Source organism: Methylibium rhizosphaerae (assembly GCF_006386545.1).
In the GTDB taxonomy this organism is placed as follows: Bacteria; Pseudomonadota; Gammaproteobacteria; order Burkholderiales; family Burkholderiaceae_C; genus Pseudorivibacter; species Pseudorivibacter rhizosphaerae.
The window spans coordinates 57,672-108,915 of sequence record NZ_SWAR01000020.1; the positions used below are offsets into that span (position 1 = coordinate 57,672).

Consider the following 51,244-nt stretch of genomic DNA (forward strand, 5'->3'; position numbering starts at 1 on the left):
GGCGGCCAGTGCCGCACGGGCTTCGCGGGCGCTGCCGGCACCGGCCACCGTGACGTCGTCGCCCAGGCCCTTGATCACCGTCTGCAGGGCAGAGAGGATGAGCGGGTGGTCGTCGATCAGCAGCACTTTCATTGCGTTTCGCTCTTTCCTCGGCTGCCTGCTCGTGGCGGCAGCGCGGTCTCGTTGTGACTCTCGCCTGTGCGCGCGATCCTAATTCAGCGGCCCCGTTCCACCACACCCCCCTCACGGGGGTGTGATGAGCTCCGGCGGCCGGCCCGCCTGCTCAGACGAAGCGACGGGTCAGCGACTCGGCCACGCACACCGGCTTGGCCGAACCTTCCTGCTCGATCGAGGCTTCGATGGTGAGCTGTGCCCCGCCTTCGATCTCCTCGTAGCCGAGCAGCCTGAAGTGCGCCCGCAGCCTGCTGCCCACCGGCACCGGCGCGGTGAAGCGCACCCGGTTGAGGCCGTAGTTCACGCCCATGTGCGAGTCGGCCACCGCGAACGCCGTCTCGAAGAACACCGGCAGCAGGCTGAGGGTGAGGAAGCCGTGGGCGATGGTGGTGCCGAACGGGCCTTTCGCGGCGCGTTCTGCGTCCACGTGGATCCACTGGTGGTCGCCGGTGGCACGGGCGAACTCGTCGATGCGCGACTGCTCCATGGTGAGCCAGTCGCTGACCCCGATCTCCTGGCCGACCAGGGCTTCGAGGTCCTTCAGATGCGCAAACGTCTTCATGCAGCAAAGGCGCGCAGCGCCCGCGGGTAGTGGCGACCGGCCCGATGGTGCCGGCGCGCGGCGGCGGCGTCAGTCACCTGCGCGCCACGGGCGGGCGCTACTGGGCAGCCCACGCGGTGACCGGCGCCCATTGCTCCAGGTCCTTCTCGACCCGTCCGGGCGCCACGTCCCACAGCGTGAGGCCGCGGGCTGCGAGGTGCACGTAGTTCTGGGTGTCGCGCAGGTGGGTGAGCACCGGCGCCCCTAGCGTCTCGAGGAAGCTCTTGAGCTGGTCGGCGGCGATGGTGTGGTCCTTCACCCGGTTGCCGACCACCGCCACCTTCACCTTGTCGTGCTTGCGGCGTACCTGCAGCTCGGCCACGAAGGCCCGCGTGGCGTAGATGTCGAAGATGCTGGGCTGCAGCGGCACGAGCACGTAGTCGGCCAGCTTCATCACCTCGTCGAGCCGCTTGCCGTGCAGGCCCGCCGGGGTGTCGATCACCACGTGGGTGGTGCCCTTGGGCGGCTTGACGATGTCTTCGTGGTCGGTGTCCCAGGTGGCGATGGTTGGGAGCTCGGGCGGGCGCAGCGACAGCCAGGTGCGGGCCGACTGCTGGCGGTCCACGTCGCCCAGCATCACCGCATGCCCCTGGCGGGCCAGCCAGCCGGCCAGGTTGGTCGACAGCGTGGACTTGCCCACGCCTCCCTTCGGATTGGCCACCACGATGACCGGCATTGCGCGCTCCTACCGTTGTGTCGATCGGGTATGTTAGCGGCGACTTTCAAGACGAACTCCCAGGATCAACCCATATGGCCCGTGCCCTCGTGCTGCTCGCCCACCCCGACCTGCGCCATTCGCGCGTCACCCGCGCCCTCATGGCAGCGATGCAGCCCTTGCAAGGGCCGGGCCTGGCAGTGCGCGACCTCTACGCGCTCTACCCCGACTACGTGATCGACGTGCCCGCCGAGCAGGCCGAACTGGCCAAGGCCGATCTCGTCGTCTGGCTGCACCCCTTCCACTGGTACAGCATGCCCTCACTGATGAAGCTCTGGCTGGACGAGGTGCTGGCCTACGGCTGGGCCTACGGCCACGACGGCCGGGCACTCGAGGGCAAGGACCTGTGGCTGGTCACCTCCACCGGCGGCGGCGAGTCTGCCTACCATCCGGCCGGCTACAACCGCTATTTCTTCGACGCCTTCATGCCCCCCTACGAACAGACCGCTGCGCTGTGCGGCATGCGTTTCCTGCCGCCGATGGTGTTGCACGCCGCCCACAAGGTCGACACCGCCAGCCTGCACAAGCATGCCGCGCTGTTCGCCGAGCGCCTGGCCAGCTACCCCGCCTGGCCCGAGCTCGCCGAGCTCGAAGAGCGCGAGATCTGCGACGTGCCCGAAGCCGACCGGCCGCAGGACGCGGTGGCCGTCTGATCCGACCCGAAGCCTCCCATCGAGAGACTCCTGCATGGAACACAGCTCCTGGCTCACGTCGAGCCTCGTCTTCCTGGCCGCCGCGGTGCTGGCGGTGCCCCTGGCCAAGGCGCTCGGCCTGGGTTCGATCATCGGGTACCTGGCCGCCGGCATCGTCATCGGGCCGTTCGGCCTGAAGCTGGTGGACGACCCCAACACCCTGCTGCATTTCGCCGAATTCGGCGTGGTGCTGATGCTCTTCCTGGTGGGCCTGGAGCTCGAGCCGCGCCGGCTGTGGGCGCTGCGCCGGCCGATCTTCGGCTGGGGCATGGCCCAGGTGCTGGCCTGCGCCGCGGTGATGGCGGGTGCCGCCATGCTGGCTGGCGTGCCGTGGCGCATGGCGGTGGTGGCCGCGCTCGGCCTGGCGCTGTCGTCCACAGCGGTGGCCCTGCAGGTCATGGCCGACCGCAACCTGATGCCCACGTCGTCGGGGCAGGCTGGCTTCTCGATCCTGCTGTTCCAGGACGTGGCCGCCATTCCGATCCTGGCGCTGATCCCGCTCCTGGGCACCGCCGCGGCCGACGACGGCAACGTGTGGGTCGAGGCCGCGCGGGCGGCCGGCGTCATCGCGGCCATCGTGCTGGTGGGCCGCCTGCTGCTGCGCCATGCCTTCCGCTGGATCGCCCGCAGCCGCACGCCGGAGATCTTCACCGCCGCCTCGCTCGGGCTGGTGGTGGGCATCGCCGCGCTGATGCAGGCGGTGGGGCTGTCGATGGCGCTGGGCGCCTTCCTGGGCGGCGTGCTGCTGGCCGAGAGCGAATACAAGCGCGAGCTCGAAACCGACGTCGAGCCGTTCAAGGGCCTGCTGCTCGGCCTGTTCTTCATGGCCGTGGGCATGAGCATCGACTTCGGCGCCCTGCTCGCCCGCCCTGGCGTGGTGGCGCTGATCCTGGTCGGCTTCCTGGTCCTGAAGGCGGTGGTGCTGTGGATCATCGCGCGGGCCATGGCCCTGCCCTACCAAGAGCGGCCGGTGTTCACGCTGCTGCTGGCCCAGGGCGGGGAGTTCGCCTTCGTGGTGTTCCAGCAGGCCGCGGGCGCGCGGGTCTTCAGCGCCGAGGCGGGTTCGGTGCTGATCGGCGCGGTGGCGCTGAGCATGGTGCTCACGCCGCTGCTGCTGGTGGTGATCGACCGCTTCGTGATCCCGCGCTATGCCGACTGCGACGTGCCGGCGCTGGCGGAGCTGGCCGAACCGCAGGACGCGCCGGTCATCATTGCCGGCTTCGGCCGCTACGGGCAGATCATCGGCCGCCTGCTGTATGCCAACGGCCTCAAGGCCACCGTGCTGGACCACGACGCAGAACAGGTGGAAACGGTGCGGCGCTTCGGCTTCACCGTGTACTACGGCGACGCGACCCGGCTCGACCTGCTGCGCACCGCCGGCGCAGCCTCGGCGCGGGTGCTGGTGCTGGCCATCGACGACATGGAGCAGAGCCTCAAGGTGGCCGACCTCGCGCGCGCGCACTTCCCGCAGCTCACCGTGGTGGCGCGGGCCCGCAACGTGCAGCACTACTACGCGCTGCGCGACCGCGGCGTCGCGTTCGTCGAGCGCGAGACGCTGGACTCGGCGCTGGCCAGCGGGCGCAGCGTGCTCGAGCAGATGGGCTGGCTGCCGCACCATGCGCGGCAGCTGGCGATGCGCTTTCGCCGCCACAACGTCGAGCAGGTCGAACGCATGTGGCCGCACCACAAGGACCAGGCGCAGCTCATGGCCATGTCCAAGGCCGGGCGCCAGCAGCTCGAGGAGCTGTTCGCCCAGGAACGCGCGCAAACCAAGGAGCGCAAGGTCGAAGGCTGGGGCGGCTGAGCACGCATGCCGCCGACGCAGCTGCAGGCCTACCGGGTCGCCCGCCGCCTCACCGCCTCGATGTAGGCCTCGCCGTCCGGCGGCAGGCCGCTGCGCTGCGAAGCCCAGATCATTTCGCCCAGGCATTCCATCGCCTCGTGCTGCGCCTCGTGCATGGAGCCGCGCCGGTGCGCCAGCAGTTCGACCGCCTGCTTGATGCCGCGCGGCTGGTCGATGCTCACCTGCTCGGAGATCGACAGGTGCATCGACAGGTGCAGGAACGGGTTGGTCCGCCCCTCCTCCACCGTGTAGCTGGCGGCCACGGCCGCATCGGCATCCGACAGGTCGTCGAAGTACTCCGGATGCTGCGAGATCCAATCCGCCGCCAGCGCCTCCAGCGGCGTCAACGGCTCCTTCGCCCGGTCCTTGCGAAAGGTCTCGCAGAAGAAAAGGCGCACTTCGTGCTGGCTGGGTTCGAACATTCCACAATTGTCGCCTCCGACCACAAAGCCCTGCCAACATGAACGTGACCACCGAACAGCTCTTCACCGAGGCGCGCACCCACAACGTCTGGCTCGACGAGCCTGTGTCCGACGAGCAGTTGCGCCAGCTCTACGACCTGCTGAAGTGGGGCCCGACGTCGGCCAACTGCAGCCCGATGCGGGTGATCTTCTGCAAGTCGCCCGAGGCCAAGGCGAAGCTGGTGCCGCTCATGGACCCGGGCAACCGCGAAAAGACCGGCAAGGCGCCGGTGACGGCCATCATCGGCATGGACATGGCCTTCTACGACCAGCTGCCCAAGCTCTTTCCGCACACCGACGCGCGTCCGTGGTTCGCCGGCAAGGAGGCCAAGATCGCCGAGACGGCCTTTCGCAACAGCAGCCTGCAGGGCGCCTACCTCATGCTTGCGGCGCGCGTCATCGGGCTCGACTGCGGGCCGATGAGCGGCTTCGACGCAGCCGGCGTGGATGCGGCCTTCTGGGCCGGTACCACGGTGAAGACCAACTTCGTCTGCAGCCTGGGCCATGGCGACAGCACCCGGCTGTTCCCCCGCAGTCCGCGGCTCACCTTCGAAGAAGCCTGCAGCATCGCCTGATGCTGCCGCCGGTCATCACCGACCCTGCGTTCTATGCGGTGGCCGTGCCGGCCGTGCTGCTGATGGGCGTTTCCAAGAGCGGCTTCGGCGCAGGCTTCGGTGCACTGGCCGTGCCGCTGATGGCGCTGGCCGTTCCGGTGCCGCAGGCGGCTGCCATCCTGCTGCCGCTGCTGCTCGTGATGGACGTGCTGGGCCTGGCCGCGCTGGTGAAGGAAGCCGACCGCGGCCTGCTGCGGCTGCTGCTGCCTGCCGGCCTGCTGGGCACGGTGATCGGCACCGTGCTGTTCGGCCTGCTGCCGGCGCATGTGGTGGCCGGCGTGGTGGGCGCGCTCACGCTGCTGTTCCTCGCGCAGCGGCTGTTCTTTCCGGCACAGGCCGATGCACCGCCGCCTCCGCGCTGGCTGGGCTTCGCGCTCGGCACGGCCTCCGGCTTCACCAGCTTCGTGGCCCATGCGGGCGGGCCGCCGGTGAGCGTGTACCTGCTGCCACTGCGCCTGCAGCCGGTGGTGTTCACCGCCACGATGGCGGTGTTCTTCGCGGCGGTGAATGCGTCGAAGTGGGTGCCCTACGCCTGGCTCGGGCTCATCGACCTCACCAACATGGCCACCTCGGTGGCGCTCATGCCGCTGGCGCCGCTGGGGGTGTGGCTGGGCGTGCGTTTCGTGCGGCGGGTGGACCAGCGGCTGTTCTACCGGCTCATCTACCTGGGCATGTTCCTCACCGGCACCAAGCTGCTGTGGGACGGCCTGCGCTGAGCCTGCGGCCGTCAGCTTCCCGTCAGACGCGGCAACGAAGGCGAGCCGTGCTGCGTCCGCAAGCGCGCAGCGCCTCGTATGTGCTTGCCGTGACACCACCAACCCTCAAGGAGCTGCCCGATGTCGACCCGCAAGATCCTCGCACTTTGCCTGCCTGCCCTGCTCGCCGCCTGCGCGGCCGGCCCCACGCCGAAGCCGCCTGCTGGCGTTCCGGTGCCGGAGGCCTTGAAGGCCGCGCCCGATGAATCGCTGCTGGCGGTGGTGGGGGCCACCGGCGTGCAGATCTACGAATGCCGTGCGAAGAAGGACCAGCCCTCGGCGGTGGAATGGGCCTTCGTGGCGCCCGAGGCCGAGCTGCAGGACGACCAGGGAAAGCGCATCGGCCGGCACTACGCCGGGCCGCACTGGGAATCGCAGGACGGCAGCCGGATCGCCGGCACGGTGAAGGCCCGAGCCGATGCACCCGACGAAGGCGCCATTCCCTGGCTGCTGCTCAGCACGCGATCGGCCGGGCCGGCCGGCGCCTTTGCGAAGGTGACCAGCATCCAGCGCATCAACACCCAGGGCGGCATGGCGCCCAGCAGCGGCTGCACCGCCGCCACGCTGGGCCGGCAGGAGCGCGTGGGCTACACCGCGGACTACCTGCTGTTCACGAAGCGTTGACAGGCCGATCCCTGGCCCGCAGCTCGCTCGGCGACATGCCGTAGGCCGCGCGGAAGGCCTTGCTGAAGTGGCCGGGGTCGGTGAAGCCCCAGTGCCGGGCGATCTCGGCGATGTGCCTGGACATCAGTGCGCGGCTGCCCAGGTCGCGCCGGCACATCGCCAGGCGCTGGTCGCGGATGTAAGCCGACAGGGTGCTGCCGCTGCCCTCGAACAGCTTGTGCAGGTTGCGTTCGGACATGCGGAAGGCCCGCGCCAGCGAGGCAATGCCGAGCGCCGGATCCGCCAGATGCCGGTCGATGTGGCGCTGCACCTGCTCGAGCAAGGCCTGCCTCAGACGGGGCGACGGCAACGATGGCTGCTCGCCGAGGCACACACCCAGCAGGTCGAGGGTGGCGTCGAGCACCGGCTCGCGACTGGCCGGAGGCAGCTCGCCGAAACGCCGCATCAGCGCACGGAAGTGGTCGGCGAACAGCGCGCCCGCCCCATGGCGTCCGCCCATCGGCCGGCCCACCAGGTCGCGGACCCGGGGCATGCGCCGCAGCAGCTCGCGCTCGGGCACCAGCAGCGACATCTGGCGCAGCTGCTGCCCGGTGGCGAAGGCCATCGGCCGCGTGCTGTCCCACAAGGTGAACATGCCCTCGGTGAGGTGCACCTCCTGGTCGTCACCGAAGCGCAGTGTCTCGCTGCCCTCGGCGATCATCACCACGGTGAGGTAGGCCTCGTCGTCGCGGACGATCTGCGCGCGGCTGCGCGTACCGCTCACCCGCACCGGTGCCGTGCAGTCCGTGAGGCGCATGCCCTCGAAGCGGTGCTGGCGCATGGAAGCGGGGAACTGCTCGCAGGCGACCTGGGGGATGTCCCAGCTCAGGTGCGCATCGACGATCACCTCGCGCCAGGCGTCGAACTGGCGGCCCGGCGGCAGCGCCGAGGTGGTCCATACATCGGTCGGGGCGCGTTCGATGACAGGGCTTGCAACGTTCATGGCCTGTTCGCTCAATGAAGGGAAGGGTCGCTTCGAGACGACCCGCCAGCGTAGGGGATGCACGATCCGAAGGCATTACGCAACGGTGACCATACCCTGACGGGCCGGTGAATCTCGCGCCCGGCGCCTAGCGACCGAAACTCAGCGTGCCGATCAGGTAGATCTCCCGGCTGCGATCGATGAAGATCTTCTTCTTCGACGTCACGGTATAGGTCTCGCCCGAGGGCCTGGTGATGGCTTCCTCGTTGACGTTTTCGGCGTGCGACCGGAACACCACGTCGTCCATCCGCCAGAACACGTCGGCCTGGCGCTCCGGAAAGAAGTCGTAGTCCGACTTGCCCAGCAGGCCCTCTCTCTGCTGCCCGACCAGCCTGCAGAACTCGCGGTTGAGAAACACCCAGCGGTGGTCCTGGTCCTTCACGAAGACCGGGTCCGGCATCGAGTCGATCATGTTGAACAGCGAGGCATTGGCGCTGCGCAATTCGTCCACGACGCTCATCTTCTCCCGCTCGTCTTCCAGCAGACCGTCCAGCTGCGCCGCCACGCCCCGCGTACCGACGAGCCGGTGGGCATGCGCGAGGTGGATCCGGGCCGTCTGGTGGTCGCCCCGGCTTTCGTGGATGCGGCCGAGCGCATGGTGGACCGCCGCCTGGGTCGCCGCAGCCCGGCCTGCCTTGCGGCTCAGCAGCCTGGCCGCCAGCACCATGGCGGCATCGTGGTCTGCCAGCATCAAGGCGTGCAAGAGCCCCATCACCTCGCGCCGGTTTTCCGAGGGCTGCGCGAGCGGGTTGTCGAAATGGTGGTTGACGGACCGCCCCTGCACCAGAGCCATCAGATCGGCGTCTGCGGCCTCCTGCACTTCCGCCACGAAGCAGTAGCCACGGCGGCGGCTCGTCACGATGACGCAGGGCCGGCTGCCGTGGTCACCAATGGCCCTGCGTGCCTTCTGGATGGCGGTGGCGATCACGCCATCGGAGACATGCCGGCTCTTCCAGACCCGCTCGACGAGCTGATCTTTCGAAACCACATGGCCGCGATGGCGGATCAGGAAGACGAGCAGGTCGAAAGGCAGCGGCTCGATGGGCTGGTCTGCCCCATTCAATGCGACTTGCCGGCGATGCACATGCACCTCGCAGCGCTCGAACCGGAATATCTCTGCCTTCATGCCACGCGCAACAACTCAACAACGACGCGCCGACCAGGCCCCGTAGGCAGGCAGCTGCGATCGATCGGATGCTACGTGCTTGCCCGAGGCCGCAGGTGGCGAAGTGCGTGAATATGTCTCGACCTCGCGACAGCGGCCGACGCCGCCAGGCGACATCACGGTGCCTGTGCGCGCCATTCGCTCGGCGACACGCCATAGGCGGCACGGAAGAGCTTGCTGAAGTGCCCCGGATCGGTGAAGCCCCAGTGCAGGGCGATCTCGGCGACCTGACGCGCCATCAGGCTGCGGCTGACGAGGTCGCGCCGGCACATCGCGAGGCGCCGCTCGCGTATGTAGGCACTGACCGTCGTGCCGGTCCCTGCGAAAAGCTTGTGGAGGTTGCGCTGCGACATCCGGAAGCTGCGTGCCAGCGAGGTGACGCCGAGTTCCGGATCCGTGAGGTGCCTTTCGATGTGGCGCTGCACCTGCTGGAGGCTGAACCGCCCCAGCCGGGGTGATGGCAGTTCCGGTTGCTCGTGCAGGCATGCACGCAGCAGCTCGAGTGTCGTGTCGAGCACCAGCTCGCGGCTGGCTGCAGGCAACGCGGCGAAGTGAAGCATCAGGGAACGGCAATGGTCCAGGAACAGGCCGCCTGCTCCGTGCGACCTCATCGGGCGACCGATGAGATCTTGCATCCGCGGCATGCGGCGCAACATCTCGGCCCCGGAAATCGGCACCGACATCTGGTGCAGCCGCGTACCGGCTGCCAGGCTCATCGAGCGCGTGTCGTCGCACAACATGAACATGCCCTCGGCCAGATGCACTTGTCCGTCAGGCCGCAGGTGCAGCGTTTCGCTGCCGTCGCGTGCCATCACCACGGTGAGGTGGCTGTCGCCGTCGTGTGGGGCCGGCGAGTTGCGGGCGTGCAGGATTCCCTCGTCGTGGAACGTGTTCATGGCTTGTCGGCGCAGAGGGCGGGCTGCCCTGGTCATGCGACGGCAGGGTAGTGGACGGCGGCACCCCAAACATCAAGGAACCATCGACGTTCGGTGACGAACCGTCGACGGATCGCACCGGCCTGCCATCGGCGAGCTGCGCCGTCGCACGTGCCGTCCCGCGGCCGGCGGATACGCAGCGTGTACAGGGCGCAACAACGGCTGGTTCAGGACTGAACGGTCGCGGGTATGAAAGCGAACCGGCACCACCCGCGCCATCCTTTGGCAAGCGAAGCTCGCTAGCCTGCGGCTCAGATCCGGCCGGCCTACCCGCCAGTCCGGACGCCGACGACCTCGTGCTGCAGCAGCGGCACGAGGTCGTGAAGACCTTACCAACGCTGAACGCACCTCTTCCATGAAGTTCCAGACCCAGACCCTGATGCTCACCGCGACACTGTGTGCCGCCCTGGCTGCCTGCGGCGGCGGCGACGACGAGCCGGCGCCCAGCAGCCCTGCCGCACCGGCCGCCGCCACCTTCGGCGACTGCTTTGCGCTTTCGGAGGGCGTGGCCTACACGATGAGCGATCCCGACCAGGGCGGGGCCGACGACGCCAACACCGTCGTCAAGGAATCCTTCGAGGGAGCGACCCGCACCGCCGTGGTCGAAATGGTGAACGCCACGACGACCCGCAGTGCCGCGACCTATTGGACGACGGAGTCCAACGGCATTCGCTTCTGGGGCGACCTCGTCTACGAGGGCGGTGTGGCCGAGCAGAAGGCGGTGCACTCCGCCGGCTTCCTGCTGCCGCTCAACGTCGCGGCCGGACAGTCCGCCAACCTGAGCTTCACCGACACCGTCACTCAGTTGACCGGCCCCACCGCAGGGCAGGCCGAGACCATTGCGCGCCAGGCCACCTGGACCTTCGAAGGTTTCGAGTCGCTGACCCTGAATGGCCATGCATTCACCAACACCTGCAGGGTCAAGGTGGCCGAGGCCGGCAACACGGAAGACGGGCCGTCGACCTTCTGGTTCGCCAGGGGCTTCGGCATCGTCAAGTACCAGCACACCAACGCCGCCGGCCAGGTGGTCGAGTCCTCGGCGGTGGTCACGGTGACCAAGTCACCGCTCGAGTGGTGATGCGGTGATGCGAGCGGGAGCTGCGGGCCTTCGGTGGCTGACGGCATGGCTGGCGGCGCTTGCGCTGGCCGCCTGCGGTTCGGGTGGCGGTGACGACACCCCGGCGCCGAACACCCCGCCGCCCTCCCCGCCTCCGGTGACCGGCTGGCCCACCGGCGACGGTGGGTTCGGCGTGCCGGCCTCGACCTTCACGCTGCCGGCCACCCTGGCCGGCAAGATCACCGCCGACTCCATCTACCTGGCCGACATCCAGGCGACCTTTCCCCAGGTGGACTGGGCCGCGCTGGACCGGCTCTACATTCCGGCCGGTCACTACAAGTTCATCCATATCGGCAACCTGCCGGTGCGCAGCGCCAGCCGCAAGCTGGTGATCACCAACACCGGCGGGCAGGTGCGCGTGGGCGCGCTCGGACACCACTACCTGTTCAACCTCGCGGGCGGCGCCAACTGGGTGATCACCGGCCGCCATGACCCGGTCTCGAAGACCGGCGATGCCGGCTACCCCGGCCACCGCGGCGGCAACTTCGCCCGCACGCAGGGGCGCTACGGGATCATGATCGACGACGCCTTCACCAGCAGCGGCGTCTCGGGCCTCGCGGTGCGCGGCGGCGCCACCGACTTCGAGATCGAATACCTGGAGATCGCCCGGGTCGAGTTCGCCGGCATCATGGCCAAGACCGACAGCACGGCCTCGGCCACGATGAGCAACGTCGTGCTGCACGACAACTACATCCACGACACCGGCAGCGAAGGCCTCTACATCGGCAGCACCCAGGCCCAGCCGCAGCACCAGATCCGCAACTGGCGCATCCACAACAACCGCATCCTGCGCACCGGCACCGAAGCCATCCAGCTCGGCCAGCTGGGCGGCACCAACGAAGTCCATCACAACGTGTTCGGCCCCGCCGCCATCGACTGGCGCGCCGCCTTCCAGGACTACCAGGACAACAACTTCCAGATCGGCATCCGCGAAGGCGAGCTACGGGTGCACGACAACATCTTCATCGGCTCGGCCGGCAGCACCGTGTCGTTCTTCGCACAGGCGGTCAGCGGCGACGCGACGGCGGGCAACACGGGTGTCACCTTCAGCCGCAACTACTTCTCGGACATGCGCAACCTCGGCATGTACGTCAACAACGTCGCCCTGCCGGGCATGAACTACCGGTTCGAGGACAACGTCTGGCGCGCCTGGCGTTTCGAGCGCGACCTGGTCTACACAGGCGAGTCCTCACCCGGCCAGCTGCTTCGCATCGCCAACACCGTCACCCCGGTGGTCTTCGACGGCAACACATGGAGCGGCCCGGCCGGCTTCATCAACCTGCTGCCGGGCGGCAGCGGCACCAGCGGCAACGTGAGCGGCAGCGGCAACACCCGCGCCGACGTGGAGGCGGTGCGCTTCATCGACGCCGGACTGCCCGACGGCTTCGACTACCTGAAGCTCGAGATGTGGACCGACGTGGCCACCCGCGGCGGCAACGTGCCGGTGAGCTACGAGCAAGGCTTCATCGTCCTGCACGGCGGTGCGCCGTACCGTTGCAGGCTCTCGCCATGCCCGGCCGGCGTGGTGCCCGACGGCAACCCCGGCACATGGGAGGCGCTTGCGCCATTCGCCGACGACGTGCGGGTCGTGCCGGGCAGCCGCTTCGAAGGCCGGGGCCTCGTGCCGCAGTAGCAGCCTGCGCGAGGGGTCAGCGCCCCGTGCGCGGCGCCAGCGGACCGGCCTCCAGCAGCTGCTTCAGCAGGTGCTCGTCCACCTCGCCGCGATGCACCTTGGCGTCGGCGTGGCCGAGCGCTCGCTGCAGCTCCTCCCACCGGCGACCCAGGCCGCGCTGGGCCTGCGTCTTGACGTGAACCGCGGTGAACGCCTCGAAGGGCACCGTCGTGCATTCGTCGGCGGACACCAGCGCAGCCGTGTGCACGTGCAGGAACAACGGCGGTGCTTCTGCACCGCCGGCCAGCGGCCGGGGCCGGATCTCCATCTCGAACAGAGTGCCGCGCTCACCTTCGTCACCGGGTGAATCCAGCCGCATCGGTTCGCTGACGCCGGCGATCTCCCCCATCTTGAGCAGCCGCTGCAGGTGTGCGGCGATGGGCGCTTCATGGCTCTTGAGCGCGTCAGCCTCGTCATTGTGGATGCGCGCGCTCACCAGGCTCATGGCCTGGAGCCGGTCTTCGACCTGCGAGATCGCCTCCTGCAGCTTGCCGTCGCCGGGGTGCGCCTGCAGCTGCACTTGCAGCTGCGCATGGAGCAAGTTCAGCGGTTCCTTGCGGCCGAACCAGCGCCTGGCGGACTTCCGGGCCGCATTGGCGGCCTCGATGGGATTGCCCGCCGGCGGTTCATCTGCTGCGTCCGCCGTCACCGGCTTGCCCGCGGCAAGCGCAATGGCTCGCGGGTCGCCGTTGAACTGATCGGCCAGTTCGAGCGTCAGCTTGCGCTGCTGCAGCATCTCGTGGGCCTTGTTGAGTGCCGTGCTGCGTGCGTCCACGGCAGGCGAGCCGCCCGCTGCGGCCTTGCCTTTCTTCCTTTTGCTGTTCGACGGTCCCGCGGCCTCGGCCGAGGCCGCCGGCAACGACGCGTTGGAGGCGGTCTTCCCCTGCGGCGCGTGCCGTGGACGCGGACCTGCCATTTCGCGCAGCCCTGCCAGGGCGTCCTTCAGCGAATGCGCGAAGTCGATCATTTCCTGCCATTGGTCGGCCGGGCAGTCCCATTGCTGCACGACATGCACCGCAAAGCGATCGGCCCGGTCGTCGACGTTTCCGATGGCCTTCAGGGCCGCGGCGTGTTGGTCGCCCGCATTGCCCGCGCCGGCCTCGCGAGCGGCCGTGCTCAAGTTCGCGGCCTCGGATGCGGCTATCACCAGTTCGCTGAAGGAAGCCCGCAGCTCCGCCGACAGCGTCGTGAAGCTGAGGACCCGCCGACAGTGCGCCTCCATCAGTTGCCCGTCGATGCGGCGCCGGACCGCCGCGATGTGTTCTTCTTCGCGCGACCTTGCCGGCAAGGAGAGCGTGCCGGCGGCGGGTTCTCCGGCAGGCGTCTTCTGCGATTCGAGCGCGTGGCGAGACTTCCTGATCAGGTCAGCGCAGGCTGCGCATTCCAGTTTCACCGCGGCCAAGTCCATGGGACTGGACGCCTGCAGCCCCTGGTCGATCTGCAACATGCGCCTCATGGCGAGCGTGTAGCAGTACTGCGGGAGACGGCGGCCGTGCTCCCGCAGGGCGGTCTTGACGTCGGCGCTGGCCCCGTCTCCCCACCTCGAAAGCGCGGTGTAGATGTCCAAGGCCTGCATCACCGACGGGAGCTCGGCCTGGAGCGTCTGCTCGGCCTTGGCACGGTCAGCATGCCGGGTCACCACGTCGTGGATGATCTTCACTCGCGACCCGAGCCGCTTGAGATCGGACACGGCGGCAACTTCGCGGCTCGAACTGCCGGACGTTGCGTCCGCGGGGCGCAGGCTCCGAAGATCCACCCGCCGGGCCGACTGCCCGGACGCTGATTCCGAGGTGGACGAGGCAGGCGAAGGCCGCCGGGCCGGCAGTCCGGGAGGCGCCACGACGGGCTCGCCGATGCGCGCGAGGTCGGACGCATCGTTGGCGCCCGGCGTGCCCACTGGTGCCCTCACGGGCGACACGCTGCCCCGGCCGATCCCCGAGGTCCCACTGCCTGACATCAAGCACTCCCATCAACACTGCTGACGAAGCCCGGGGAGGATGGCAGGGCACTGCATGCACGGCAGGCTCAGGACGAAGTTCCCGATCGCAATGCGAACTCCTTTCGCCCGGGTTCGCGCCGCTTGTAATTATGAATTCTTGATGCTAAGTTTCGGCCGTCTGCATCCACACCGACGGCCGCCCCAGCGTCATGACGGACCTCAGCGAGCTCAACTCCACCATCCGCGCGGTGTCGCTGCATGAAGAAGTGGCGTCGCGGCTGCGCACCCTCATCTTCGAGCGCCACCTCGCCCCGGGCCAGTGGGTCGACGAGCAGGCGCTGGCGCGCGAGTGGGGCATCAGCCGCACGCCCATGCGCGAGGCGCTCAAGGTGCTGGCGGCCGAAGGCCTGGTGACGCTGCAGCCGCGGCGCGGCTGCGTGGTCACCGAGGTGACGGAAGACGACGCCGAGCGGCTGTTCCCGGTGATGGCCCTGCTCGAGGGGCGCTGCGCCTACGAAGCCGCGCTGCATGCCAGCGATGCCCAGCTGGCCGAACTGCAGCGCCTGCACGAGGACCTCGAGCTCACCGCGGCAGCGCACGACGCCGAGGGCTACTACCGGGCCAACCATGTGTTCCACACGCGGGTGCAGGCGGCGGCCGGCAACCCGTGGCTGTCACGCGCGACCGACCAGCTGCGTGTGTTCATGCGGCTGCTGCGCGGTCGCCAGCTCGCCCGGCCGGGTCGCATCGACGACTCCATCGGCGAGCACCGCGCCCTCATCGACGCGCTGGCCGCCCGCGACGCCCCGCGGGCCGCGCAGCTGATGCACGACCACCTGATGGCGCAGCTCGTCGCGCTGAAAGCGCTGCGCGCCAGTGAAGCCGCTGCGGCTGCCAGGCCGGCGCGGCGCACCAAGGCCTGATCCGTCCCGCCCACGACACCCGCACACACCAGGAGCACCAAGATGTTCGGCCTGCCATCCTTCAGCTCCACCGACAAGGCGGCTCCCCGCGGCCCCGCGCGCCCCGCCAGCCCGGCCGCCGACGCGCGCCGGCTCAACCGGGTGGCCGCCACCTGCCGGCGCCTGCTGTCCGAGCGCGGCGAAGCCAACAGCGTGGCCATCGCCGCCGAGCTGCGCGAGGACCTCATGGCCCTGGCGCCGGAACAGCGGGTGGCCTTCTTCGAGCTGCTCGAAAGCCAGTTCGGCCCGGAGCCGATGGCGGTGCTCACCGCTGCCCAGCGCTATGCGCAGGAGCCGAGCGCGGCCAACCTCATCGGCCTCACCGCCGCTGCCGAGCCGCCGCGCCAGGAGCTGCTGCGCCGGCTCAACCGCGCGCCGGGCGGCACCGCGGCCATCGTGAAGCTGCGCCGTGCGCTGCTGGAGGTGCTGAAGACACGCCCCGAGCTGCTGGCGGTGGAGGCCGACTTCCAGCACCTGCTGTCATCCTGGTTCAACGCCGGCTTCCTGCGCATGGAGCAGGTCGACTGGCGCTCGAGCGCGGCGCTGCTCGAACGCATCATCGAACACGAGGCGGTGCACGCCATCGACGGCTGGAACGACCTGCGCCGGCGCCTGCAGCCCGACCGGCGCTGCTTCGCGTTCTTCCACCCGCAGCTGCCCGAGGAACCGCTGATCTTCGTGGAGGTGGCGCTGGTGCCGGAGATGCCCGACGCGATCGGCCCGCTCATCGATCCGGCCTCCGCGCCGCTGGCGCCGCGCAGCTTCAAGGTGGCGACCTTCTACTCCATCAGCAACTGCCAGCCGGGCCTGAAGGGCGTGTCGCTGGGCAACTTCCTGATCAAGCGGGTGGCCGAGCACCTGAAGGCCGAGTTTCCGCAGCTGCGCACGTTCTGCACGCTGTCGCCCATCCCGGGCTTCGCCGAATGGCTGCGCGGCAGCGGCGGCTGGGCCGAGCGCGCCGACGTGCGGCCGCGCCTGCGCGAGAAGCTGGCCGAAGCCGATGCGCTGCTGCGCGAGCGCTTCTCGGCAGACCTGTCGGGCCTCGGCAGCTTCGACGTCGAGGCGGCCGAGCCGGCCCAGCGCGAAGCGATCGAGCTGCTGGCCACCCACTACCTGGCGCACGAATCGGTCACGCCGCGCGGCAATGCGGTGGCGAAGTTCCACCTGGGCAACGGCGCACGACTGGAACGGCTCAACTGGGCCGCCGACCGCAGCCGCAAGGGCCTGAAGCAATCACTCGGACTCATGGTCAACTACCTGTACGACCTGGGCGAAGTGGAAGAGCGCCACGAGCGCTTCATGCACGGCGAGGTGGTCTCGGCCCGGCGCATCACGCAGAAGCTGTGAGTCACAGGTCACTACCCAAAAGAGGAGACAGACAATGAATGCACGTCGTTTTGCCATCAAGGCCCTGGCGGCCGCAGCGGTCGCGCTGGCTGCGCCGTGGGCCGCTGCGCAGGCCTGGCCGACCAAGCCGGTCACCATCGTCGTGCCGTTCCCGGCCGGCGGCGGCACCGATGCCTTCGCGCGGCCGCTAACGGCCCAGCTCACCAGGCAGCTGGGCATGCAGGTCATCATCGACAACAAGGGCGGCGCCGGCGGCACGGTGGGCGCGTCGCTCGCGTCGCGGGCGGCACCCGACGGCTACACCTTCTTCATGGGCGCGGTGCACCATGCCATCGCGCCGGCCATGTACCCCAAGCTGGACTACAACATCCTCACCGACTTCGTGCCGGTGGCGCTCATCTCGAAGGTGCCGCAGGTCATCGTGGTGAACCCGCAGCGTGTGCCGGCCAAGGACCTGAAGGAGCTGCTCGCCTATGCGAAGGCCAACCCCGGCAAGCTCAACTACGGCTCGGCCGGCAACGGCACCTCGCACCATCTGGCCGGCGAGCTCTTCAAGCTGCAGACGAAGACCTTCATCACCCACATTCCGTATCGCGGCGCGGGGCCTGCCCTGCAGGACCTGATGGCCGGGCAGGTGGACCTCATGTTCGACGGGCTGGGCTCGTCGGCCGCGCACATCAAGGGCGGCCGCATCAAGGCGCTGGCGGTGGCGGCCGACAAGCGCGCCCCCGGCTTCCCCGACATCCCCACCAGCGTCGAAGGCGGCGTGCCCAGCTACCAGGTCGCCACCTGGTACGGCCTGTGGGCGCCCAAGGGCACGCCCAGGGAGGTGGTGGACCGCATGAACGCCGAACTGGCCAAGGCCTTTGCCACGCCGGAACTCAAGGCCGCCTGGACCGGCCTCGGCTCCGAGACGCCCACGATGGCCGGCAAGGCCTTCGGCGATTTCGTGGCGGCCGAAGTCAAGCGCTGGGGCGAGGTGGCCAAGGCTTCGGGCGCCACGCTGGACTGACCCGATGGCCGGCACGATCCGTTTCGAGCGGCACCCGGGCTATCCCGAGGTCGGACTGCTCACGCTCGCGCATCCGGGCAAGCTCAACGCGATCAGCGTGGCGATGTGGCAGCGGCTGCGCGAGCTGGCGGGTTCGTTCGACGAAGCAGCGCAGCCGGTGCTCGCGGCCGTGATCGTGCGCGGCGAAGGCGGCAATTTCGCGGCCGGCGCCGACATCGAGGAGTTTCCCGACTTCCGCTTCGAGGCCGAAAGCCTGCGCCGCTACCACGAGGACGTGATCGCACCGGCGCTGGCCGCGCTGCTGTCCACCGACGTGCCGCTCATCGCGCAGATAGAAGGCGCCTGCGTGGGCGGCGGCCTGGAGATCGCCTGCTGCTGCGACATCCGCATCGCCCACCCTTCCGCGCGGTTCGGCGCGCCGATCGCGAAGCTCGGCTTTCCGATGGCGCCCGACGAACTGGCCGTGGTGCTGCAGGCGGCCGGCCGCGACACGGCGGCCGAGCTGCTGCTGGAGGCGGGCTTCGTCGATGCCCGCACCGCCGTGCAGCGGGGCCTGCTGCAGCGCCTGGCCGACGATTGCGAAGCCGAGGCGCTGGCCACGGCCGAACGCATCGCCTCGCTGCCGCTGGAGGTGGCACGGGCCAACAAGCGCACCCTGCGCCAGCTCCAGAATGGCGGCCCGAGCGCCATCGAGCGCGCACACCACTTCGCCTATGCGCAGGCGGCGCACCACCGCGAAGGCGTGGCGCGCTTCCTCGGCGGGCGAGGTCGCAAAACACCGTGAGTGAGCCAACGATGAACAACGACAACCTGTTTGCCGCGCTGAGGGCGGCCTTCCTGTCGCGGCCCGAGGGCACCGCGATCGAGACCGACAACGGTCTTTGCTACACCTGGCGCGACATCGAGCGCGCCACCGCAATGCTGGCCAACCTGCTGGCTTCGCTGAAGCTGCCCGAAGGCGCAAGGGTGGCGGCGCACACCGACAAGTCGGTCGAGGCGTTGCTGCTCTACCTCGCCACGCTGCGCGCCGGCCTCGTGTACCTGCCGCTCAACACCGCCTACCAGCAGGCCGAACTCGAATACTTCATCGGCAATGCCGAGCCCGGCGTCGTGGTGTGCAGCGGCCGCAACTTCCCGTGGGTCAGCAAGCTCGCGTTCAAGGCCGGCGTGAAGCACGTGTTCACCCTCGACGACGACCGCACCGGCTCCCTGCTTGAACGCGCCGCCCACATGAGCGACGAACACGACGTGGCCGTCAGGCGCGCCGAAGACCTGGCCGCCATCCTGTACACCTCGGGCACCACCGGGCGCAGCAAGGGCGCGATGCTCTCTCACGGCAACCTGCTGTCGAACGCGCTCACGCTGAAGGAGTACTGGGACTGGCAGCCCGGCGACGTGCTGATCCATGCGCTGCCGATCTTCCATGTGCACGGCCTGTTCGTCGCGTCGCACGGTGCGCTGCTCAACGGCAGCACGATGCTGTGGCTGTCGAAGTTCGATCCGGCCGCGGTGATCGAGCGGCTGCCGCGGGCCACGGTGTTCATGGGCGTGCCCACGCTCTACGTGCGCCTGCTGTCCGAGCCCGGCCTCACCCGGGCGGCCTGCTCGCACATGCGCCTGTTCGTCTCCGGCTCGGCGCCGCTGCTCATCGAGACCTTCCGCGACTGGCAGGAGCGCACCGGCCACACCATCCTCGAGCGCTACGGCATGAGCGAGACGGTGATGCTGTCGTCCAACCCCTGCCGCGCCGGCGACGGCGAGCGCCAGGGCGGCACGGTGGGCAAGCCGCTGCCGGGCGTGCAGATTCGCGTGGTGGGCGAGCGCGGCCAGCCGCTGCCGGCCGACGAGATCGGCAACGTCGAAGTGAAGGGGCCGAACGTGTTTGCCGGCTACTGGCGCATGCCCGAGAAGACGGCCGAGGAGTTCACCGCCGACGGCTGGTTCAAGACCGGTGACGTGGGCCGCTTCGACGCCAGGGGCTACCTCACCATCGTGGGCCGCAGCAAGGACCTCATCATCACCGGCGGCTACAACGTCTATCCGGCCGAGATCGAGAGCTACCTGAACGACACCGAAGGCGTGGCCGAGTCGGCGGTGGTCGGCGTGCCGCACCCCGACTTCGGCGAAGGCGTCATCGCGGTGGTGGTGCCCAAGCCCGGCGCCGGGCTCGACGAGGCGGCCCTGCTCGGCCAGCTCAAGCGGCAGATCGCCAACTACAAGGTGCCCAAGCGCCTGTTCCTGGTGGGCGAGCTGCCGCGCAACGCGATGGGCAAGGTGCAGAAGAACCTGCTGCGCAAGGAGCACGAGGGGCTCTTCGCCCCCGCCTCAGCGTCTCACTGAAAGCCTTCGAAGTAGGCGTCCAGTTCCGCCAGGTAGCGTTCCCGGGCCGGTGTGTCCAGGAACGCCGCCTCGAAACTGTTGCGCGCCAGCTGCCATGCCTGCCCGGCACCCAGTCCGAGTGCGCCGAAGGTGTCGGTGAAGTTCTGGTTCAGGTAGCCGCCGAAATAGGCCGGGTCGTCCGAATTCACCATGGCCTTCAGGCCGGCCTCGAGCAGCTTGCCGAGGTTGTGGTCGCGCAGGTCCGGGAACACGCACAGCTTCTGGTTCGACAGCGGGCACACCGTGAGCGGCACCTCGTCGCGCACCAGCCGGGCCACCAGCTCGGGGTCTTCCAGGCAGCGCACGCCGTGGTCGATACGCTCCACCTTGAGCACGTCCAGCGCGTTCCAGATGTATTCGGGCGGCCCTTCCTCGCCGGCATGCGCCACCAGGTGCAGGCCGAGTTCACGGGCCCGCGAGAACGCCCGCTCGAACTTCTCGGGCGGGTGGCCGCGTTCGCTGGAGTCCAGCCCCACGCCGATGAAATGCTCGCGATACGGCAGCGCCTGCTCCAGCGTCTCGAGCGCCTCGTCTTCGCTCAGGTGCCGAAGGAAGCACAGGATCAGCTCCGCGCTCATGCCCAGCTCGCGGCGCGCCTTCGAGGTGGCGCTGGTGAGGCCCTTGATCACCGTCTCCATCGGCACGCCGCGCGCGGTGTGCGTCTGCGGGTCGAAGAAGATCTCGGCATGCCGCACGTTCTCGGCCGCCGCCTTCGTGAGGTAGGCCCAGGCCATGTCGTGGAAGTCGGCTTCCTTGAGCAGCACCGAGGCGCCGGCGTAGTAGATGTCGAGGAAGCTCTGCAGGTCGGTGAAGGCATAGGCCGCGCGCAGTGCCTCCACGCTCGGGTAGCCGAGGCTCACGCCGTTGCGCTGCGCGAGCTTGAAGATCAGCTCGGGTTCGAGCGAGCCCTCGATGTGGATGTGCAGCTCGGCCTTTGGCATGCCCTGCAGCAGCGCCGGCAGGCGTTCTCGCGGGATGTGCGCAAAGCGGTTCGTGGTGGTCATGGGCGGATCCAGAAAGAGGGTGATCGGAGCAGCCCTTGTGCGCACGGCGATCGCGTGGATGTCACCACCACGGGCCGCCGCGCCGGGCCGCTCCCAAGCAAGGCCCGCCTCCCCTCGGGGGAGTGGCCGGCGTATCCGCCGGCCGAGGGGCCGTCACTTCCCCGTCGGCACTTTGCCTTCCACGCCCTTGACGTAGAAGCTGATGCCGCCGAGGAACTTGTCGTCGGCGACTTCGTCCTTCTTCAGCACTTCCTTGCCGTCGGAGCCGACGATGGGGCCCTTCCAGATGGACAGCGTGCCGTCCTTCAGGCCCGCCTTGGCAGCCTCGGCCTTGGCCTTCAGGTCGGCGGGCACCTTGTCGGAGATCGACACGATGTCGATGGCGCCTTCCTTGACGCCCCACCAGGTGTTGCCTTCGCTCTTCCAGGTGCCGTCGAGCGCGTCCTTCACCGCCTTCTTGTAGTACGGGCCCCAGTTGATGATGGCCGACGCCAGGTGGGCCTTCGGGCCGTAGGCGGTCATGTCGCTGTCCCAGCCGAAGGCGAGCTTGCCCTTCTCTTCGGCCTTCTTCAGCACCGCAGGCGAGTCGGTGTTCTGCATCAGCACGTCGGCACCCTGGTTGATCAGGCTTTCGGCGGCTTCACCTTCCTTGGGCGGGTCGAACCACTTGTTGACCCAGACCACCTTGGTCTTGATCTTCGGGTTCACGCTCTGCGCACCCAGCGTGAACGAGTTGATGTTGCGGATCACCTCGGGAATCGGCACCGAGCCGACCACGCCCAGCACGTTGGTCTTGGTCATGCCGCCGGCGATCACGCCGGCCATGTAGGCGCCTTCATAGGTGCGGCTGTCGTAGGTGCGCAGGTTCTCGGCCTGCTTGTAGCCGGTGGCGTGCTCGAACTTCACCTCCTTCATGTCGCCGGCCACCTTGAGCATCGACTCCATGTAGCCGAAGGTGGTGCCGAAGATCAGCTTGTTGCCCTGGCCGGCCATGTCGCGGATCACCCGCTCCGCATCGGCCGCCTCGGGCACGTTCTCGACGTAGCTCGTGACCACCTTGTCGCCGAACTCGGCCTCGACGGCCTTGCGGCCCAGGTCGTGGGCGTAGGTCCAGCCGCCATCGCCCACCGGGCCGATGTAGGCGAAGGCCACCTTCAGCGGCTCGGGCTTGGCCGGGGCGGCGGCAGGTGCGGAAGCCGGCGCGGCCGCGGTGGGCGCTTCTTCCTTCTTGCCGCAGCCCACCAGCGCAGCGGTCGCCGCGACGGAAGCCAGGGCAGAGAGCTTGAGCAACGAACGCTTCGTGAGCATGGTCATGTCGTCTCCGGGTGAAAGATCGAGAAAGCGGGATGTTATTTCAGCATTGGGCCGCCGCGCGGCCGGTGGGACGCCGTCATCCACCGGGGAAGAACGGCTTGCCCAGGGAGGCCGGCATGTTGACCCGGATCCACGTCGGGTTGCGCGAGATCAGCACCAGCACGACGATGGTGGCCAGGTAGGGCAGCATCGTCAGCAGCTGGCTGGCGATCTCCACCCCCTGGCCCTGCAGGTGGAACTGCAGCATCGTCACGCCGCCGAACAGGTAGGCCCCCAGCAAGAGCCGGGCCGGGCGCCAGGTGGCGAAGGTGGTGAGGGCCAGCGCGATCCAGCCTTTGCCGGCCGTCATGCCCTCGACCCACAGGCCGGTGTAGGTGACCGAGATGTAGGCGCCGGCCACGCCGCACAGCGCTCCGCCCACCATCACCGCCAGCAGGCGGATGCGCCGCACCGGGTAGCCCAGCGCATGGGCCGACTCGGGCGATTCGCCGACCGCACGCAGCACCAGCCCTGCGCGCGAGCGGTACAGGAACCAGGCGAGCCCTGCGGTGAGCGCGATGGCGACGAACACCATGGGGTGCTGCCTGAAGAGAGCCGGCCCGACGAACGGGAGGTCGCCCAGCAACGTCAGCTCGAAGCGCGGCATCGCCGGCAGCTTCTCCTGCGTGTAGCGGATGCCCACGAAGGCCGAGAAGCCCACGCCGAACAGCGACAGCGCCAGGCCCGAGGCGTACTGGTTGGTGTTGAGCCAGATCACCAGCACGCCGAAGGCGGCCGCCAGCACCGCCCCGGCAGCCGCGCCCGCACCGAAAGCGAGCCATGCGTTGCCGGTATGCACCGCAGTGGCGAATCCGGCGATCGCGGCCACGAGCATCATGCCTTCGGCGCCCAGGTTCACGATGCCGGCGCGTTCGTTGATGAGCAGGCCCAGGCCGGCAATGGCGAGCACGGTGCCGGCGTTGAGGGTGGCGGCGATGAGGAGTGCGAAGGAGTCCATCTCAGTTGCTCCAATGCGCCGCGCGCAAAGGCGATTCCCCCTCTCCCGCAAGCGGGAGAGGGTTGGGGTGAGGGCCCATGCGGCGCCATATCGGTTTCATCTCATGCCTCTTTCACGACGGCTGCCGACGTGGCGCCTGGCTGTGGCGCCGCGACCTTGGGCACGCGGGCCCACCGGACGCGATAGTGGATCAGCGTGTCGCAGCCCAGCAGCGCGAACAGCAGCAGCCCCTGGAACACGCCGGTGATCGACTTGGGCAGGCCCAGGCGCGACTGCGCCAGCTCGCCGCCGATGTAGAACATGCTCATCAGGACCGCCGAGAACACGATGCCCACCGGGTGCAGCCGCCCGACGAAGGCCACGATGATGGCGGCGAAGCCGTAGCCGGCCGGCACGTGCGGCGTGAGCTGGCCCAGCGGCCCGGCGGCCTCGAGCGCGCCGGCCAGGCCCGCCATGCCGCCCGAGAGCAGCAGCGCCGTCCACAGGGCATGGCGCGACGAGAAGCCGGCATAACGCGCCGCCGCCGGTGCCAGCCCGCCCACCTGCAGCTGGAAGCCGCGGTAGGTGCGGAACAGCAGCACCCAGAAGGCCGCCACCGCCGCCAGCGCGATGAGCACGCCGATGTTGACCCGGTAGCTGGCGAACAGCTTCGGGATCTTGGTAGCGGCGGCGAAGGTGATGGTCTGCGGGAAGTTGTAGCCCTGCGGGTCTTTCCAGGGTCCGTAGACCAGGTAGCTCAGCACCATGTCGGCCACGTAGACCAGCATCAGGCTCACCAGGATCTCGTTGGCGTTGAAGCGGTCGCGCAGCAGCGCGGTGATGGCCGCCCACAGCATGCCGCCCAGCACGCCGGCCACCAGGATGGGCAGAACGATCCAGCGCGAGGTGTCGGGTCCGGCCTGCATGGCCACCCAGCCGCCGGCCAGCGCACCCAGGATGAACTGGCCCTCGGCGCCGATGTTCCACACGTTGGAGCGGAAGCACACCGCGAGGCCGAGCGCGATGAGCACCAGCGGCACCGCCTTGACCGCCAGCTCCGACAGCGCATACGCGCTCTTCACCGGCTCGATGAAGAACACCTGCAGGCCGCGCAGCGGGTCCTTGCCCAGCAGCAGGAACAGGCACACGCCGATGACCACGGTGATCGCCAGCGCGATGAGCGGCGAGGCGAACGACATCGCCTTCGAGGGCTGCGGCCGCGCTTCAAGCTTGAGCATGGGCCACCTCCGTCCTTGCGGTGTCTGCAGCAGCGGCGCCGCCCCCGCGCGGCCACAGGCCGCTCATCCATTCGCCGATCTGCTCGACGGTGGCCTCGGCGGTAGGCACGCTGGGCGACAGGCGCCCCTGCGCCATCACCACCAGCCGGTCGCAGATCTCGAACAGCTCGTCGAGCTCCTCGCTCACCACGAGCAGCGCGCAGCCGGCGTCGCGCAGCCTGAGCAGCTCGCCGCGGATCTGGGCGGCAGCGCCCACATCCACGCCCCAGGTGGGCTGCGAGACGATCAGCAGCTTCGGGTTCGCGTCGATCTCGCGGCCGACGATGAACTTCTGCAGGTTGCCCCCCGACAGGCTCTTGGCCGCGGCGCCCGGGCCGCCGGCCTTGACGTTGAAGCGGGAGATGAGCGCCTCGGCCAGTCGCTGCACCTGCCCCGTGCTGACCCAGCCCGAACGCCGCGACACCGCCTCGGTGCGGGTGAGCAGCGTGTTCTGCGCCAGCGACAGGGTGGGCACCGCGCCGCGGCCCAGCCGCTCCTCCGGCACGAAATGCAGGCCGGCCTTGCGCCGGTGCCGCGGCGAATGCCGGGCGATGTCCTGCCCGAACAGGGTGATCGAGCCCGACGGCGCGCGGGTGTCCTCGCCGGACAGCGCGGCCATGAGTTCCTGCTGGCCGTTGCCCGACACGCCGGCAATGCCGACGATCTCGCCGGCACGCACCGACAGGCCGATGTCGGACAGCGCGGTGCCGAAGGGCGAGGCCTTGGGCAGGTGCAGCTGCTTCACGTCGAGCACCACGTCGCCGGCTGCCAGCTGCTGGTGCCTGAGCTGCGGCGGCTCGGCGCCGATCATCAGGCGCGACAGGCCGGCGTTAGTTTCCCGGGTGGGGTCGACCTCGCCGGTCACCTTGCCGCCGCGCAGCACGGTGCAGTGATGGCACAGCGCGCGGATCTCGTCGAGCTTGTGGCTGATGTAGAGGATGGAGCAGCCTTCGCCGGCCAGCTGGCGCAGCGTGACGAACAGCTTGTCCACCGCCTGCGGCGTGAGCACCGAGGTCGGCTCGTCGAGGATGAGCAGCTGCGGCTTCGTGAGCAGCGCCCGCACGATCTCGACCCGCTGGCGCTCGCCCACCGACAGGGTGTGCACCGGCCGCAGCGGGTCGACGTCGAGCCCGTAGTCGTGCGACACCTTGCGCACCCGCTCGGTCACCTCGGCCAGCGAAACCGACCGGGCCAGCCCCAGCCACACGTTCTCGGCGGCGGTGAGCGTGTCGAACAGCGAGAAGTGCTGGAACACCATCGAGATGCCCAGCGCCCGGGCCTCGTTCGGATTGCGCACCGCCACCGGCTGGCCGTTCCAGCGCACTTCACCCTCGTCGGGCCGCACCGCACCGTAGATGATCTTCATCAGGGTGCTCTTGCCGGCGCCGTTTTCGCCCAGCACGGCGTGGATCTGGCCGGGCAGCACCCGAAGGTTCACGCCATCGTTGGCGCGCACGGCCGGGTACTGCTTGGAAATGCCCAGCAGCTCGAGGCGGGGGATCATGTCGGGAAACTCCTGCATGGCCGGCATTCTCCCTCCGGCGCAATCCTGGTCACCAGTCACTGGTCACCAGTCACTGCTCAATGAGCAACGTAGATGAACTTGAACAGGAAGATCCCGCCGATGATCCAGACCATCGGGTGCGCCTCGCGCCACCTGCCGGTGAACAGCTTCAGCACCGCGTAGGTGATGAAGCCGAAAGCCAGGCCGTTGGCGATCGAGTAGGTCAGCGGCATGGCCAGCGCGGTGACGGTGGCCGGGATGACCTCGGTGGTTTCGTCCCAGTTCAGCTCGGTCAGCTCCCTGAGCATCAAACATGCCACGAAGAACAGCGCCGGCGCGGTGGCATAGGCCGGCACGGCGCCGGCCAGCGGCGAGATGAACAGGCAGGCCAGGAACAGCACCGCCACGGTGACGGCGGTGAGCCCGGTGCGGCCGCCCGCCTGCACCCCGGAGGCACTTTCGAGGTAGGCGGTGGTGCTGGAGGTGCCCAGCAGAGAGCCGGCGAATATGGCGCCGCTGTCGGCCAGCAGGGCCTTGTTCATGCGGCCCATCCCTGCTTCGGACAGGAGGCCGGCGCGCTTGGCCACTGCCATCAGGGTGCCGGTGGCGTCGAACAGCTCGACCAGGAAGAACACCAGGATCACGTTGAACACGCCCGCCGCCAGCGCCCCCTTGAGGTCGAGCTGCAGGAAGGTGGGCTCGATGGACGGCGGTGCCGAGAAGATGCCGCTGAACTGGTTGCCGGCGAAGAAGAACGACAGCACCGTGACCAGCAGGATGCCGGCCAGCAGCGCGCCGCGGACCTTCAGCCGGTCGAGCACCACCACCGCGAAGAAGCCGATGATGGCCAGCACCACCGAGGGCTGGTGCAGGTCGCCCAGCGTCACGTAGGTGGCCTTCGACGGGCCCACGATGCCGGCGCTCTTGAGCGCGATGATGGCCAGGAACATGCCGATGCCCACGGTGATGCCGATGCGCAGCGACTGCGGTATGCCGCGGATGATGGTCTTGCGCAGGCCGAACAGCGTGGTCGCGAGGAACAGGCAGCCCGAGATGAACACCGCGCCCAGCGCCACCTGCCAGGTGTAGCCCATGCCCAGCACCACCACATAGGCGAAGTAGGCGTTCAGGCCCATGCCGGGCGCCATGGCGATGGGGTAGTTGGCATACAGGCCCATGATGGCCGTGCCCAGCGCCGCGATCAGGCAGGTGGCCACGAACACGGCGCCCTTGGGCATGCCGGCGTCGCCCAGGATCGACGGGTTGACGAAGATGATGTAGGCCATCGTCAGGAAGGTGGTGAGCCCGGCGATGAGCTCGGTGCGCACCGTGGTGCCGTGGGCCTGCAGCTGGAAGAAGCGGTTCAGCCAGGAAGGGCTGGTCGCGATGGCGGTGCGCGGTGTTTCGCTGTTCGCAGCGCTGGGCACCGCGCCGTCGGCGTGGGTGGTCGTGATCTGCATGTTGTCTCCTGTGTGCACGCCCGTTCTCGGGTTCTTGTGTGTGCGTGTCTCGGGTGAGGCGGTCGGTCAGGTCCCCTGGTCTTTCTGGTCTTTCTGGTATCTCGGCACGCCGGCCACGTAGGCCGTGTGCAGCAGCCGCTCGTCGCCCAGCGTCATCCAGGCGAAGAGCTTCTCGTGCAGGTCCTGCGCGAGGCTCATGCGGTGCGCCTGCAGCGGCGTGGCGCTCCAGTCCCACACGCAGACGTCGGCAAGCGTCCCGGCGTCGAAGCTGCCGATCTCGCCGGCAAGGTGCAGCGCCTTCGCCGCGCCTCGCGTGGCGCCGTACACCGCCTTGTAGGCGGTGAGCTTGACGCCTCGCATCGCCTGCACCTTGTAGGCGTCGGCCAGCGTGCGGATCATCGACAGGCTGGTGCCGCCGCCCACGTCGGTGGCCAGCGTCACCTGGGCGCCCTGCCCTTCGGCGCCGAGCCAGTCGAACAGGCCGCTGCCGAGGAACAGGTTGGAGCTCGGGCTGTGCGCGACCTGCGCACCGGTCTCGCGCAGCAGCACCCGGTCGGTGTCGTCGAGCCAGATGCCGTGGGCCAGCACCGCGCGCTCGTTGAGCAGGCGGTGGCGGTGGTAGACGTCGAGGTAGCTGCGCGCCTGCGGAAAGAGCTCGCCCACCCAGCGCACCTCGTCGCGGTTCTCGGCCACGTGGGTCTGCATGTAGGTGCCGGGGTGCGCGGCCAGCAGGTCGGCCGCCATGTCCATCTGCGCGCTGGTGCTGGTGGGCGCGAAGCGCACCGTCAGCGCATAGGCGAGCCGCCCGCGGCCGTGCCAGCGGCCGATGAGGTCGACGCAGTCGCGCTCGGCGCTCGCCACGTCGTCGCGCAGGCCGTCGGGCGCATGCCGGTCCATCAGCACCTTGCCGGCCACCAGGCGCATGCCGCGCCGCTCGGCGCTCGCGAACAAGGCATCGGCCGAGACCTTGTGCACGGTGGGGAACACCACCGCCGCTGTGGTGCCGTGCGCCAGCAGCGCATCGACGAAACGCTCGGCGCCGGCGGCCGCCACCACCGGGTCGGCATAGCGCCGCTCGGCGGGGAAGGTGTAGGTGTTGAGCCACTCGAGCAGCTCGGTGCCGTAGGAGGCGATCACGTCGAGCTGCGGGCTGTGCACGTGCGTGTCGATGAAGCCGGGCAGCACCAGCCTGCCGCGGTGGTCGATGCGGGTCCAGCCGGCATCGGGCTCCTCGGCCTGCACGCCGGCCACGCGGCCGTCGTCGATGAGCAGCCAGTGGTCGGGGCGGAAGCGCACGCCCGGGGCATGCGCCGGCGCGGCGAAGCCGGGGTCGGCATCGAAGTCGAGCAGGTCGCCGCGCAGGGCGATGCGTCGTGGGGAAGTGGCGTTCATCGTCTTCTGAGGAGAGTTCGCGTCAATGTGCAGGCAAGGCGCGCGCCACGTCGCGCACTTGCTCGCGCAGCCAGCGGCCGGCCGCGGAGTGATGGCTCAGGTCGTGCCAGAGCTGGTAGTAGGTCAGCGAAGGAAAGCTCACCGGGCAACGCACGATGCGCAGCGGGAAGTTGTTGATGTAGCGCGAGCAGAACAGCCGGCCGGTGGTGAGCACCAGGCGCGAGCGGGCCAGCATGAGCGGCGTGAGGCCGAAGTGCGGGTTGCGAACGACGATCTGACGCGACAGGCCCAGGCTGTCGAGGTGCTCGTCGATCACGCCGCGCGCGCCCGGGTGCAGCGGCGTGGGCGCGATGTGCTCGCTGGCGAGGTAGCGCTCGGCGGTCCAGCTCCTCGGGTTGCGCACGGCGGGGTGGTCCTCGGCCACGAGGCAGACGATCTCGTCGGTGAGCAGGCGTCCCAGGTGCAGCTCGCCCGGAGGCTCGAGCCAGTTGCCCACCACCAGGTCGACCTCGCCGCGCGAGAGGCTCTTGCGATAGTCGAACTCGCCCGACAGCGGCAGGATCTCCAGCTTCACGCCCGGCGCCGCTTCCTTGAGCCTCACCACGAGCTCCGGCAGGAACAGCGGGTCGAGGTAGTCGCTGGCGGCGATGCGGAAGGTCTGGCTCGAATGCGCCGCGTCGAACTCCAGCGCCTTGGCTCTGGCGCCGAACATCAGCTGGGCATTGCGCAGCAGTTCGCCGGCGGGCTCGAGCAGCTCCTGCGCCACGTCGGTGGGCGCCATGCCATGGCCCGAGCGCACCAGCAGCGGGTCGCCGATGAGCGTGCGCAGGCGCTTCAGCTGGGCGCTGACGGCCGGCTGGGTGGTCGAGAGCCGCAAAGCGGCCCTGGAAACGCTGCGCTCGGTGATCACGGTGTGAAAAACCCTGATGAGGTACAGCTCAATCTTGTCGAAAACGGCCCGCTCCGCCATATGTTTGCCTTGATACGCAATATGCTCCGAAGCATATACACATCGACGTTGAACGGAGTACCTTTCGGGTATCTCCCGACCCGATTCCCTCCCCTGCGATGGACACCAATACCAGGCCGATCCGCTTCTATCACCACGACCGCGGCGAAGTCGTGAGCATCGACGGCGTGGCCCCCACGCGCACGGTGCTGAACTGGCTGCGCGAAGACGCGCACTGCACCGGCACCAAGGAAGGCTGCAACGAAGGCGACTGCGGCGCCTGCACCGTGATCGTGGCCGAGCTGGCCGACAGTGCCCGTTCGGTGGGCACCGCCTCGGCCGAGGCCACCATCGTGGGCGAGCTTTCGCTGCGCACGGTGAACGCCTGCATCCAGTTCCTGCCCACGCTCGACGGCAAAGCCCTGCTGACCGTCGAGGACCTGCAGCGCATCGGCGGCGGCTCGCTCCACCCGGCACAGCAGGCGCTGGTGGAATGCCACGGCTCGCAATGCGGCTTCTGCACGCCAGGCTTCGCGATGTCGCTGGCGGCCACCTACGAGCGCCACTGCGAAGCCGGCACGCGACCGACGCGCCAGCAGATCGCAGACGACCTGTCCGGCAACCTGTGCCGCTGCACCGGCTACCGGCCCATCATCGACGCCGGCCAGCGCATGTTCGACCTGCCGCTCGCGCGGCTGGATACGCGGCCCGTCGTCAAGGCGCTGCGCACGCTGCAGGGCACGGGCCTCGCCTACGAAGGGCCCGATGCCGACGGCAGCGCGCGGCGCAGCCGCTACTGGGCGCCGAAGACGCTGGCCGAGTTCGCTGCGCTGCGTGAACAGCGCCCGCAGGCGCGGCTGCTGGCCGGCTCCACCGACATCGGCCTGTGGGTCAACAAGATGTTCCGCGACGTGGGCGACCTGCTCTACATCGGCGACGTGGCCGAGTTGAAGCGCATCGCCAGGCACGGCGACATGCTGCGCATCGGCGCCGCCGCGCCGCTGGAAGATGCCTGGGCCGCGCTGGTGGCCGAGGTGCCTGCGCTGGCCGACATGTGGCTGCGTTTCGCCTCGCTGCCGGTGCGCAACGCCGGCACCATGGGCGGCAACATCGCCAACGGTTCGCCCATCGGCGACAGCGCGCCGGTGCTCATGAGCCTGGGCGCCCGCGTGGTGCTGCGCCGCGGCACGAGCCAGCGCAGCCTGCCGCTCGAAGGCTTCTACCTCGACTACATGAAAAACGCGCTGGAGGCCGGCGAGTTCGTCGAGGCGCTGGAGGTGCCGCTGCCGGCAGCCGGCACCGAGGTGCGCGGCTACAAGCTGTCGAAGCGTTTCGACTGCGACATCTCGGCGGTGGCCTGCGGCCTGGCCGTCACCCGCGATGCGAACGACGTGGTGACCGCCGCGCGTTTCGCCTTCGGCGGCATGGCAGCGGTCGTCAAGCGTGCCGCGGCCGCCGAGGCAGCGGTGCTCGGTCGCCCCTGGAACCAGGCATCCGTGCAGGCCGCGATGGCCGCACTCGCCGCCGACTACCGGCCGCTCAGTGACATGCGTGCCAGCGCCGGCTACCGGCTGCGCAGCGCGCAGAACCTGCTGCAGCGCTTCTGGCTCGAGACCCGGCGCGAAGCGCCGCTTTCCATCGACCAGACCAGCGTGTGGAGCGTGATGCAACACGTGACCCACCCGCGTGGCGCCTTCGGGAGCGCGCGATGAACAAACAAGTCGAAGCCTTTCTGCAGCAGCCCGACGAGCCCTGGGCCGACTACCAGCGCAACACGAAGGCGCGCATCGACACCGACGGCGAGGCGCTGCGCCACCGGCAGGGCCAGCGGGTGGGCATCAGCCGCCCGCACGAATCGGCCCACCTGCACGTGGCCGGCAGCGCGGCCTACATCGACGACCTGCCCGAGCTGGCCGGCACCCTGCATGCGGCGCTCGGCCTGTCGCCGGTGGCGCACGGCAGGCTCAAGGGCGTGGACGTCGAGAAGATCCGCGCCCTGCCCGGCGTGGTGGCGGTGCTCACCGCGGCCGACATTCCCGGCGTCAACGACTGCGGGCCGATCGTCCACGACGACCCCATCCTGGCAGACGGCGAGGTGCACTACCTGGGGCAGCCGGTGTTCGCCGTCATCGCCACCGACCGCGACCTCGCGCGCCGCGCCGCCGCGTCGGCCAAGCAGGTGATCAGCGTGGAGCCGCTGCCGGCCCTGCTGACGCCGCTGGCCGCGCACGAGGCGAAGCGCTATGTGCTGCCGCCCATGCACCTGCGGCGCGGTGACGCGAAAACCGCCATCGCCGGCGCGCCGCGCAGGCTCAAGGGCCGGCTGAGCGTGGGCGGGCAGGAACAGTTCTACCTCGAAGGCCAGATCTCCTATGCCGTCCCGACCGAGAACGACGGCCTGCGGGTGCACTGCTCGACCCAGCACCCGAGCGAAATGCAGCATGCGGTGGCCCATGCGCTGGGCCTGCATGCGCACCATGTGCACGTGGAATGCCGCCGCATGGGCGGCGGCTTCGGCGGCAAGGAATCCCAGTCGGCCCTGTTCGCCTGCGTGGCTGCAATGGCCGCCCGGAAGCTGCGGCGTCCGGTGAAGCTGCGGGTCGACCGCGACGACGACTTCCTGGTCACCGGCCGGCGCCACGGCTTCGAATACGAATACGAGGTCGGCTACGACGACGAAGGCCGCGTGCTGGGTGCCGAGATCGACATGGTGTCCAACGCCGGGTTCTCGGCCGACCTGTCGGGCCCGGTGATGACGCGCGCGCTGTGCCACTTCGACAACGCCTACTGGCTGCCCGACGTGGCCGTCCACGGCTACAGCGCCCGCACCAACACCCAGAGCAACACCGCCTTCCGCGGCTTCGGCGGCCCGCAGGGCGCCATCGCGGCCGAGGTGATCCTCGACTCCATCGCCCGCGCGCTCGGCAAGGACGCGCTGGAGGTGCGCCGCGCCAACTTCTACGGCGTGGGCGAGCGCAACGTCACGCCCTACGGCCAGACAGTGGAAGACAACGTCATCCACGCGCTGGTGGACCAGCTGGCCGCCCGCGGCGACTATGACGCGCGGCGCGCGCAGATCGCCGCCTTCAACGCGTCGAGCCCGGTGCTCAAGAGAGGCCTGGCGCTCACGCCGGTGAAGTTCGGCATCTCGTTCAACGTGGCCCACTTCAACCAGGCCGGCGCGCTGGTGCACATCTACAGCGACGGCTCCATCCTGGTGAACCACGGCGGCACCGAGATGGGCCAGGGCCTCAACACCAAGGTGGCGCAGGTGGTGGCCCACGAGCTGGGCGTGAGCTTCGACGCGGTGCGGGTGACCGCCACCGACACCACCAAGGTGGCCAACACCTCGGCCACCGCCGCCTCCACCGGCACCGACCTCAACGGCAAGGCCGCGCAGGACGCCGCCCGGCGCATCCGCGAGCGGTTGGCGGCCTTCGCGGCGCAGAAGTTCGGCGGCGATGCGAAGGACGTGCGCTTCGCCAACGACGTGGTGCAGGTGAACGGCAGCACCGTCGCCTTTGCGCAGTTCGCGCGGCTCGCCTACGAGGCGCGGGTGCAGCTGTGGTCCGACGGGTTCTATGCCACGCCGGGCCTGCACTGGGACCGCGAGAAGCTGCAGGGCCGCCCGTTCTACTACTTCGCCTACGGCGCGGCCCTCAGCGAAGTGGTGGTGGACACGCTGACCGGCGAATGGAAGCTGCTGCGCGCCGACGTGCTGCACGACGTGGGCCGCTCGCTCAACCCGGCGGTGGACATCGGGCAGATCGAGGGCGCGTTCATCCAGGGCATGGGCTGGCTCACGATGGAAGAGCTGGTGTGGCACCCCGTCAGCGGGCTGCTGATGACGCATGCGCCCAGCACCTACAAGATCCCCACCGCCAACGACTGCCCGCCGGTGTTCAACGTGCAGCTGTTCGAGAACGCGAACGTGGAGGACAGCATCCACCGCTCCAAGGCGGTGGGCGAGCCGCCGCTGCTGCTGCCGTTCTCGGTGTTCCTGGCGATCCGCGATGCGGTGTCGGCGCTGGGCGGACATCGGGTCGATCCGCCGCTGCGCGCACCTGCGACCTGCGAGGCGATCCTGGATGCGGTGGACGCGGTGCGGAGCGCGCAGCCGTGAGCTTCTCGCTGCATGCCACGGCCACGCGCTGGCTGCTCACGCGGCAGCGGGCCGTGGTCGTCGAGGTGAAGGAGGCGCTGGGTTCGGTGCCGCGCGAAGCGGGCACCCGCATGCTGGTGTCGCTCACGCAGACACACGGCACCGTGGGCGGCGGCCACCTGGAGCTGCTGGCGATCGAGACCGCTCGCACCCTGCTGTCGCAGCCCGAGGGCGGCCTGCAGCCGCTGGAACGCCACTACCCGCTCGGCCCCGCGCTCGGCCAATGCTGCGGCGGCGCCGTCACCCTGCGCTACTCGCGGCTCGATGAAGCGGCGCTGCGCGCCTGGCCGGCTGCGCAGCCGCGCTTCTTCCTGCAGCTCTACGGCGCCGGCCATGTCGGCCGCGCCATCGTCCGGCTGCTCGCCGGCATCGACTGCCGGGTGCAGTGGATCGACGAACGCGAAGACGAGTTCCCGGACGGCGACGACCTGCCCGCCCACATAGAGAAGGTGTGTGTCGAGCCGGTCGAGGCCGAGGTGCGCATCGCACCGCCGCTGGCCTGCTACCTCGTGCTCACCCACAACCACGACCTCGACCTGCGCATCACAGAGGCGATCCTGAAGCGCGCGGACTTCCGCTACCTCGGGCTCATCGGCTCGAAGACGAAGCGCGCCCGCTTCCGGCACCGCTACGAAGCGCGCGGCATTGCGCCCCAGGTGCTGGACCGCATGACCTGCCCGATCGGCGTGCCCGGCATCGAAGGAAAGGAGCCCGAGGTGATCGCGGTCTCGGTGGTGGCGCAGCTGCTGCAGCTCACGCCGCAGCCTGCTACTGCTGCGGCAACGTCGCCTGCAGCTCCTGCTTCATCCACTCGATGAACACCCGGGTGCGCAGCGGAAGGAGCCGCGCGCTCGGGTACACCAGGCTCACGTTGCGCGGCGGCTCCTCGAATTCCGCGAGCACCACGCGCAGCCGCTTCTCCCGCACGTAGGGCACCACCTGGTACGACTGGAAGCGGCTCAGGCCGAGCCCCGCCGCGCAGGCCTCCAGCCGCGGCGCCCCCAGGTTGCATTCGAGGTTGCCCTGCACCGGCACCGAAAAGGGCTTGCCGTTCTCGTCGACGAAGGTCCACTGCCGGCCTTCCACGCCGGTGATGCAGTTGAACTTCGACAGCTCGCGCGGATGCCGGGGCGTACCGTGCCGGCGCAGCCAGTCGGGGCTGGCCGCCACCACGCGGCCGATCCGGCCCACCGCCTGTGCCACCAGGCTCGAATCGGCCAGGTGGGCGATGCGCACGGCCAGGTCATGGCCTTCCTGCACGAGGTCGACCACGCGGTCGAGCAGCACCAGGTTCACACGCATCTTCGGATAGCGCTGCAGGAAGCGGGCCACCGCAGGCGCCACGTGCATGTGGCCGAAGAGCACCGGCGCCGTCACGCTGACGGTGCCGCTGGGCTCGGCCTCGTATGCGGCGCTGCTGGCCAGCAGCGAACGATCGGCCTCCTCCACGTCGGCCAGGATGCGGCGCACCCGCTCGAGGTACAGGCGCCCGTCTTCGGTGAGCGACAGCCGCCGCGTCGTGCGATGCAGCAGGCGCACGCCGAGCTGCGACTCCAGCGCGGCGAGCTGGCGCACCACGGCCGGCAGCGATGAATCGAGCGCGTCGGCTGCGGCGGTGAGGCTGCCGCGGTCGACGATGGCGACGAAGGTTTCCAGGGCCCTGAGCTTGTCCATCGGAGCCATCATTGCTCCGGCAACCGGAGTAGTCAAATGCAGACGGCCGGCTTTATTGCAGTGGCGCTCGAGCCAAGAATCCGGGCATTCCAACCCCAGCAGGAGACCTCCATGACCACCACGCCGCCCCGGCCCGAGCGCCCGATCAAGCTCTACCGCTTCGCCCTCTCGGGTCATTCGCACCGCGCCGAGCTCTTCCTCAACCTGCTGGGCCTGCCGTATGAAGGCATCGACGTGGACCTGCGTGCCAAGGCGCAGAAGCGGCCCGAGTTCCTGGCGCTCAATGCCTTCGGCCAGGTGCCGGTGATCGACGATGGCGGCACGGTGGTGGCCGACTCGAACGCCATCCTGACCTACCTGGCGCTGAAGTACGGCGCCTCCCACTGGCTGCCCCGCGAGCCGCTCGCCGCGGCGCAGGTGCAGCGCTGGCTCTCGGTGGCGGCCGGCCAGCTGGCCGCCACGGCCGCGCGGGCGCGGGTGATCCAGGTGTTCGGACTGCCGGCCGACTGCAGCACCGAAGTGGCAGGCGCCCAGGCCCTGTTCACGCTGGTCGAGCAGCACCTGTCGGACCACAACTTCATCGCGGGCGCCGAGCCCACCATTGCCGACGTGGCGCTGTACAGCTACACCGCCCATGCGCCCGAAGGCAACGTGTCGCTCGACCCCTACCCGGCCCTGCGGGCCTGGCTGGGCCGCATCGAGGCGCTGCCCGGGTTCGTGCCGATGCCGGTGTCGCACGTCGGCCTGCGGGCCGCGGCCTGACGAAGCGAGGAGCCATCGTGTCTGCCCTGCCCGGTTGGCCTCATCCGCACGTCGCGCCCTTCCATGCCGGCGAACGGGCCGCGCAGGCGAAGGTGGGCGTCGCGCAGCGCATGGCCGAGATCGGCCAGCGCGTGGTGCGCGGCGTGATGCCGCAGCAGCATCGCGAGTTCTTTCCGCTGCTGCCTTTCGTGGTGCTGGGCGCGGTGGACGCGCAAGGCCAGCCGTGGGCCACGCTGCTGGCCGGCAGCGGGCCGGGCTTCGTCACCTCGCCCGACGAGACCACGCTGCGCATCGATGCGCTGCCGCCGGCCGGCGATCCGCTGGTCGGCCTGCTCGACCCCGGGGCGCCGCTGGGCCTGCTGGGCATCGAGCTGCCCACCCGGCGGCGCAACCGGGCCAACGGCCGGGTGGGCCAGCGCGACGACACCGGCTTTTCGCTGGATGTGACGCAAAGCTTCGGCAACTGCCCCAAGTACATCCAGACGCGCGAACTGCTGCCGGGCCCCGCCGCCACGGCAGCCGGCGAGTCGCCTCGCCGGGCAGCCCGGCTCGACGCCGGCATGCAGGCGCTGGTGCGCACCGCCGACACCTTCTTCATCGCGACACACGCGGTGGGCGAAGGCGCCAACGGCGGCAGCGACGTGTCGCACCGGGGCGGGCGGCCCGGCTTCGTGCAGGTGCGCGGCGACGGCACCAGCCTCACCTGGCCGGACTTCATCGGCAACTCGTTCTTCAACACGCTCGGCAACCTGGTGGCCCAGCCGCGCGCCGGCCTCGTGGTGCCCGACTTCGCCAGCGGCAGCCTGCTGTACGTGGCCGGCCGTGCCGAGATCGTGTGGGAGGGCCCGCAGGTGGAGGCGTTTGCCGGCGCCCAGCGCCTGGTGCGGCTGCAGGTGGACCACGCACTGCTGCGGCCCTGCGCGCTGCCGTGGCGCTGGCGCCTGCTGGAACCGTCGCCGGCGCTCGAAGGCACCGGCCGCTGGTCGCCCTTATAGAAACATGCCGCCCGACGCCTCGATGCGCTGGGCATTCACCCAGCGGTTGTCCTCGCTCAGCACCGACGCGATCACCGGTCCGATGTCGTCGGGCAGGCCCACGCGGCCGAGCGCCGTCTGCGAGGCGATGAAGGCGTTGACCTCGGCGTTGTCGCGCACCGTGCCGCCGCCGAAGTCGGTCTCGATGGCACCCGGCGCGACGATGTTCGAGGTGATGCGCCGCGAGCCCAGCTCCTTCGCCTGGTAGCGCGTCAGCACCTCCATCGCGCCTTTCATCGCCGCATAGGCCGCGTAGCCCGGCAGCGCAAACCGCGCCAGCCCGCTCGAGATGTTGACGATGCGACCGCCGTCGTTGAGCAGCGGCAGCAGGGCCTGCGTCAGGAAGAACGGCCCCTTCAGGTGCACGTTCACCAGCTCGTCGAACTGGGCTTCGGTCGTGTCGGCGAACGCGGCATGCACGCCCACGCCGGCGTTGTTCACCAGGTGGTCGAAGCGCTCGCGCTGCCAGTGCTTGCGCAGGGCGTCGCGCACCGCTTCGGCAAAACCGGGGAACGACGCGCTGTCGCCCACGTCGAGCTGCAGTGCCACGGCGCGGGCGCCGAGCCTTTCGGCTTCGGCCACCACCGCGTCGGCTTCGTCGCGCCGGCTGCGCCAGGTGACGATCAGGTCGCCGCCGCGCGCCGCCACGGCCAGCGCGGCATTGCGGCCCAGCCCGCGGCTGCCGCCGGTGATGAGGGTGATCTTGCGGGGGTTGGAAGTCGGGGTGCTCATGACAAGGCTCCTTCTTGAGTGGCTGCCGGAGGTGGCATGAAGGGCAGTCTATTGAGCGAGCCTTCGCAGATAAATGCGCCACAAGCGACAAGACTGTTCAGCCGTGAACGACAATCTGCCCATGAATCCGCTCGACGCCATGCTCGCCTTTGCCCGGGTGGCTGAACTGGGCAGCTTCACCCAGGCGGCCGCCAGCCTCGGCCTGCCCAAGGCCAGCGTGTCGACCTCGGTGCAGCGGCTCGAGGCGCTGCTGGGCACCCGGCTGCTGCACCGGACCACCCGCCGGGTCGCACTCACCCAGGACGGCCGGGCCTTCTACGAGCGCTGCCGCGACCTGCTGGCCGACATGGACGAGCTGCAGACCATGTTCCGTCCTGCGCACGAGGCGCTGACCGGCCGGCTGCGGGTCGACATGCCGCTGGGCGCGGCCCGGCAGCTGGTGGTGCCCCGGCTGCCGGAATTCCTGGCGGCGCATCCGCAGGTCGAGGTGGAGCTGAGCAGCACCGACCGGCGGGTGGACCTGGTGCGCGAAGGTTTCGATTGCGTGCTGCGGGTGGGCCCGCTGTCGGACTCGACCCTGGTGGCCCGGCCGCTGGGGCATTGCCTGCAGAAGAACTTCGCGAGCCCCGGCTACCTTGCGCGCCACGGCACGCCGCGCACGCTGGCCGACCTCGCGCAGCACCGGCTGGTGCACTACGTGCCCATGCTGGGCGGCAGGTCGGCAGGCTTCGAGTATGTGGACACCGCCACCGGCGAAGCACGCTCGGTGGCGATGGCCGGCGCCCTGACCGTCAACAACTCCGAGGCCTACGAGGCCGCGTGCCTGGCCGGTGTGGGCCTCATCCAGGCGCCGGAGATGGGCCTGGCGCCGATGCTGGCGGCCGGGCGCCTGGTCGAGGTGCTGCCGGAGTTCCGCGCGCCGCCCATGGCCGTGTCGCTGCTGTATGCGAACCGCCGGCACCTGCCGAAGCGGGTGCAGGCGTTCATGGAGTGGGTGGCGCAGGTGATGCAGCCCGTCCTGGTGGACTGACGCGACGCAGGAAGGACCGCCTCGCTCACTCCTGCGGCATCACCGCATTCGGGTCCATGTAGACCAGTTCCCAGCCGTGGCCGTCGAGGTCTTCGAAGCTGTGGCTGTACATGAAGCCGAGGTCCTGCTTCGGGTTGGGGGTGCTGCCGCCGGCGGCCAGTGCCTTGGCCACCAGGTCATCGACCTGCTCCTTGCTTTCGCACGACAGGCACACCAGCACCTCGGTGCTCTTCGTCGCGTCGGCCACCGGCTTCTTGGTGAAGGTCTGGAAGAAGCTCTCCACCAGCAGCATCACGTAGATGTGGTTCTCGCTCACCACCATGCAGGCCGCCTGCTCGTTGGTGTACTGCGGGTTGAAGCTGTAGCCCAGCCTGGCGAAGAACGCCTTCGAGCGCTCGAGGTCCTTGACGGGGAGGTTCACGTAGATCTGCTGTGCCATGGCGGGCGACTCCTTGAGGGATGGTTTGTCGTGAAGGGTTGAACAGGAAGAACTGCGAGAGCGTGGTCGGCATGCGGCACCCCGCTCAGGGGCGCTCGGCCAGCGCCTTCAGGTTGGCGAGGCCGGCCTCGAAATCGCGGCCGATCATCTGGTCCATGTCGAAGAACACGCCCATCAGCTTGCTGATGAAGTTGGCCGGGCCGCGCAGGGCCCAGGTCACCTCGGTGGCGGTCTCGCCGCGCGGCACCAGCGTGAACTCGACGATGTTGTGCGCTTCGAAGGGCTCGTACATGTCGAGCTTCATCTCGACGCGGTGGGGCATGCGGGAATCGGTGATCTCGATGCTGCCGGTGCCCACCTCCTTGTTGCCGGCGAAGTCGTAGCCCGCGCCCGGGCCGCGCGCATTGCCGCGGTAGCTGCGGCGCATGTTCGGGTCCTTGCGCTCGTAGGGGTTCCAGGTGTTGAAACTGCGCAGGTCGTTGATCAGCGGGTGGATCTTCTCGGCGCTGGCCGCGATGGTGGCCGAGCGCTGCACCGCAAAGGTGTCGGGCTTGCTGGCGGCGATCATCAGCAGCGCCGAGACGGCGGCTACGGCCACGACGGCCACGAGGGTGAGGGTCTTCATGCGGTGCTCCTGGGTCGAAGGGTTGTTCATTGCGGCGCCTTGCGCCCACGAACCCACGACGAACGGAGCGCGCCGGCTTCGACAAACCAGCGCTTAGGTGAAAACCCTAGGGCCTGTTAACGCTATTTGGAGCCTCCCGTTTCCTGGGATCACCCGCAGGGCTTGGGTCCCTGGGGGCGCATGCCGTCGTTGCCGCCTCGTTGTGTGCAGGGAGCACACCGCCTCGGCGGCGCCTAGGCCTGCGCCCCCAGGGATCCAAGGCCCTAGTGCGATCAGGCGGCTGCAGCGGTGACGGCCGCAGGCGCCGTCGATTCCTCGTAGCAAGGCGCCAGCGAACGAACCTCGACCGTGCACCATTCCGCCGCCGGGCAGCGCGCCGCGATGGCCAGCGCCTCCTCGCGGGTCTTGCAGTCGACGAGGAAGAAGCCGCCGACCATTTCCTTGGCCTCGGCGAACGGCCCGTCGACGACGCGGGTCTTGCCGTTGCGCACTTCCACTCGCGCCGCCTCGTCGTGCGAGCGCAGCGATTCGACCGCCAGCAGCTGGCCGCGGGCCTTCAGCTCGTCGCCGAAGCGCACCATGCGCTCGTAGCAGTCACGCCCTTCGGCCGGGGTGCGCGTCTGGCGCTGGCCGGTGGGCTCCACCATCAACAGCATGTAGGTCATGGTGCCTCCAAGTAGCGGGAAGCTGGCGATTTGAGCACGGCTGCATGTCGTGTGTGCCGGCCGCCCCCGAAGGAGGGACGGCAAGAGAGCGCACCGGCTTCTCGTCGGGCAACGGCGTCCCTAGAATCCCTGGGTCATCAGCAAGGAGAACGGGAATGGACGCTTTTGCCAAGCAGCCGCAGTACCAGGAATCCAAGATCGAGGACGAGCCCATCCTCGGGCCCGTGCTGATGCTGCCCGACGGGCGCATCCAGCCGCTCACGTGGTTCGAACGCCTGCTGGTGAGGCTGCACCTCACCGATGCCAGGCACCTCGAGATGCGCTACCTGAAGGCGGCCGCCTCCTGAGCCGCGCCAGCACCTCCACCGAAGAGCCGCTGCAGGCCACCCTCGCGTGGCTCGGGCAGCATGCGAAACGCGCCACCCTCGAAGGCCTGGCGCGTTTTGCCATCCCCTCGGACAAGGCCTTCGGCGTGTCGGTGGCCGACCTGCGCCAGCTGGCCAGGCAGATCGGCCCGAACCACGATCTCGCCGCGGCACTGTGGGACACCGACCGCTACGAAGCCCGGTTGCTGGCCACCTTCATCGACGAGCCGGCGCGTGTGAGCGCCACCCAGATGGACCGCTGGTGCAAGGACTTCGACAGCTGGGCGCTGTGCGACACCGCCTGCTTCGCCCTGTTCGACCGCACCGCCCATGCGTGGAGCAAGGTGGCGCCATGGGCCGCGCGCCAGCCTGAATTCGAGAAACGTGCCGGTTTCGCGCTGCTGTGGGCCCTGGCGGTGCACGACAAGGCCTGCGCCGATGGCCCGTTCCTGCAGGGGCTGCAACTCATCGAAGCCTCGGCCGAAGACGAGCGCAACTTCGTCAGGAAGGCGGTGAACATGGCGCTGCGGGCCATCGGCAAACGCAACCCGGCGCTCCATGCCGCTGCCACCGAAGTGGCGCACAGGCTGGCTGCATCGCAGGACCGGACCGCGCGCTGGGTCGGGAAGGACGCGCTGCGTGAACTCACCAGTGCCAGGGTGACCGAGCGGGTGGCGACACCTCGCCGGCGCCCGCGCGCCGCTCCAGCACCCTGAGCCGGCGCTCCAGGTCGTCCAGCCCGGTCGCGCCGGCCAGAAATTTCTCTTCCTCGCTGCGCACCATCCACCGCCAGGCGGCTGCGACGCGCTGCCGCAAACCCTTGTGCAGCGGAAGGTGCGCCGCACGAGGTGCCGATATCGAGCGTCCGAGAGGCAGGGTGTCCATGCCGTCCACGATAGGAGCAGGGCGGCGGTGCGCACAGGCACAGGCGGCGGGTCTGGTGCAGGTGCTGTATCAGCCGCAGCAGGTGCACAGCTGCCGGAACGGCCGCCCTACTGCCACAGCCGGTAGGCCCAGAACGCCTCGTCCTCGGCGATGCGCCGGCGCAGGTCCTCGGGCGAGAAGCCGGTGATGCGCCGGGTGGCGCGCACCAGGTGCGACTGGTCTGCGTAGCCGCTCTGGGCGGCCACGTCGGCCCAGCTGAGGCGGCCGTCGCCTTCGGCTGCCAGCGCCTCGAAAAACGCCCGCTCGGCACGCCCGACCCCCAGCAGCTCCCGCATCGGCTGCCCGGCCCACTGCTTGATGCGCCGCTCCACCTGCCGCAGGCTGCGGCCCGAGGCCGACAGGGCTGCACGCTGCGCCAGGCCGCGGGCCCAGTCGAGATATCGGTGCCCGTCGAGCGCGAGCCGGGGGCGCTCTGCCTGCCACAGCGGGTCGATGAAGTCCTGCATCAGCTGCACCCGGGCATCGTCGTCGCGCACCGCCAGGACGGCTTCGCACAGGCCCACCCAAGGCGCCGGCAGCACGTCGCGCACGTCCACCAGCCGGTCGAGGTGTGCCTCGGGGTCCACGCCGGTGAGCTGGCGCACGGCATCGGGCAGCAGCATCAGCATCATCCCGTGCACCGGCCCCGGGTTCCAGGATGCGCTCGGGCGGGTGAACGGCCCGCCGAAGGCGATGCGCATGGGCAGCGCACGGCGGGTGCTGCCCGGCGTGACCGCCGAGCCGCTGTCATCGAGCATTTCGCTGCAGCCTTCAAACCACCAGCTGATGCTGCACAGCGGCGACGCCGGAAAGTGATTGAAGCGCTGCGCGTCGTCGAGGTTCACCCCCAACGTGTTGCGGCTCAGCACCGCCCGCACGCAGGACGCCAGCGACAGGCGCGGATGCCACAGGCGGTTCACCGCGAGTGAGACGGGGGCGGCGGACGGCGGCATGGGCGACATGGGCGGCAGTGTAGACAGGCCGCGATGTCGGAATCGTTCAAGAACGGCGCCGCGCGGCAGCGCAACATGCGGCTTCATGAACACCACGACCGACGACCGACCCGCCTCGACCACCCCGCCGCAAACGCCGCCCGGCCCGAGCCGCCGCTGGTGGGGCCTGCCCCTGCTGCGCGCCATGCGACGCGACTACCTCGGCTTCACCAGCGGCCTGCAGCGCCAGTACGGCGACGTGACCTTCATGCGGCTGGGCAACGAGCGCGCCATCGACCTGTTCGACCCGGAGCTGGTGCGCCGCCTGCTGGTGGACCATGCGCCGCATCTGGTGCGCTGGGAACGCGGCATGGACATCTTCGAGCAGGTGTTCGGCCAGAGCGTGCTGGTCACCGAAGGTGCGGTGTGGCAGCGGCAGCGGCGCATGCTGCAGCCGGCGTTTTCGCCGCGCCGCGTGGCCGGCTACGCCGCGCTGATGCTCGACGCGGCACGCTCGGCGCTCGACGCCGCGGTGCCGGCCGGCGAGCAGGAGGCCCTCGTGTCGATGGACACGCTGTTCTCGCAACTGGCGATGGACGTGATTCTGCGCACCCTGTTCAGCACGCGCGCCGACGGCGACGTGAACGCCGCCGCCGAGGCCACCCAGACGCTGTCGGCCACCGCGATGCGCGAGATGTTCTGGCCGGTGACGCTGCCCGACTGGCTGCCGCTGCCCGGCAAGGCGGCCAAGCGGCGCGCCCTGCACAGCCTGCGCGAACTGGTCGGCCGGCACATCCGCGCACGCCGCGCCGCTGGCGCCGAAGGCCCGCGGGACGACCTGCTCGCCATGCTGCTGGGCCTGCGCGACGAGGCCACCGGTGAGGCGCTCTCGCAGGCCGAGGTGTTCGACCAGTGCATGGTCAGCTTCCAGGCCGGCCATGAAACCAGCGCCACCGCGCTGCTGTGGTGGAGCCGGCTGCTGGCTGAACATCCGCAGGCTGCGGCACGCGCGCAGGCCGAGGTCGATGCCGTGCTCGGCCAGCGCGCCCCCGGCCCGGACGACCTGTCCTCGCTGCCCTGGCTCACCGCCACGCTCAAGGAAGCGATGCGGCTGTACCCGCCGATCGCGGCGCTGATGACACGCCGCACCACGCAGGACATCGAGCTCGGCGGCTGGTCCATCCGGCGGGGCACCATGCTGCGCATTACGCCGTGGGTGCTGCAGCGCGATCCACGCGTGTACGACCGGCCGGGCGACTTCGTGCCCGAACGCTTCCTGCCCGATGCCGTGCCGGCGCTGCCCCGCGGCGCCTGGATGCCCTTCGGCACCGGCCCGCGGGTGTGCATCGGCCAGCACTTCGCCATGCTCGAGATGACGCTGGTGGCCGCCCTGCTGCTGCAGCGCTACAGCCTCGTGCTGCCGGCGGGAAGTCCGCCGCCGAAGCCGGTGCTCAACGTGACGCTGCGGCCGCAGGGCGGCGTGCACCTGCGGCTGGTGCGCCGAGGCGCCGCAGCAGCGGCTCGATCGCGCTGACGAGCGGCGCGGGCGACACCTCGCGCCCCTCCTCGCCAGGCCAGCAAGCTTCGAATTCGGCGAGTTCCAGCCCCACCACCTCGCGTTCGGCCAGCGCGGCGCAGGCGGCGCGCAGGTCGTCGAACGACAGGCCGCCGCCGACCTGGAATTCGGTGGGCAGCAGGCCGGCATCGAGCACGTCGCAGTCGAGGTGCACGTACACCGGCCGCGTGCCCACCGCCTGCGCCAGCCGGCCGGGCAGGCCCGGGCCGGGCGCCACATGCCGCAGCGCCCCCGCATCGATGAGCGCCTGCTCGGCCGGATCGATGTCGCGCGAGCCCACCAGCACCACGCTGGCGAGCGGCATGCCGGCGCCCAGGCCGCTGTCCCAGGCACCGCTCGCGCCGGTGAGCACGAGGCCGCCGAGGTAGCCGGTGGCGGAGGTGTCGGGCGTGTTGGCATCGGCATGCGCATCGAACCACACCACGCAGGCATCGGGGCGCCCGCGCGCCACCTGGGGCAGCGTTGCAAGGCTGCTGGCGCAACGGTTCAGCACCGTCAGCACCGGCTTGCCAGCCTCGAGCTGCGTGCCCAGATGTGCCGCCAGCACCTGCAGCACCGGCCGCGCCGCGTCGAGCTCCTCCCGCCAAGCCAGCCCGAGCGGCGGCAGCGGCGTGCCGATGCGTGCCGGCGCGATGCCCAGGCGATCGGCCAGCGCTGCACCGAGCAGGCGGGCACCCGCCATCGCACGCGGGTTGCGGTCGGCGGTGCGGCCTTCGAAGACGGTGAGCGAGAGGTCCGGCATCGGCGCATTGTGGCGCCGCCCGGTCGCCTGACAGCTCGGCGCCGCCGGACAGGCGCAGTCGTTGCCGGGTCGTCGGGTTCATTGCTTCAGCCCGGCATCAGCCCGCAAGGCGACGCGTTTGAACAGCTCCGGATAGTCGATCACGAAACCGTCTCCATCGACCGGCAACAAGGCCTTGAAGCCGGTTCCGTCCAGGCTTTCGAAAAGGTACAGACGATCCTCCAGCCGGGTATAGGCCTGGGCCTTCGCTTCGACCGTGAGATCGGGGGCAGACATCCATGCCATCCGAAACTCCCGACGCTCCCCGATCCGGAGGTGGCTTCTCCAGATGGGAAAGCTGTTTGTCAGAGGCGTGGGCCAGATGTCAATGTCGACGCAGCCATCGAGAGGGTCCAGGTGCTCACCAGCCCTGCCCAGCCAGCGGCCGGCGTCATCGATGCTCAGCGACAACGACCGGGCTTGCGATCCCTTGCGCGCGCTCAGCTCGGCTCGGCGAAGCACGCAGGCCGGCTCGTCCCAGTGCAACCGGTAGGTCAGGCGGAACGGAACGCCGTCTTCATCGACGGCAACGAGGGAGCTGTCAGCCGCTCCCGCCGCGACAAGCACGTGCTCCAGGCCGATTCCGGGGAAGTTGGAGTTCCACGTGGGCACCCAGCAGAGGTTTCGAGGGGCATGGTGTCGCATGGCAGAAATGACGGTCGTTGATGCGGGATGAAGTGCGTGTCCCCCTCGCCGGTGCGATCGACGACAGTGGCTCCACCACTTCACACCGCGCGCCAGCCCTCCATCAAGCGGTTCGACGGCAGCGTCTCGTCCGGCAACTTGCGTACCGTCTCGATTCTCGATGCCCGCCACCGGCGGGCCCTTCGGGTGCTTCGGTGAGTCGCCCAGCAAGACCCTGCGCGGCGGCCGGATCGGCCCGCTGAAGCCCCGGGGGTCTTTCCGGCGTCAGGTCACCGGCGCCGGGTTGAACAGCACCAGCGCGTTGTGCAGCTTCCAATGCTCGGCCCAGGTCTTCCTGCGGCCGCTGGCCACGTCCAGCATCAGGCGGAAGAGTTCCCAGCCAACGTCCTCGATGCTCGCCTGCCCGTCGGCAATGCGCCCGGCGTTCACGTCCATCAGGTCATGCCAGCGGCGCGCCAGGTCGCTGCGGGTGGCCACCTTGATGACGGGCACGGCCGCCAGGCCGTAAGGGGTGCCGCGGCCCGTGGTGAACACGTGCAGGTTCATGCCGGCCGCGAGCTGCAGCGTGCCGCAGATGAAGTCGCTCGCCGGCGTGGCCGCATACACGAGCCCCCTCTCGATGCCGCGGTCGCGCAGCTTCTCTCCCGGCGACAGCACGCCCGAGATCGGCGCGCTGCCGCTCTTCACGATGGAACCCATGGCCTTCTCGACGATGTTCGACAGGCCGCCCTTCTTGTTGCCCGGCGTGGTGTTGGCGCTGCGGTCGACCCGGCCCTTGTCGAGGTAGGCGTCGTACCAGGCCATCTCGCGGATCATCGCGTCGGCCACTTCCGGGCTGGTGGCGCGCGAGGTGAGCTGGTCGATGCCGTCGCGCACCTCGGTCACCTCGCTGAACATCACGGTGGCGCCGGCGCGCACCAGCAGATCGGTGCAGAAGCCAACCGCGGGATTGGCCGTCACGCCGCTGAAGGCGTCGCTGCCGCCGCACTGCACGCCCACCACCAGTTCGCTCGCCGGCACGGTTTCGCGCCGCCTGGCATTGAGCCGCTCGAGGTGCTCTTCGGCCGTGCTCATGATCGAGTCGATCATCGACATGAAGCCGACGTGCGCATCGTCCTGCAGGCACACCACGTCGAGCCCGGCGGCCTCGGTGGCGCCGACGTCGGCGACGTTGCGCTCGTCCACGATGGCAAACGAGCCCGGCGGCAGCAGGCGCTCCGGCTGCAGCTTCTCGCAGCCCAGGCTCACCACCATCACCTCGTTGCCGAAGTTCGGGTTCATCGAGATGTTGCGCAGGGTGCGGATCGGCACGATGGCATCGGGCGCGTCGATGGCCACGCCGCAGCCGTAGGTGTGCTCCAGCCCGACCACGTCATCCACGTGGGGGAAACGGGGCAGCAGCTCTTCCTTGATGCGCCTGACCGCGAACTCCACGACGCCCGACACGCACTGCACCGTGGTCGTGATGGCCAGGATGTTGCGCGTGCCCACCGAGCCATCGGCGTTGCGGTAGCCCTCGAAGGTGTAGCCCTCCAGCGGCGGCAGCGAGGGCGGCTTCACATTGGCGATGGGCAGGCCGTCGAGCGAGCGGGCCGCGGGCATCTCGAGCAGGCGCTCGTGTACCCAGCTGCCCTTCGGGATGTCGCGTGCCGCACGGCCGATGACCACGTTGTAGCGCCGCACCGCCTCGCCGGCCGCGATGTCGACGAGCGCCACCTTGTGCCCTTGCGGCACCTTGTCCACCAGCACCAGGCCCGACGGGAACCTCGTGCCCGCCGGCAGGCCGCCGTCGTTGGCCACGATGGCCACGTTGTCGGCCTCGTGCATGGTGATGTGGAGCGGATCACGCAGGTCAGGGTCGGCCATGACTGTTCCGTAGGTTGGGTGAGGCTGACAACGTTGTCATTCTCGAATCAAATGAAGTAGCGTTCCTGGACTCATCCGGTTTGCCAAGCCGGATGATAACGTTATCATCGTCGCCAGCAGGAGGCGCCCTTCCCGCTGTCGGACAATCCGCAGCCCTGCCCGCCTGCCGCACCGCCAGCCATGCCACCCGCGAACCGCACCAAGTCGATCACGCTGCACGACGTCGCCAAGGCGGCCGGCGTGTCGCTCATCACGGCGTCGCGGGCGCTGGCCAACCCGGAGGTGGTGTCCAAGGCCACCATCGAGCGGGTGCGCCAGGCCGTCGAAGACACCGGCTACATCCCGAACTTCCTGGCGGGCGGCCTCAAGTCCCGGCGCAGCATGGCGGTGGCCGCGTTGGTGCCGGTGATCTCGGTGCCGCAGTTCCTGCCCACGGTGCAGGCGCTCACCGAAGAACTCGACCGTGCGGGCTACCAGCTCATCCTCGGCCAGACGGGCTACGACCACGCCCGCGAGGCGGCCCTGATCGACACCATGGTCGGCCGGCGGGTCGACGGCATCGTGGTCGCCGGCCTGCTGCACACCGCCACCCAGACCGACCGGCTGCGCAAGCTCGGCATCCCGGTGGTCGAGACCTGGGACCTCTGCGACCGGCCGGTGGACATGGTGGTGGGCTTTTCGCACCTGAAGGTGGGCGCCGCGGTGGCGGGCTACTTCATGGGCAAGGGTTTCAGGCGGGTGGCTATTGCCACGGCAAACGACCAGCGCGCCGTCGTCCGGCGTGAAGGCTTCCTGTCGGTGGTGGGCCACGACGTGCCCACTGCGGTCGTGCCCGCGCCCAGCAACCTCGCGCTCGGCCGCCGCGCCTGCGCCGAGCTGCTGGCGAAGGACCCGGAGGTCGATGCGATCTTCTGCAGCTCCGACGGGCTGGCGCAGGGCGTGCTCACCGAAGCCCGCGCCCGCGGGTTGCGGGTGCCGCAGGACCTGGCGGTGTGCGGCTTCGGCGACGCCGACTTCGCCGCCCACCTGGAGCCCGCGCTCACCACGGTGCAGGTGGACGGCGCCCTGATCGGCCGGCGTTCGGCCGAGCTCATCGTGCAGCGCTGCCGCGGCGAAACCACCGGCGAGCGGGTGCTCGACGTCGGCTTTCACATCGTCGAGCGGGCGTCCACCGCCGGCTGAGGCTTCCTGCACGGCGCGTTGTTGCCAGCCGTGCACAACAAGGGCATCCCCCGCTACGGGGATGTGAGGCGGCCCCCGACAGTGCCGATACTTCGCACCTTGCCGACACCGCTCCGTCTTTTCGCCGCCATGACCACCGTACGCGCGCCACGCCACATCGCACCCCCTGGGATGCTGGCATCCCTGCTGCTGCTCGCCGCCGGCCTGCTCGGCGCTGGGCCTGCCGATGCGCAGAGCGCAAGCTGCGAACAGTTCAAGGAGACGCTCGCCGCGCGCATCCGCGTGCCCGGCTTCACGCTGGAATCGGTGCCGGCCTCCACGAAGACGCCGGCGGGCGCCAAGGTGGTGGGCACCTGCGAGGGTGGGGCCTACAAGGTTCTGCTGCGCAGGGGCGCTGCGGCCGAGGAGGCGTCCGCCAGCGCCCCCGATGAAGTCGCGGCCGCCACAGCCACACCGCCGCCCAGGCCGACGCCGGCGGCAACGCCCACACCGGCGCCCTCCCCGACCGCGATGCCCACGCCGGCAGCCACGCCCGCACCGACGGCCACGCCGGCTCCAGCGGCGACCCCGCCGCCGGAGCCCCCCGCGGCCGTGGCCCAGACGGTCGCCGACGGCATGTCGTGGACGGATCTCGTCCTCGAATTCCTGGCTCGCTACTGGCCCTGGGTGCTGACCCTTGCCGGCCTGCCCCTGCTCATCTGGCTGGCCGCATGGATCACGCATCGCCGCTACTACGACGAGGCCGGCCTGCCGCGCGGGCCGCGGCTTAACTAGGGCCTGTTAACGCTATGTGGAGCCTCACGTGACCCAGGAAACGGGCGCCATCTGTACTGCCCTGCTGACGGTGTTGGCACTCCTGCTCGCGTCGCCCGCACCGGCGCAGGACGGCCCCGTGCGCCAGTGGCTCAAGGAACGCCGGCAGCAGCGCCAGCAGCCACCGCCCGCCGGCCCGCTCGCACCGGGCGACCACCGTTTCACGCTGCAGCATGACGGCCTTGCGCGCGCCTACCGCGTGCACGTGCCGGCCAGCTACCTCGCCCAGCGGCCGGCTGCGCTGCTGGTGGCCCTGCACGGCGGCGGCGGCAACATGGATTTCCAGGCCGACGACTCGAAGTACGGCCTGCTCTCCAAGTCCGAACGCGAAGGCTTCGTGGTCGTGTTCCCCAACGGCTACAGCAAGCTCGCCAGCGGCAAGTTCGCCACCTGGAATGCCGGCCGCTGCTGCGGCGCGGCGCGCGACGCGAAGGTCGATGACGTGGGGTTCATCCGCGAAGTGGTGGCGCGGGTGAGCACACAGCTCGACATCGACCCGCAACGCGTCTATGCCACCGGCATGTCCAACGGCGGTCTGATGGCGTACCGGCTGGCCTGCGAAGCGTCCGACGTCTTCAGCGCCATCGCGCCCGTGGCCGGTACCGACAACACAGTGAGCTGCACGCCGGCGCGGCCGGTGTCGGTGCTGCACATCCATGCGAAGAACGACTCGCACGTGCTGTTCGAAGGCGGCGCAGGGCCCGACTCGGTGGCCAGGCACCTCGTGACCGACTTCACCTCGGTGCCGGACAGCGTGGCGAAATGGGCCGCGCTCAACGGCTGTGCCGCGACGCCACCGAAGCGGGTGCTGGAGAAACCGGGCGCCTATTGCGAGGAACACGCGCCTTGCCGCGGCGGCGCCCGGGTGCAGTCGTGCGTCACCGAGTCCGGCGGCCACTCATGGCCAGGAGGCACCAAGGCACGAGCGGCCGAGTCGCCTTCGACGGCGATCTCAGCCAACGACGTGATGTGGGAGTTCTTCAGCCGCAGGTGAAGACGACCGCGCCTGTTCACCCCTGCGCCACCTCGTGCGCCGCCATCAGCTCCAGCGCCTTCACCAGCGCCGAGTGATCCAGCTGCCCCCAGCCCTGCGCCGCGCACGCCTGCATCAGCTGCGCCGCCCCCGCCGTCTG

49 protein-coding genes and 1 pseudogene (1 of these 50 running past the window's edge) are annotated in these 51,244 nt (G+C 69.6%); 24 read left to right on the forward strand and 26 right to left on the reverse strand.

Features of this window, described 5'->3' with window-relative positions:
• The 3 genes from E8D38_RS15325 to E8D38_RS15335 form a co-directional block, all read right to left on the reverse strand.
• On the reverse strand, window positions 1-132 hold the beginning of the coding sequence (locus tag E8D38_RS15325) for a response regulator (protein WP_140632477.1). 594 nt of this gene lie to the left of the window's left edge; only the first 132 of its 726 coding nucleotides appear in the window; it begins with the start codon at window positions 130-132; the stop codon falls past the left edge of the window.
• Window positions 133-283: 151 nt separating this feature from the next.
• Window positions 284-736, reverse strand: coding sequence for a MaoC family dehydratase (locus E8D38_RS15330; protein ID WP_140632480.1), 453 nt, complete (start codon window positions 734-736; stop codon window positions 284-286).
• A 97-nt stretch (window positions 737-833) separates the two neighbouring features.
• Window positions 834-1,451, reverse strand: a complete 618-nt coding sequence (locus E8D38_RS15335; protein WP_140632483.1) for a ParA family protein — start codon at window positions 1,449-1,451, stop codon at window positions 834-836.
• A gap of 74 nt (window positions 1,452-1,525) precedes the next feature.
• On the opposite strand from E8D38_RS15335, the gene kefF reads away from it, so the two are divergent.
• Window positions 1,526-2,143 carry a glutathione-regulated potassium-efflux system oxidoreductase KefF gene (gene kefF / locus E8D38_RS15340; RefSeq protein ID WP_140632486.1) on the forward strand — a complete coding sequence of 206 codons (618 nt, stop codon included), beginning with the start codon at window positions 1,526-1,528 and terminating at the stop codon, window positions 2,141-2,143.
• A gap of 34 nt (window positions 2,144-2,177) precedes the next feature.
• Window positions 2,178-3,986 carry a glutathione-regulated potassium-efflux system protein KefC gene (kefC, locus tag E8D38_RS15345; protein WP_140632489.1) on the forward strand — a complete coding sequence of 603 codons (1,809 nt, stop codon included), beginning with the start codon at window positions 2,178-2,180 and terminating at the stop codon, window positions 3,984-3,986.
• Window positions 3,987-4,015: 29 nt separating this feature from the next.
• Here the strand turns inward: kefC and E8D38_RS15350 are convergent, their stop codons facing one another.
• Window positions 4,016-4,447, reverse strand: coding sequence for a DUF1841 family protein (locus tag E8D38_RS15350; RefSeq protein ID WP_140632492.1), 432 nt, complete (start codon window positions 4,445-4,447; stop codon window positions 4,016-4,018).
• Between the two features lie 38 nt (window positions 4,448-4,485).
• Here E8D38_RS15350 and E8D38_RS15355 point away from each other — a divergent pair, with 38 nt between their 5' ends.
• The 3 genes from E8D38_RS15355 to E8D38_RS15365 all read left to right on the forward strand — a co-directional run bounded on the left by E8D38_RS15355 (window position 4,486) and on the right by E8D38_RS15365 (window position 6,479).
• Entirely contained in the window at window positions 4,486-5,061 is a 576-nt protein-coding gene (locus E8D38_RS15355) for a malonic semialdehyde reductase (RefSeq protein WP_140632495.1), read from the forward strand.
• Window positions 5,061-5,816 (forward strand): sulfite exporter TauE/SafE family protein, encoded by a 756-nt coding sequence (locus tag E8D38_RS15360; protein ID WP_140632498.1) that lies wholly within the window; start codon window positions 5,061-5,063, stop codon window positions 5,814-5,816. Before E8D38_RS15355 ends, E8D38_RS15360 begins: the two co-directional genes overlap by 1 nt.
• A 120-nt stretch (window positions 5,817-5,936) precedes the next feature.
• Window positions 5,937-6,479 (forward strand): DUF3455 domain-containing protein, encoded by a 543-nt coding sequence (locus tag E8D38_RS15365; protein ID WP_140632501.1) that lies wholly within the window; start codon window positions 5,937-5,939, stop codon window positions 6,477-6,479.
• Here the strand turns inward: E8D38_RS15365 and E8D38_RS15370 are convergent.
• The 3 genes from E8D38_RS15370 to E8D38_RS15380 all read right to left on the reverse strand — a co-directional run bounded on the left by E8D38_RS15370 (window position 6,466) and on the right by E8D38_RS15380 (window position 9,561).
• Window positions 6,466-7,461, reverse strand: a complete 996-nt coding sequence (locus E8D38_RS15370; protein ID WP_140632504.1) for an AraC-like ligand-binding domain-containing protein — start codon at window positions 7,459-7,461, stop codon at window positions 6,466-6,468. The genes E8D38_RS15365 and E8D38_RS15370 overlap by 14 nt on opposite strands.
• Before the next feature lie 127 nt (window positions 7,462-7,588).
• Complete coding sequence (locus E8D38_RS15375; RefSeq protein ID WP_140632507.1) at window positions 7,589-8,626, reverse strand: winged helix-turn-helix domain-containing protein; 1,038 nt, start codon at window positions 8,624-8,626, stop codon at window positions 7,589-7,591.
• A 155-nt stretch (window positions 8,627-8,781) separates the two neighbouring features.
• Complete coding sequence (locus tag E8D38_RS15380; protein WP_181179157.1) at window positions 8,782-9,561, reverse strand: helix-turn-helix domain-containing protein; 780 nt, start codon at window positions 9,559-9,561, stop codon at window positions 8,782-8,784.
• Window positions 9,562-9,955: 394 nt separating this feature from the next.
• Between E8D38_RS15380 and E8D38_RS15385 the strand changes: the two genes are divergently transcribed.
• Together E8D38_RS15385 and E8D38_RS15390 are read left to right on the forward strand one after the other, a co-directional pair.
• A complete protein-coding gene (locus E8D38_RS15385) occupies window positions 9,956-10,678 on the forward strand; it encodes a hypothetical protein (RefSeq protein ID WP_140632513.1) in 723 nt (240 codons plus the stop codon).
• A gap of 7 nt (window positions 10,679-10,685) precedes the next feature.
• On the forward strand, window positions 10,686-12,350 hold the full coding sequence (locus E8D38_RS15390) for a right-handed parallel beta-helix repeat-containing protein (protein WP_181179158.1): 1,665 nt from the start codon (window positions 10,686-10,688) through the stop codon (window positions 12,348-12,350).
• A gap of 16 nt (window positions 12,351-12,366) precedes the next feature.
• On the opposite strand, the gene E8D38_RS15395 is transcribed toward E8D38_RS15390, so the two are convergent.
• The gene (locus tag E8D38_RS15395; RefSeq protein WP_140632519.1) at window positions 12,367-14,079 is read right to left on the reverse strand and encodes a hypothetical protein; all 1,713 of its coding nucleotides are present in this window, start codon (window positions 14,077-14,079) and stop codon (window positions 12,367-12,369) included.
• A gap of 458 nt (window positions 14,080-14,537) precedes the next feature.
• On the opposite strand from E8D38_RS15395, the gene E8D38_RS15400 reads away from it, so the two are divergent.
• From E8D38_RS15400 to E8D38_RS15420, 5 genes are read left to right on the forward strand one after another with little or no spacing between them, the layout of a single operon-like run.
• Window positions 14,538-15,251: a GntR family transcriptional regulator gene (locus E8D38_RS15400; RefSeq protein WP_140632522.1), complete on the forward strand. Its 714-nt coding sequence runs from the start codon at window positions 14,538-14,540 to the stop codon at window positions 15,249-15,251.
• Between the two features lie 42 nt (window positions 15,252-15,293).
• Complete coding sequence (locus tag E8D38_RS15405; protein ID WP_140632525.1) at window positions 15,294-16,637, forward strand: malonyl-CoA decarboxylase; 1,344 nt, start codon at window positions 15,294-15,296, stop codon at window positions 16,635-16,637.
• A gap of 34 nt (window positions 16,638-16,671) precedes the next feature.
• The gene (locus tag E8D38_RS15410) at window positions 16,672-17,649 is read left to right on the forward strand and encodes a Bug family tripartite tricarboxylate transporter substrate binding protein (RefSeq protein WP_140632528.1); all 978 of its coding nucleotides are present in this window, start codon (window positions 16,672-16,674) and stop codon (window positions 17,647-17,649) included.
• Window positions 17,650-17,653: 4 nt separating this feature from the next.
• Window positions 17,654-18,433, forward strand: a complete 780-nt coding sequence (locus E8D38_RS15415; protein ID WP_140632531.1) for an enoyl-CoA hydratase/isomerase family protein — start codon at window positions 17,654-17,656, stop codon at window positions 18,431-18,433.
• An 11-nt stretch (window positions 18,434-18,444) separates the two neighbouring features.
• Window positions 18,445-19,989, forward strand: coding sequence for a malonate--CoA ligase (locus tag E8D38_RS15420; protein WP_140632534.1), 1,545 nt, complete (start codon window positions 18,445-18,447; stop codon window positions 19,987-19,989).
• Here E8D38_RS15420 and E8D38_RS15425 read toward each other — a convergent pair.
• The 8 genes from E8D38_RS15425 to E8D38_RS15460 all read right to left on the reverse strand — a co-directional run bounded on the left by E8D38_RS15425 (window position 19,983) and on the right by E8D38_RS15460 (window position 29,925).
• The gene (locus E8D38_RS15425) at window positions 19,983-21,032 is read right to left on the reverse strand and encodes an adenosine deaminase (protein WP_140632537.1); all 1,050 of its coding nucleotides are present in this window, start codon (window positions 21,030-21,032) and stop codon (window positions 19,983-19,985) included. The two genes, E8D38_RS15420 and E8D38_RS15425, sit on opposite strands and share 7 nt — an antisense overlap.
• A 153-nt stretch (window positions 21,033-21,185) precedes the next feature.
• Entirely contained in the window at window positions 21,186-22,346 is a 1,161-nt protein-coding gene (locus E8D38_RS15430) for a BMP family ABC transporter substrate-binding protein (RefSeq protein ID WP_140632540.1), read from the reverse strand.
• A gap of 76 nt (window positions 22,347-22,422) precedes the next feature.
• Window positions 22,423-23,343 (reverse strand): ABC transporter permease, encoded by a 921-nt coding sequence (locus E8D38_RS15435; RefSeq protein ID WP_140632543.1) that lies wholly within the window; start codon window positions 23,341-23,343, stop codon window positions 22,423-22,425.
• 101 nt (window positions 23,344-23,444) lie between these two features.
• Complete coding sequence (locus tag E8D38_RS15440; RefSeq protein WP_140632546.1) at window positions 23,445-24,560, reverse strand: ABC transporter permease; 1,116 nt, start codon at window positions 24,558-24,560, stop codon at window positions 23,445-23,447.
• Window positions 24,547-26,103: an ABC transporter ATP-binding protein gene (locus E8D38_RS15445; protein WP_181179159.1), complete on the reverse strand. Its 1,557-nt coding sequence runs from the start codon at window positions 26,101-26,103 to the stop codon at window positions 24,547-24,549. The genes E8D38_RS15440 and E8D38_RS15445 overlap by 14 nt, the downstream gene beginning before the upstream one ends.
• Window positions 26,104-26,180: 77 nt before the next feature.
• Complete coding sequence (locus tag E8D38_RS15450) at window positions 26,181-27,563, reverse strand: NCS2 family permease (protein WP_140632551.1); 1,383 nt, start codon at window positions 27,561-27,563, stop codon at window positions 26,181-26,183.
• Window positions 27,564-27,629: 66 nt separating this feature from the next.
• The gene (gene guaD / locus E8D38_RS15455) at window positions 27,630-28,955 is read right to left on the reverse strand and encodes a guanine deaminase (RefSeq protein ID WP_140632554.1); all 1,326 of its coding nucleotides are present in this window, start codon (window positions 28,953-28,955) and stop codon (window positions 27,630-27,632) included.
• A 22-nt stretch (window positions 28,956-28,977) separates the two neighbouring features.
• Window positions 28,978-29,925 (reverse strand): LysR family transcriptional regulator, encoded by a 948-nt coding sequence (locus tag E8D38_RS15460; RefSeq protein WP_140632557.1) that lies wholly within the window; start codon window positions 29,923-29,925, stop codon window positions 28,978-28,980.
• A 98-nt stretch (window positions 29,926-30,023) separates the two neighbouring features.
• On the opposite strand from E8D38_RS15460, the gene xdhA reads away from it, so the two are divergent.
• Genes xdhA through xdhC form a run of 3 tightly spaced genes read left to right on the forward strand, consistent with a single transcriptional unit; the run spans window position 30,024 to window position 34,884 of the window.
• Window positions 30,024-31,616 carry a xanthine dehydrogenase small subunit gene (gene xdhA, locus E8D38_RS15465; protein WP_140632560.1) on the forward strand — a complete coding sequence of 531 codons (1,593 nt, stop codon included), beginning with the start codon at window positions 30,024-30,026 and terminating at the stop codon, window positions 31,614-31,616.
• On the forward strand, window positions 31,613-34,027 hold the full coding sequence (gene xdhB, locus E8D38_RS15470) for a xanthine dehydrogenase molybdopterin binding subunit (RefSeq protein WP_140632563.1): 2,415 nt from the start codon (window positions 31,613-31,615) through the stop codon (window positions 34,025-34,027). Before xdhA ends, xdhB begins: the two co-directional genes overlap by 4 nt.
• Window positions 34,024-34,884, forward strand: a complete 861-nt coding sequence (gene xdhC / locus E8D38_RS15475) for a xanthine dehydrogenase accessory protein XdhC (protein ID WP_246099515.1) — start codon at window positions 34,024-34,026, stop codon at window positions 34,882-34,884. Before xdhB ends, xdhC begins: the two co-directional genes overlap by 4 nt.
• Here xdhC and E8D38_RS15480 read toward each other — a convergent pair.
• Window positions 34,835-35,740, reverse strand: coding sequence for a LysR substrate-binding domain-containing protein (locus E8D38_RS15480; protein ID WP_140632566.1), 906 nt, complete (start codon window positions 35,738-35,740; stop codon window positions 34,835-34,837). The genes xdhC and E8D38_RS15480 overlap by 50 nt on opposite strands.
• A 111-nt stretch (window positions 35,741-35,851) precedes the next feature.
• Between E8D38_RS15480 and E8D38_RS15485 the strand changes: the two genes are divergently transcribed.
• Window positions 35,852-36,502, forward strand: a complete 651-nt coding sequence (locus E8D38_RS15485; protein WP_140632569.1) for a glutathione S-transferase family protein — start codon at window positions 35,852-35,854, stop codon at window positions 36,500-36,502.
• 17 nt (window positions 36,503-36,519) lie between these two features.
• Complete coding sequence (locus tag E8D38_RS15490; RefSeq protein WP_246099516.1) at window positions 36,520-37,497, forward strand: pyridoxamine 5'-phosphate oxidase family protein; 978 nt, start codon at window positions 36,520-36,522, stop codon at window positions 37,495-37,497.
• On the opposite strand, the gene E8D38_RS15495 is transcribed toward E8D38_RS15490, so the two are convergent.
• Window positions 37,492-38,268 (reverse strand): SDR family NAD(P)-dependent oxidoreductase, encoded by a 777-nt coding sequence (locus E8D38_RS15495; RefSeq protein WP_140632572.1) that lies wholly within the window; start codon window positions 38,266-38,268, stop codon window positions 37,492-37,494. The genes E8D38_RS15490 and E8D38_RS15495 overlap by 6 nt on opposite strands.
• A gap of 121 nt (window positions 38,269-38,389) precedes the next feature.
• Between E8D38_RS15495 and E8D38_RS15500 the strand changes: the two genes are divergently transcribed.
• Window positions 38,390-39,298, forward strand: coding sequence for a LysR family transcriptional regulator (locus tag E8D38_RS15500; protein WP_140632575.1), 909 nt, complete (start codon window positions 38,390-38,392; stop codon window positions 39,296-39,298).
• Between the two features lie 25 nt (window positions 39,299-39,323).
• Here E8D38_RS15500 and E8D38_RS15505 read toward each other — a convergent pair whose 3' ends face one another.
• The 3 genes from E8D38_RS15505 to E8D38_RS15515 form a co-directional block, all read right to left on the reverse strand.
• Window positions 39,324-39,737: a VOC family protein gene (locus E8D38_RS15505; protein ID WP_140632578.1), complete on the reverse strand. Its 414-nt coding sequence runs from the start codon at window positions 39,735-39,737 to the stop codon at window positions 39,324-39,326.
• 85 nt (window positions 39,738-39,822) lie between these two features.
• On the reverse strand, window positions 39,823-40,362 hold the full coding sequence (locus E8D38_RS15510; protein WP_140632624.1) for an SRPBCC family protein: 540 nt from the start codon (window positions 40,360-40,362) through the stop codon (window positions 39,823-39,825).
• Between the two features lie 272 nt (window positions 40,363-40,634).
• Complete coding sequence (locus E8D38_RS15515; RefSeq protein WP_140632581.1) at window positions 40,635-41,027, reverse strand: YciI family protein; 393 nt, start codon at window positions 41,025-41,027, stop codon at window positions 40,635-40,637.
• Between the two features lie 155 nt (window positions 41,028-41,182).
• Here E8D38_RS15515 and E8D38_RS15520 point away from each other — a divergent pair, with 155 nt between their 5' ends.
• A complete protein-coding gene (locus E8D38_RS15520) occupies window positions 41,183-41,374 on the forward strand; it encodes a hypothetical protein (protein ID WP_140632584.1) in 192 nt (63 codons plus the stop codon).
• Window positions 41,290-42,108 carry a DNA alkylation repair protein gene (locus E8D38_RS15525; protein ID WP_219851759.1) on the forward strand — a complete coding sequence of 273 codons (819 nt, stop codon included), beginning with the start codon at window positions 41,290-41,292 and terminating at the stop codon, window positions 42,106-42,108. The genes E8D38_RS15520 and E8D38_RS15525 overlap by 85 nt, the downstream gene beginning before the upstream one ends.
• A 276-nt stretch (window positions 42,109-42,384) precedes the next feature.
• On the opposite strand, the gene E8D38_RS15530 is transcribed toward E8D38_RS15525, so the two are convergent.
• Window positions 42,385-43,269 (reverse strand): helix-turn-helix domain-containing protein, encoded by an 885-nt coding sequence (locus tag E8D38_RS15530; protein ID WP_246099517.1) that lies wholly within the window; start codon window positions 43,267-43,269, stop codon window positions 42,385-42,387.
• 85 nt (window positions 43,270-43,354) lie between these two features.
• On the opposite strand from E8D38_RS15530, the gene E8D38_RS15535 reads away from it, so the two are divergent.
• Window positions 43,355-44,782: a cytochrome P450 gene (locus E8D38_RS15535; protein ID WP_140632591.1), complete on the forward strand. Its 1,428-nt coding sequence runs from the start codon at window positions 43,355-43,357 to the stop codon at window positions 44,780-44,782.
• On the opposite strand, the gene E8D38_RS15540 is transcribed toward E8D38_RS15535, so the two are convergent.
• The 3 genes from E8D38_RS15540 to garD form a co-directional block, all read right to left on the reverse strand.
• The gene (locus E8D38_RS15540) at window positions 44,700-45,566 is read right to left on the reverse strand and encodes an arginase family protein (protein ID WP_140632594.1); all 867 of its coding nucleotides are present in this window, start codon (window positions 45,564-45,566) and stop codon (window positions 44,700-44,702) included. The two genes, E8D38_RS15535 and E8D38_RS15540, sit on opposite strands and share 83 nt — an antisense overlap.
• Before the next feature lie 78 nt (window positions 45,567-45,644).
• The gene (locus E8D38_RS15545; protein ID WP_181179161.1) at window positions 45,645-46,217 is read right to left on the reverse strand and encodes a putative glycolipid-binding domain-containing protein; all 573 of its coding nucleotides are present in this window, start codon (window positions 46,215-46,217) and stop codon (window positions 45,645-45,647) included.
• 297 nt (window positions 46,218-46,514) lie between these two features.
• Window positions 46,515-48,116: a galactarate dehydratase gene (gene garD, locus E8D38_RS15550; protein ID WP_140632600.1), complete on the reverse strand. Its 1,602-nt coding sequence runs from the start codon at window positions 48,114-48,116 to the stop codon at window positions 46,515-46,517.
• A gap of 180 nt (window positions 48,117-48,296) precedes the next feature.
• Here garD and E8D38_RS15555 point away from each other — a divergent pair, with 180 nt between their 5' ends.
• From E8D38_RS15555 to E8D38_RS15565, 3 genes are all read left to right on the forward strand, one after another.
• Complete coding sequence (locus tag E8D38_RS15555) at window positions 48,297-49,298, forward strand: LacI family DNA-binding transcriptional regulator (protein WP_140632603.1); 1,002 nt, start codon at window positions 48,297-48,299, stop codon at window positions 49,296-49,298.
• A gap of 171 nt (window positions 49,299-49,469) precedes the next feature.
• Complete coding sequence (locus E8D38_RS15560) at window positions 49,470-50,072, forward strand: DUF1161 domain-containing protein (protein ID WP_181179163.1); 603 nt, start codon at window positions 49,470-49,472, stop codon at window positions 50,070-50,072.
• Between the two features lie 28 nt (window positions 50,073-50,100).
• Window positions 50,101-51,105, forward strand: a complete 1,005-nt coding sequence (locus E8D38_RS15565; RefSeq protein WP_140632609.1) for an extracellular catalytic domain type 1 short-chain-length polyhydroxyalkanoate depolymerase — start codon at window positions 50,101-50,103, stop codon at window positions 51,103-51,105.
• Between the two features lie 16 nt (window positions 51,106-51,121).
• Here E8D38_RS15565 and E8D38_RS28995 read toward each other — a convergent pair.
• Window positions 51,122-51,244 (reverse strand): annotated as a pseudogene (locus E8D38_RS28995) (2-hydroxy-3-oxopropionate reductase); the annotation flags it as partial.

Excerpts from the sequence above, each read along its gene's own strand:
- E8D38_RS15510 (WP_140632624.1), bottom strand. The coding sequence starts at position 40,362 with ATGAAGACCCTCACCCTCGTGGCCGTCGTGGCCGTAGCCGCCGTCTCG.
- E8D38_RS15370 (WP_140632504.1), bottom strand. The coding sequence starts at position 7,461 with ATGAACGTTGCAAGCCCTGTCATCGAACGCGCCCCGACCGATGTATGG.
- E8D38_RS15390 (WP_181179158.1), top strand. The coding sequence starts at position 10,686 with ATGCGAGCGGGAGCTGCGGGCCTTCGGTGGCTGACGGCATGGCTGGCG.
- E8D38_RS15400 (WP_140632522.1), top strand. The coding sequence starts at position 14,538 with ATGACGGACCTCAGCGAGCTCAACTCCACCATCCGCGCGGTGTCGCTG.
- kefF (WP_140632486.1), top strand. The coding sequence starts at position 1,526 with ATGGCCCGTGCCCTCGTGCTGCTCGCCCACCCCGACCTGCGCCATTCG.
- E8D38_RS15360 (WP_140632498.1), top strand. The coding sequence starts at position 5,061 with ATGCTGCCGCCGGTCATCACCGACCCTGCGTTCTATGCGGTGGCCGTG.
- E8D38_RS15540 (WP_140632594.1), bottom strand. The coding sequence starts at position 45,566 with ATGCCGGACCTCTCGCTCACCGTCTTCGAAGGCCGCACCGCCGACCGC.
- guaD (WP_140632554.1), bottom strand. The coding sequence starts at position 28,955 with ATGAACGCCACTTCCCCACGACGCATCGCCCTGCGCGGCGACCTGCTC.
- E8D38_RS15375 (WP_140632507.1), bottom strand. The coding sequence starts at position 8,626 with ATGAAGGCAGAGATATTCCGGTTCGAGCGCTGCGAGGTGCATGTGCAT.
- E8D38_RS15425 (WP_140632537.1), bottom strand. The coding sequence starts at position 21,032 with ATGACCACCACGAACCGCTTTGCGCACATCCCGCGAGAACGCCTGCCG.
- E8D38_RS15520 (WP_140632584.1), top strand. The coding sequence starts at position 41,183 with ATGGACGCTTTTGCCAAGCAGCCGCAGTACCAGGAATCCAAGATCGAG.
- E8D38_RS15385 (WP_140632513.1), top strand. The coding sequence starts at position 9,956 with ATGAAGTTCCAGACCCAGACCCTGATGCTCACCGCGACACTGTGTGCC.
- E8D38_RS15450 (WP_140632551.1), bottom strand. The coding sequence starts at position 27,563 with ATGCAGATCACGACCACCCACGCCGACGGCGCGGTGCCCAGCGCTGCG.
- E8D38_RS15420 (WP_140632534.1), top strand. The coding sequence starts at position 18,445 with ATGAACAACGACAACCTGTTTGCCGCGCTGAGGGCGGCCTTCCTGTCG.
- E8D38_RS15365 (WP_140632501.1), top strand. The coding sequence starts at position 5,937 with ATGTCGACCCGCAAGATCCTCGCACTTTGCCTGCCTGCCCTGCTCGCC.
- xdhA (WP_140632560.1), top strand. The coding sequence starts at position 30,024 with ATGGACACCAATACCAGGCCGATCCGCTTCTATCACCACGACCGCGGC.
- E8D38_RS15415 (WP_140632531.1), top strand. The coding sequence starts at position 17,654 with ATGGCCGGCACGATCCGTTTCGAGCGGCACCCGGGCTATCCCGAGGTC.
- E8D38_RS15530 (WP_246099517.1), bottom strand. The coding sequence starts at position 43,269 with ATGCCGCCGTCCGCCGCCCCCGTCTCACTCGCGGTGAACCGCCTGTGG.
- E8D38_RS15480 (WP_140632566.1), bottom strand. The coding sequence starts at position 35,740 with ATGGACAAGCTCAGGGCCCTGGAAACCTTCGTCGCCATCGTCGACCGC.
- E8D38_RS15535 (WP_140632591.1), top strand. The coding sequence starts at position 43,355 with ATGAACACCACGACCGACGACCGACCCGCCTCGACCACCCCGCCGCAA.
- E8D38_RS15460 (WP_140632557.1), bottom strand. The coding sequence starts at position 29,925 with ATGGCGGAGCGGGCCGTTTTCGACAAGATTGAGCTGTACCTCATCAGG.
- E8D38_RS15560 (WP_181179163.1), top strand. The coding sequence starts at position 49,470 with ATGCTGGCATCCCTGCTGCTGCTCGCCGCCGGCCTGCTCGGCGCTGGG.
- E8D38_RS15380 (WP_181179157.1), bottom strand. The coding sequence starts at position 9,561 with ATGAACACGTTCCACGACGAGGGAATCCTGCACGCCCGCAACTCGCCG.
- E8D38_RS15355 (WP_140632495.1), top strand. The coding sequence starts at position 4,486 with ATGAACGTGACCACCGAACAGCTCTTCACCGAGGCGCGCACCCACAAC.
- xdhB (WP_140632563.1), top strand. The coding sequence starts at position 31,613 with ATGAACAAACAAGTCGAAGCCTTTCTGCAGCAGCCCGACGAGCCCTGG.
- E8D38_RS15410 (WP_140632528.1), top strand. The coding sequence starts at position 16,672 with ATGAATGCACGTCGTTTTGCCATCAAGGCCCTGGCGGCCGCAGCGGTC.
- E8D38_RS15440 (WP_140632546.1), bottom strand. The coding sequence starts at position 24,560 with ATGCTCAAGCTTGAAGCGCGGCCGCAGCCCTCGAAGGCGATGTCGTTC.
- E8D38_RS15500 (WP_140632575.1), top strand. The coding sequence starts at position 38,390 with ATGAATCCGCTCGACGCCATGCTCGCCTTTGCCCGGGTGGCTGAACTG.
- E8D38_RS15445 (WP_181179159.1), bottom strand. The coding sequence starts at position 26,103 with ATGATCCCCCGCCTCGAGCTGCTGGGCATTTCCAAGCAGTACCCGGCC.
- E8D38_RS15430 (WP_140632540.1), bottom strand. The coding sequence starts at position 22,346 with ATGACCATGCTCACGAAGCGTTCGTTGCTCAAGCTCTCTGCCCTGGCT.
- E8D38_RS15335 (WP_140632483.1), bottom strand. The coding sequence starts at position 1,451 with ATGCCGGTCATCGTGGTGGCCAATCCGAAGGGAGGCGTGGGCAAGTCC.
- E8D38_RS15515 (WP_140632581.1), bottom strand. The coding sequence starts at position 41,027 with ATGACCTACATGCTGTTGATGGTGGAGCCCACCGGCCAGCGCCAGACG.
- E8D38_RS15350 (WP_140632492.1), bottom strand. The coding sequence starts at position 4,447 with ATGTTCGAACCCAGCCAGCACGAAGTGCGCCTTTTCTTCTGCGAGACC.
- E8D38_RS15485 (WP_140632569.1), top strand. The coding sequence starts at position 35,852 with ATGACCACCACGCCGCCCCGGCCCGAGCGCCCGATCAAGCTCTACCGC.
- E8D38_RS15435 (WP_140632543.1), bottom strand. The coding sequence starts at position 23,343 with ATGGACTCCTTCGCACTCCTCATCGCCGCCACCCTCAACGCCGGCACC.
- E8D38_RS15555 (WP_140632603.1), top strand. The coding sequence starts at position 48,297 with ATGCCACCCGCGAACCGCACCAAGTCGATCACGCTGCACGACGTCGCC.
- E8D38_RS15405 (WP_140632525.1), top strand. The coding sequence starts at position 15,294 with ATGTTCGGCCTGCCATCCTTCAGCTCCACCGACAAGGCGGCTCCCCGC.
- kefC (WP_140632489.1), top strand. The coding sequence starts at position 2,178 with ATGGAACACAGCTCCTGGCTCACGTCGAGCCTCGTCTTCCTGGCCGCC.
- E8D38_RS15495 (WP_140632572.1), bottom strand. The coding sequence starts at position 38,268 with ATGAGCACCCCGACTTCCAACCCCCGCAAGATCACCCTCATCACCGGC.
- E8D38_RS15505 (WP_140632578.1), bottom strand. The coding sequence starts at position 39,737 with ATGGCACAGCAGATCTACGTGAACCTCCCCGTCAAGGACCTCGAGCGC.
- garD (WP_140632600.1), bottom strand. The coding sequence starts at position 48,116 with ATGGCCGACCCTGACCTGCGTGATCCGCTCCACATCACCATGCACGAG.
- E8D38_RS15330 (WP_140632480.1), bottom strand. The coding sequence starts at position 736 with ATGAAGACGTTTGCGCATCTGAAGGACCTCGAAGCCCTGGTCGGCCAG.